Source organism: Flaviflagellibacter deserti (assembly GCF_042652085.1).
In the GTDB taxonomy this organism is placed as follows: Bacteria; Pseudomonadota; Alphaproteobacteria; order Rhizobiales; family Methylopilaceae; genus Flaviflagellibacter; species Flaviflagellibacter deserti.
This window is the reverse complement of the sequence record NZ_JBHSJF010000006.1, coordinates 1,073,022-1,128,031: the sequence shown is the minus strand read 5'-3', so window position 1 is coordinate 1,128,031 and position 55,010 is coordinate 1,073,022. Positions and strand designations below refer to the sequence as shown.

Here is a 55,010-nt window from a genome sequence, read left to right as displayed (position 1 = left end):
GTGCTGTTCGGCCAAACCGCGCGTTGATCCTGATCATTCCGGAACCTCACCCACTATGGAACGTTCTGTGGGTGAGGGCGCGCTTGCCGCGCCATGTTCCGGAACCATCAGGAGTCTTCGCGAATGGCCACCCCTCCGACTACCGAATCCGAACGCGCGGAAGCGGCCGAAGCAGACACGGCTCCCGCACGCCGCGGCCGCCGGCGTTCCGGCGGATCGCGACCACCATCGACACCGCGCCGTACCAGCCGTACCGCGACGCGGCGTGCCGCCGTTTCGCGCAGCGTGGATGCGACGATCACCGACATTACTGAACTGCAGGAAGATCTCGCCCGGCTGAGCCGCAATGTGGCCGCCCTGATCCAGTCGCAGGCGGTCTCTGCGCGCGACAAGGTGACCGACACCGCGAGCGAGCTCTACGAGACGGGTGTGGACTACGCCGAAACGGCGGAGCGTCAGGTCAAGGGCTATGCCGATGAACTGAGCCGGCAGGTCGAGAAGAACCCGCTCGGCGCGATCGGCATCGCGTTCGGCATCGGATACGTCATCGGCCTGCTGAGGCGTCGTTGATGCTGCAGACACTGCTAGCGAGCGGCGCCCTGTTCCAGGGGCTCAAGGCTGAAATGAACTCGCGCGCCCGGCAGCTCGGCTTCATGGTGGCTTGCGCCGTTGTGGCGCTGATCCTCTTCTCGATCGGGCTGATGGCGCTTGGGGTGGCGGCCTTCATTCTCCTCACTCCGATTGTTGGGGCGGCCGGGGCAGCCGGCATCGTCGGTGGCGGAGCGTTTCTGATCGGGCTGATGATCCTTCTGATCGGAACCCGCAAGAAGACGGCGCATGCCGCGACGAGCGCCGGACCTGTCAGTGCACCCTCGACCACGCCATTTGCGGGACTGGCAAACGCCGCCGCGCAAGCGCCCATACCATGGCTTCTGGGGGCGATGATATTGGGCCTGGTTCTCGGCAGGAAACGCTGAGCTTTAATCGAGCTCCGCTTTGGCGTGGTTAGAAGAGAGTAAATCCAGAAATCGCTATTGCTCCGTATTGTCAGCTAAATTATCTGGTGATGCACGGTGGTGCTTGCCTTACGATTCGTAAAATTTACATTCGATTTGAACTTTATTCATATGCAATTAAGGTAGTATTTTAGGTGATTATTCGGATGGTCGAGGCAGCCTAAGCGTTAGAACAACTGCTCCAGTGAGCAGAACAGCTGACGGGGACTGACAGTGACTTATTCTGAAATCCGCTCGCTCGAAGCTGCTGCTCTGAATGGCACGGCCAATGCAGGTGAAATCTTCGTTCAGCTCGGCTTGGCCTATGCCACCGGCCGCGCCGTGCCCGCCGACCGTGTTGCCGCGCACAAATGGTTCAATCTTGCCGCCGTGAAGGGCAATCGCGATGCGGTCCGGCTTCGTCGTGAACTTGCCGACGAAATGACCGAGGCCGCTATCGCGGAAGCACAGCGCGCCGCCCGCCAGTGGATCAGCGTCCACTGACAAAAGCCCCGCCGAAGGGCGGGGCTCGTTGGGTTATTGCTGAGGCGTTGGCGCAGGCTGGTTGCCTGTCGGATTCGCCGGGGCGCCACCCGGTGCTGCGGGCTGGGTCAGCGCCGGAGCATTGGGGTTGGCGTCGGTTAGAGTCATCTGGCCGTCGTTCTTGGTCGCGTCCCAAATGAAGTAGACGCCGATCAGCAGGACGAAGGCGATAAGCGCCAAGATTCCCTGACTTTTATTGCTCATCACGGTCCTCCTTTAGACCTTTGGGTAACGTGGAAGGGCGCGACCTGGTTGCATGTTTCGGCTTCTTCGCCGCCGTAGAGTGGTGGACGCGACCGCAGAGCACTTGTCTTTTACAGCCTCATAGGATTTCGTCCGGCCTTCGCCGCCCCGCGCCATCGGCGCACGACGGAGCCCGTATGCGTCTTTCCCGATATTTCCTGCCCATCCTCCGCGAGACTCCCAAGGAAGCGGAGATCGTCTCGCATCGCCTGATGCTGCGCGCCGGAATGCTGCGCCAGGAATCGGCCGGCATCTACGCCTGGCTGCCGCTCGGAAAGCGCGTTCTCGACAAGGTTTGCGCCATCGTGCGCGAAGAGCAGAACCGGGCAGGGGCGATCGAACTGCTGATGCCGACGATCCAGGGTGCTGATCTCTGGCGCGAATCGGGCCGCTACGACGACTATGGCAAGGAGATGCTGCGGATTCGGGATCGCCACGAACGCGACATGCTGTTCGGACCGACGAACGAGGAGATGGTGACGGAGATATTCCGCGCCTATGTCCGGTCGTATCGCGACCTGCCGCTCAATCTCTACCACATCCAGTGGAAGTTCCGGGACGAGGTCCGGCCGCGCTTCGGCGTGATGCGCTCGCGCGAATTCCTGATGAAGGACGCCTATTCCTTCGATCTCGACGCCGACAGCGCGCGGCATGCCTATAACCGCATGTTCGTGGCCTATCTCCGCACGTTCGAACGGATGGGATTGCGGGCGATCCCGATGGTGGCCGATACCGGCCCGATCGGCGGCAAGCTCAGCCACGAGTTCATTATTCTCGCTTCGACCGGCGAGAGCGAAGTGTTTTGCCACCAGGATTTCTTGACGAAGCCTATCCCGGACGAGGACGTCGATTTCGAGGACCGCGCCGGCCTGCAATCACTAGTCGACGACTGGACCAGTTCCTACGCGGCAACGTCGGAAATGCACGACGAGGCGGCGTTCGGCGCGATCCCGGCCGAGCAGCAGCTTTCGGCGCGCGGCATCGAGGTAGGCCACATCTTCTATTTCGGCACGAAATACTCGGCACCGATGCGCGCCAATGTCACCGGTCCGGACGGACAAGACGCTCCAGTGCACATGGGTTCCTATGGAATCGGCCCAAGCCGCCTTGTGGCGGCGATCATCGAGGCTGGTCACGACGACAACGGAATCGTGTGGCCGGATGCCGTCGCGCCGTTCTCGGTCGGCCTCGCCAATCTGAAGGCCGGTGACTCAGCGGTCGATACGGCCTGCGAGGACCTGTACGCCAAGCTCAACGCTGCTGGTAAAGACGTGCTCTACGACGACACCGACGAGCGGCCGGGCTCGAAGTTCGCGACGATGGATCTGATCGGCCTGCCGTGGCAACTCGTAGTCGGCCCGAAAGGCCTCGCTTCCGGCACGGTCGAGCTGAAGCGCCGCGCGACCGGTGAGCGCGAGACTCTGTCTGCCGAGTCCGCCCTGGCGCGGCTGACGCAATGATCGCAAAAAGCCCGACTTCCGACGGGAATGCGTCGAGGGGGCGGGGAACCGCCCCGTTCTCGCCGTTCGAATGGATGATCGCGGGGCGCTATTTGAGGGCGCGCCGGCGCGAGGGGTTCATCTCGGTCTCGGCCACGTTCTCATTTCTCGGCGTGATGCTGGGCGTTGCCGTGCTCATCATCGTCATGGCAGTGATGAACGGCTTCCGGCAGGAGCTTCTCGGCAAGATTCTCGGCGTCAACGGTCACGTCATCGTCCAGCCGATCGGATCGGACCTGACCGATTTCGATGTGGTCGCCCAGCGGATTTCCAAAGTGCCGGGCGTCCGACTCGCCGCGCCTCTCGTCGAGGGGCAGGCGCTCGCCTCATCGGCCTCGAATGCCGGTGGCGTGCTGGTTCGCGGCATGCGCGAGGCCGACATCAAGGTCTCGGGTCTCGTCGGCAAGAACATCCAGGAAGGCACGCTCGAAGGTTTCGACACCAATCTCGGCGTCGTCATCGGCCGTCGCCTGGCCGAGCAATTGGGCCTTCGCGTCGGCGATATCCTGACGCTGGTATCGCCACGCGGCGCGGTGACCCCGATGGGCACTACGCCGCGCATCAAAGGCTATCCTGTCCGGGCGATCTACGAAGTCGGCATGTCGGAATACGACGCCGTTTATGTCTTCCTGCCGCTTGCCGAGGCCCAAGCCTATTTCAACCGGCGCGGCGACGTCAGCGCGATCGAGGTCTTCGTCGACGACCCTGACAAGACCGAGCAGATGCGCCAGCCGATCCAGAACGCGGCCCAGCGGGAAGTGCTGCTGGTCGACTGGCGGCAGCGCAACGTGACCTTCTTCTCGGCTCTCGAGGTCGAGCGTAACGTGATGTTCCTGATCCTGACCCTGATCGTCCTGGTCGCCGATCTCAACATCATCTCCAGCCTGATCATGCTGGTGAAGGAGAAGGGCCAGGCAATCGCCATTCTCCGGACGATGGGCGCGACGCGCGGAACGGTGATGCGCATCTTCGTCATCACCGGCGCCTCGATCGGCTTCATCGGCACGATCGTCGGAGTGATCCTCGGCCTGCTGATCTGCCATTACATCGAGCCGATCCGCCAGTTCATCTCCTGGATCACCTCGACCGAGCTGTTCTCGCCGGAACTCTATTTCCTCAGCAAACTGCCGGCGGACGTGGATATAGGCGAGACGATCTCCGTGGTCCTGATGGCGCTGGCGCTTTCGCTTATCGCCACCCTTTATCCGGCATGGCGGGCCTCGAGGCTCGATCCGGTCGAAGCGCTTCGGTACGAGTGACCATGGAAACGCTCCGCCTCGAAGCCATCCACCGCCGCTACAAGCAGGGTCAGGCGACGATCGAGATCCTGCGCGGCACAGATTTCTCCCTGTATCCCGGCGAGGCTGTCGCGCTCGTCGCGCCGTCGGGTGCCGGAAAATCGACCTTGCTGCATGTCGCCGGCCTGCTCGAACGGCCGGACGGCGGCGAAGTGATCATCGGCGGGCGGCCCACCTCGTCACTGTCCGATGCCGAGCGGACCCGTATCCGCCGGCACGAAGTCGGCTTCGTCTATCAGTTCCATCATTTGATGGGCGAGTTCTCGGCGATGGAGAACGTCATGCTGCCGCAGCTCGTGGCGGGGCTCGACAAGAAAGAGGCGCGGAAGCGCGCCGAGGAATTGCTGCAATGGCTAGGCCTTGGCCATCGCGGCACCCATCGCCCGGCGGAGCTCTCGGGCGGCGAGCAGCAACGTGTTGCGATCGCCCGTGCCGTCGCCAACGCGCCGCGAGTCCTTTTCGCCGACGAACCGACCGGCAATCTCGACGTGGTGACAGCTGAAGCCGTGTTTGAGAGTCTGTTCAAGCTGATCAAGGCGACCGGTCTCTCCGCGCTCGTCGCCACGCACAATCTCGAACTCGCTGCCCGGATGGACCGGCGCATCACCCTCAGGGACGGTCTGGCCGTCGAGGTCTAGCTGCCCTGATCCGGCACATACAGGCAGATGGTGACGTCCCACTTCACCGTGGAGGCAGGGTCGAAGGCCTTGGTGCAGCGGTGAAATTGCCCGTCCGGCGATCGCCGGACGGACGTGTAGGGGATCACTTCCTTGGTCGCGAGTATTCGCCAGCCATTGTCGCCAGCTTTGACGTCGTCCTTGGAGATGGGCTTGCAGTCTCGGTCCGAACAGCAGTCGTAATCGTACCAGCTGTGGGCGGCCGCCTGCGACGCACCGAACGCTAACGCACCTACGAGCAAGGATTGCCTGATCATCGGACGGCACTCCCACGGCGAAGCTTTTTTATGCTGCGCTCTTCGTCCGAGTCGCCCTAGCTGAAATTCACGTTCGTACCCGGTTATTTAGTGTACGACGCGCTCGGGCCAGAGATGGCGCTTGGAGGTGTGAACGCCCAAAGCGGTGGAGCGTTCCAGCCCCCTGGGAGTCTTTCAATTCGCGGTTGCGATCGACTTGAGCCGCCGCACCCGCATGTCTGGTACACATGCGCGGCGGCAAAGAAGAGGAGCCTAATCGTCCATGACGTCGGACGCCTTGATGACCGCTACCGCTGCGGCGCCGGTCTTCAGCCCGAGCTCGTCGATGGCCTCGTTGGTGATGGACGAGATGATCTGGCCGTTCCCGATATCGATGCGGACATGGGACGTCGTCGCCTTCGGTGACCTCGATCACCTTGCGCGTGATCTGGTTCGCGCGCTGATATTTATTGTGTCCTCCTCCGAAATCCTCGTTCGCTATAGCCCATCGGGCATACCAGCGAGAAAGGCGCTTGACTCTTCTTGGCAGAAAGAACAAAACAAGAACACAGTGGAAAACAGGAGGCGGTCATGGCTTTGGGCACCCTCAATCGCATTCTTTCCGATGTTGCGGAATTCGGCGCGGTCGCGGCTTTCGTCGCGATGGTCCTGATCTGGGCGGACGCGCTGCCCATCTTGTGAGTTTTGAAGGAGCGAGTGGCGATGGCGGATGTCGGTTTTGTCCATCTGCATGTCCATTCGGCCTTCTCACTCCTTGAAGGCGCGCTGACCGTCAAGAAGCTCGCGGAGCTGACCAAGGCCGACAAGATGCCGGCCGTCGCGCTGACCGATACGTCGAACCTGTTCGGAGCGCTGGAGTTCTCCGAAAAGTTTGCCGGTGAGGGCATTCAGCCGATTGTCGGCGCGACGATCGCGGTTGATTTCGGCGACCGTGAAGCCGCCCCCGGGGCACGGCTTGGGGCGGAGGAAAAGCCGAGACTCGTTCTCCTCGCGCAGTCGGAAGAGGGATACGTCAACCTGCTCGGTCTGACGAGCGCGGGTTTCCTGGAGACCGATCCATCGGAGCCCTTCGTCAGTGTCGCGACATTGGCGAAGCGCGCGGCCGGGCTGATCGCGCTGACCGGTGGCCCGGAAGGACCGCTGAACCGGGCGATCGTCGAAGGACGCGAGGATCTTGCAGCATCCCGGATTGCGACGCTTTCCGGAATTTTCGGTGACCGACTCTATATCGAGCTGCAGCGACACGGCACCGATGCGGAAGCGCTTGCCGAGCCGAAGCTCGTCGATCTGGCATACGCACACGGCATACCGCTGGTCGCGACCAATGCCTGCTATTTCGCGACGGCCGCTGACCATGAAGCTCATGACGCCCTGCTTGCCATCGCAGAGAGCCGGATGGTCGCCGATCAGGACCGCAGGCAGGCCACCCCTGAGCATCGGTTCAAGAGCCGGGCGGAAATGGTCGCGCTGTTCGCCGATCTCCCGGAGGCGACGGAGAACACCGTCGAGATCGCCCGGCGTTGCCGCTACCGGCCGCGCGCGACCAAGCCCATGCTGCCGCGCTTTACCGCCGACGGCGACGAGGCCGAGGAGCTGAAGAGGCAGGCACGCGAAGGTCTTGCCGAGCGTCTTGCGGTTCACGGCTGTGCGCCGAACCTGACGGAGCAGGACTACGCCAAGAGGCTCGAATTCGAGCTCAACGTGATCGAGGGAATGAAATTCCCCGGCTACTTCCTGATCGTCTCGGACTTCATCAAATGGGCCAAGGCGCACGATATCCCGGTCGGGCCGGGTCGTGGTTCGGGCGCGGGCTCGCTCGTTGCCTGGGCGCTGACGATCACCGATCTCGATCCCATCCGCTTCGGCCTTCTGTTCGAACGCTTCCTCAATCCCGAACGCGTCTCGATGCCGGATTTCGACATCGACTTCTGCCAGGAGCGGCGCGAGGAGGTCATCCGCTACGTCCAGGAGAAATACGGCCACGACCGGGTCGCGCAGATCATCACCTTTGGCACGCTGCAGGCGCGCGGCGTGATGCGCGACGTCGGCCGCGTGCTGGAAATGCCCTATGGGCAGGTCGACAAGCTGTGCAAGCTGGTGCCGCAGAACCCGGCCAATCCGGTGACGCTCGCGCAGGCGATCAAGGACGAGCCTCGTTTCGAGGTGGCACGCGAGGAGGATCCGCGCGTCGGCCGCATGCTCGACATCGCGCTGAAGCTCGAAGGCCTTTATCGCCATGCCTCGACGCATGCAGCGGGCATCGTGATCGGCATCAAGCCGCTGGCGGAGTTCACGCCGCTCTACCGAGACCCGCGTTCGGACATGCCGGTCACCCAGTTCAACATGAAGTGGGTCGAGCAGGCGGGCCTCGTGAAGTTCGACTTCCTCGGCCTCAAGACGCTGACGACCCTCACGAAGACCGTTCAGCACCTGAAGGCTCGTGACATCGACCTCGACCTGTCACGCATCCCGCTCGACAACAAAGATGCATACGAGATGATGGGACGCGGCGAGACGGTCGGCGTGTTCCAGGTGGAAAGCGCAGGCATGCGGCGCGCGCTGATCGACATGCGGCCGGACCGGTTCGAGGACATCGTCGCGCTCGTCGCGCTCTATCGTCCGGGCCCTATGGCGAACATTCCGACCTATTGCGCCAGAAAGCATGGCCGCGAGAAGCCGGAATATCCGCACCCCAAGATCGAGGCGGTGCTGGCCGAGACCTTCGGCGTCATCATCTACCAGGAACAGGTGATGCAGATCGCGCAGATCCTGGCCGGCTACTCGCTGGGCCAGGCGGACCTTCTGCGTCGCGCGATGGGTAAGAAGATCCGAGCCGAGATGGAGCAGCAGCGCGGCCTGTTCGTCGCCGGCTCGACCGAGCGCGAGGTCAAGAAGTCGGACGCCGACGCGATCTTCGATCTGCTCGCCAAATTCGCCGACTACGGATTCAACAAGAGTCACGCGGCGGCCTATGCGCTCGTCGCCTACCAGACGGCCTATCTCAAGGCGAACTACCCGGTCGAGTTCATGGCGGCGTCGATGACCATGGATATGGGCTCGACCGACAAGCTGGCCGAATTCCGGACCGAGGCGCAGCGGCTCGGCATTAAGGTCGAGCCGCCATCGGTCAACACGTCAGAGGTCGAGTTCGGCGTGCATCAGGGCGCGATCCGCTATGCGCTTGCTGCCGTGAAGGGCGTCGGTTCGCAGGCCGCGGCCGCGATTGTCGCTGCGCGCGGCGACACACCATTCGGGGATCTCGGTGATTTCGCCCGGAGGCTCGATCCGAAGGCGGTCAACAAACGGACGCTCGAAAGCCTGGTGCAGGCGGGGGCCTTCGACTGCCTCGAGAGGAACCGCGCGGCCGTGCTCGCGGCGCTCGAGGAGATCGTCGCGATCGCGGGTCGGACGCAGGGCGAGAAGCAATCGGGTCAGGGCGGTCTTTTCGGTGGCGTCGAGCCGGAAGCGATCCGTATCCCCAAAGTCGATGCCTGGCTCCCGGGCGACAGGCTGACCCGGGAATACGAGGCAATCGGGTTCTTCCTGACAGGCCACCCGCTCGACGCCTATTCAGGCCTGCTCTCGCGAATGAAACTCCAGCGCTGGTCGGACTTCGTCGCCTCTGTGCGCCAGGGTGCGACCGCCGGTCGACTCGCGGCGACGGTACTGTCGCGGCAGGAGAAGCGTACGAAGTCTGGCAACCGGATGGGCATCATCAAGCTGTCGGACCCGACCGGCCATTACGAGGCGATCATGTTCTCGGAGGCGCTGGCGCAGTATCGCGACATGCTGGAGCCGAACCAGTCGATCGTCGTCACGCTTCAGGCCTCAATGGAAGGCGAGGAGGTGAGGGCGCGGATCACTGGCGTCCAGCCGTTGGAGGATGCCGCCTCCAATCTCTCGCGCTCCCTTCAGGTCTTCCTGCGCGATTCCAAACCTGCGGATCTCGTCGCCAGCCGCCTGCAGAAAGGCGGCGAGAGTGAAGTCAGCTTCGTGATGCTGGTCGATGGCGGCACCGAGGTTGAGATCAAGTTGCCGGGTAAATATCGGGTCTCGCCGCCGGTTGCGGCAGCGATCAAGGCTGTGCCGGGCGTGATGGACGTCGTCGGCTGATCTCCCGCTATTCCTCGGTGATCTCGACGCGATCCGGGTAGAAGGCGAGGTGGCTTTCAATCGGCGCGACGGCCTCGTACGGCTTTTCGTATGTCCAGACGGCATTGGCGGCGCCCGCTCCCAGCAGAGGGACGCTGAAATAGGATGCATCGCCCTTATACGGGCAATAGGTCGCGTGAGCGGTGCGTTCGAGGAGAGTCATGTTTACATCCTTGCGAGGAATGTAGTGGACAGGGGGATAACTCGCTTCCCGAAGGACGAGCGTGGCACGGCTGTCGGCTATGATTCTGCCGTCGGACTTCACGATGACTCGGCCCTTGTACGGCTCGATGGTTATCGGGTGATCTGCGCTCGGGATTCGGATTTCCTTGACGGCCATCGTGGCCTCCGCGATTTGTTGGTCGCCATCAGATCGTGACGGTCTTCGGGCTTCGCCAGCACCGGAGGTTGAAAACGTCGTTTACGGCAGGAACAAATGCGGTCTTTCCGCCTTGCCCTTCCGGTTCGCTTCCCCTATAAGCGCGCCCATTCCACACGCGGACTTTCGCATTCGATTGCGATCCGGTGCCTTGTCCTTCGGGAAGAGGTCACGTCCGCGGCGGCTATCAACCGGAGAATTGCAAATGGCACTTCCTGACGTAAACCTGCGTTCGCTCCTCGAAGCGGGCGTTCATTTCGGCCACCAGGCCCACCGCTGGAACCCGAAAATGGCTCCGTTCATTTTCGGCACCCGCAACAACATTCACATTCTCGATCTCGCGCAGACGGTTCCGCTTCTGAACCAGGCACTGCAGCAGATATCGGACACCGTCGCCAAGGGCGGTCGCGTGCTGCTCGTCGGCACGAAGCGCCAGGCCCAGGATCCGGTGGCCGATGCCGCGCGTCGCTCGGCGCAGTACTACGTCAATTCGCGTTGGCTCGGCGGCATGCTGACCAACTGGAAGACGATCTCCCACTCGATCCAGCGCCTCCGCAAACTTGAGGAAGTGCTCTCGGGCGAAGGCCAGGGCTTCACCAAAAAGGAGCGCCTGACGCTGTCGCGGGAGAAGGAGAAGCTGGACCGCGCGCTCGGCGGCATCCGCGATATGGGCGGCCTGCCGGACCTGATCTTCATCATCGACACCAACAAGGAAGCGATCGCGATCCAGGAGGCCAAGCGCCTCAACATCCCGGTTGCCGCTCTCGTCGATTCGAACTGCGATCCGGACGGCATCACCTATCCGATCCCGGGCAATGACGACGCTGGCCGCGCGCTTGTCCTGATCTGCGATCTCGTCGCCCGTGCCGCGATCGACGGCATCGGTCGTGCTCAGGGCCGCTCGGGCATGGATCTCGGCGCCGCCGAGGAGCCTGTGATCATGGAGACGCTTCCGGCCGCGACGTCGGACCTCGAAGTTCCGGCCGAGTCCTACGAGAAGCTTGCCGCTCCCCGTGGCGCTCCGGACGACCTGACCAAGCTTTCCGGCGTTGGTCCGCAGCTCGAGAAGAAGCTGAACGATTACGGCATCTTCCACTACTGGCAGCTCGCTGCCATGACCCCGGCCGATGCCGAGGCCGCCGAAGCCGACCTGAAGGCCGGCGGACGCCTCGAAGGCTGGGTGTCGCAGTCGCGTGAACTCGCGACGGCATAATCATTGAAACGGCGCGATTCTCGCGGATCGCGCCGTCCTTCCGCTTAAAGATCGTACGAGGAAGAAGATGGCGAACATCACCGCTGCCATGGTGAAGGAGCTGCGCGACAAGACCGCGGCTGGCATGATGGATTGTAAGGCCGCGTTGGCCGAGACCGACGGTGATATGGAAGCCGCGATCGACTGGCTGCGCAAGAAGGGCCTCGCCAAGGCCGCGAAGAAGGCCGGTCGCATCGCTGCCGAGGGTCTCGTCGCCGTCGAATCCTCGGGCAAGACCGCGACCGCTCTCGAAGTGAACTCCGAGACGGACTTCGTTGCACGCAATCCGGATTTCCAGGGCTTCGTCCGCGAGGCGGCCAAGGTCGCGCTCAACGGTGACGGCACCGTCGAGGCCCTCGAGGCTGCTCACTTCCCGGGTGGCAAGGTCTCGATCAAGGACACCCTCAACGAGCTGATCGCCACGATCGGCGAGAACATGAATATCCGCCGCACGACCAAGCTGACGGTGGCCGACGGCGTTATTGCGAGCTACGTCCACGGCGCCGTGACCGAAGGTCTCGGCCGGATCGGTGTGCTGATCGCGCTGGAATCGAAGGGCGATGTCGAGAAACTTTCGGCTCTTGGCCGCAATATCGCGATGCACGTCGCGGCGATGAGCCCGACCGCTGTCGATCCTTCTGGTATCGATGCTGGCACGCTCGAGCGCGAGAAGGCGATCCTTCTTGAAAAGCACCAGGGCAAGCCTGCTAACGTGCAGGAGAAGATCGTCGAATCGGGTCTCAAGAGCTACTACAAGGAAGTGGTTCTTCTTGAGCAGGCCTATGTTCACGACGGCTCCAAATCCGTCGGCCAGGTCCTGAAGGAAGCCGAGTCCAGCGTCGGCGCCCCGGTGAAGCTCACCGGAATGGTGCGTTATGCGCTGGGCGAAGGCATCGAGAAGGAAGAAACCGACTTCGCCGCCGAGGTCGCTGCGGCAAGCGGAGTACGCTGAAACGCCGTAGAGGAGGGGATCAGATGGCGAAACCGCTTTACCGGCGAGTACTCGTCAAGATCTCAGGCGAAGCGCTGATGGGTAGCGCCGGGTTCGGTCTGGACCCGGCGACAGTCGACCGTATTTCCAAGGAAATCATCGATCTCCGCGCCCAGGGCGTCGAGGTTGCGCTCGTCGTCGGCGGCGGCAATATCTTCCGCGGCGTCCAGGTCGCGGCGAGCGGCATCGACCGCGCGACCGGCGACTACATGGGCATGCTCGCCACCGTGATGAACGCGATGGCGCTCGGTGCCTCGATCGAACGCCATGGCGAGACGGCGCGAGTCATGTCGGCGCTTGAGATGCCGGCGATCTGCGAGACCTTCTCGCGGCCGAAGGCACTTCGCCATTTCGACCAAGGTCATGTGATGATCTTCGCCGCGGGCACCGGCAATCCGTTCTTCACGACAGACACGGCCGCCGCCCTGCGGGCCGCCGAAATGCGCTGCGAAGTCCTGCTCAAGGCGACGAATGTCGATGGCGTCTACACGGCGGACCCGAAAAAGGACCCGAGCGCCAGGCGCTACGACAGATTGAGCTTCGACGAGGCGCTGGCGCGAGACCTCAAGGTCATGGACGCGGCCGCCTTCGCGCTTGCCCGCGAGAATGGTATTCCGATAATCGTCTTCTCGATCCACGAGCCGAATTCGATCGTGGCTGCCGTTATGGGCACGGGACGGGGCACGCTCGTCGGCGCCTGAGTTTTAGAGCGCGGAAATGCGCCGAGCTTTATGGGAATCATCATGTCTTCCGCTTTCGACCTGGCCGAACTGAAGCGTCGCATGCAGGGCGCGCTGTCTGTTCTGAAGACCGAACTGAGCGGCCTTCGCACCGGCCGCGCATCGGTAAATCTGCTCGACCCGATCAATGTCGATGCCTATGGCTCGCACATGCCGCTCAATCAGGTCGCTTCGGTCACCGTCCCGGAGTCGCGGATGTTGAACGTCCAGGTCTGGGATCGGTCCATGGTCGGTGCCGTCGAACGCGCGATTCGCGAGGCCAATCTCGGCCTCAATCCGATCACTGAAGGACAGCTTCTTCGGATCCCGATTCCGGAGTTGAATGCCGAACGCCGCGCCGAATTGGTCAAAGTTGGCCACAAATATGCAGAGCAGGCACGGATCGCGGTGCGTCATGTCCGCCGCGACGGTCTCGATCTTCTCAAGAAGCTCGAGAAGGATGGTGACATGACCGAGGACGATCAGCGCCGAGAGGCGGACCAGGTTCAGAAGGCGACCGATCAGTGCATCGCTGAGATCGACCAGCTGATGGCCGCCAAGGAAAAAGAGATCACCCAGGTCTGACGCGAGGAGCGTGGACGAAGCGGATGAACGCAATCGAACGCAGAGCATTGGCTGAAGCCGCCTCCACGGGGGGCGGCTTTGTCGTGCCTGCACATGTCGCGATCATCATGGATGGCAACGGCCGGTGGGCCGCCGCGCGCGGGCTGCCGCGTGTCGAGGGACATCGGCGCGGTGTCGAGGCGGTACGCGCGACGGTGCGGGCCGCGGGCGAACTCGGTATTCGGGTGCTCACTCTCTATTCCTTCTCCAAGGAGAACTGGAGCCGGCCGAAGAGCGAAATCTTCGACCTGATGAACCTTCTTCGCCGTTTCGTGCGTGAGGATCTGGCCGAGTTGCATCGTGCCGGCGTCCGCGTTCGCATCATTGGCGAACGCGACACGCTCGATGCGGACATCTGCTCCCTTATCGAGGAGTGCGAAAGCCTGACGCGCGACAATACCGGGCTGACGCTGGTCGTCGCGTTCAACTACGGATCGCGCCAGGAGATGGCGCGTGCGGCTCAGTGCGTGGCAATGGACGTCGCTGCGGGCCGGCTGAAAGCCGAAGAAGTCACTCCCGATCATTTCAGCACTCGGCTCGACACCGCCGGCCTGCCGGACCCCGATCTGGTGATCCGCACCAGCGGCGAGCAGCGGCTGTCGAACTTCCTGCTCTGGCAGGCCGCCTATGCGGAGTTCGTTTTTCTGCCGATCCACTGGCCGGAATTCAACCGCGAAGCGCTCGAGCGCGCGTTGATCGAATTCTCGGGCCGTGAGCGCCGGTTCGGTGGGTTGGAAAGCCGTTCGTGAAGAAACCCGCCACGTTCAGAGGTGCTTCCGAACTTAAACTACGGATCATATCTGGCGTCGTGCTGGCCGCCATCGCCCTGTTCGTCGCCTGGGCCGGCGGAGCCCTGATCGTTCTGTTCTGGGGCGCGGCAGCAATCGGCCTTCTCGTGGAGTGGTGGAAGGTGACCAAACGTTCGGTCGCCTGGCTCGTCCCGGGAATGATCTACGCCGGCGTTGCGTTCGCTAGCCCTGTGCTGCTCAGGCTGGACGCTGCCTGGGGTCTGCCTGCCTTGCTTTGGTTGTTCGCCATCGTGTGGGGCAGTGACGTTTTTGCCTATATCTGCGGTCGTTTGATCGGCGGCCCGAAACTCTGGCCGCGTGTGTCGCCCAAAAAGACATGGGCCGGGTTCATCGGCGGGACCGCGTTTGCGATCGCGGCCGGGTCGATGATTGCCTGGCTCGCTGGCGTAGCCTGGATTTTGCCCGTGTCGATCGTGAGTTTCTTCGCGGCCACCGCTTCCCAGGGCGGAGATCTCCTCGAGTCCTCCATCAAACGCTCATTCGGTGTAAAGGACAGCGGCAGCCTCATTCCCGGGCACGGCGGATTGATGGACAGGCTGGACGGCTTTGTGGCAGCTGGAGCCCTTGCGTTGGCGGTTGGCGTCTGGCGGGGAGGGGTGGCCCATGCCGGGCAGGGCCTTTTGGTTTGGTGACGAGATGACTGAAATTTCTTCAACCCCCCGCAGCGTGACCGTCCTCGGCGTTACCGGATCGATCGGCCGCTCCACGGTCGATCTGCTTCTGGCTGAGCCTCATCGCTACGACGTCGAGGCCGTGGTGTCGGGAAACGATGTCACAGCGCTCGCCAACAATGCCAAGCAGTTGAAGGCCAAGCTCGCGGTCGTCGCGGATCCGGCAAAGTACCAGGCGCTCAAGGATCTGCTCGCCGGCAGCGGCATCGAGGTCGCTGCGGGCGATGACGCCATGGCCGAGGCTGCCTCCCGGCCGGTCGACTGGACAATGGGTGCCATCGCCGGCACCGCTGGCCTGCGTCCGACGATCGCCGCCGTCCGGCGTGGCGGCATGATCGCGCTGGCGAACAAGGAATGCCTCGTCTGCGCTGGCGATGCCTTCATGCGGGAGGCCGAGGAATCGGGCGCGGAAGTGCTGCCGGTCGACTCTGAGCACAACGCGATCTGCCAAGCGCTGATGGCCGGCAAGGCGGACGAAGTCTCCAAGATCATCCTGACCGCTTCGGGCGGACCGTTCCGCACCTGGAGCAAGGAAGACATCGCGCGCGCCAAGCCGGAAAACGCCCTGAAACATCCGACCTGGTCGATGGGCCGGAAGGTGACGATCGATTCCGCGAGCCTGATGAACAAGGGCCTGGAACTGATCGAGGCGCACCACCTGTTCAAGGTCGGGCTCGACAAGCTCGACGTGCTCGTCCATCCGCAATCGGTCGTCCACGGTATCGTCAACTGGTCTGACGGATCCGTCGTTGCCGGTCTCGCGCCGGCCGATATGCGCGTGCCGATCGCGCATTGCCTTGGCTGGCCGGTTCGGCTGTCGACCCATGTGACGCCGCTCGATCTGGCAAAGGTCGGAACGCTGACGTTCGAGCCGGCTGACGAAGACCGCTTCCCCGCGCTGCGTCTCGCCAAGGCCGCATTGGCCGAGGGGGGCGGTGCTCCGACCGTACTGAATGCGGCAAACGAGATCGCCGTCGCGGCCTTCCTTGAGCACGGCCTCGATTTCTCCGGAATTCCGGCGCTTGTGGAGACCGTACTGGACAAGGCCAAGGGCGAAGGACTGGTCAGGGCGCCGCAATCCGTAGAGGATGCACTTAACCTTGATCGCGAAGCGCGGCGGATTGCACTTGCCAGTCTTAAGAGACCGATAGCACATGCTATCTGATAGTCGGCCGGCCGAAGCATGGAAGTGAGACGATGATCGAAAGCGTTTTTGCATTCGGCCAGGGAGCTCTGGGCTACATAGTCCCGTTCCTGCTGGTCCTGACCGTCGTCATCTTTTTCCATGAGCTTGGACATTTCTTGGTCGCTCGCTGGTGTGGCGTCCGGGTGCTGGCGTTTTCGCTCGGTTTCGGTCCCGAGATCATCGGCTTCAACGACCGCCATGGAACCCGCTGGCGCCTCGCGCTGATTCCGCTGGGCGGCTATGTGAAGTTCTACGGCGACGAGAACGCGGCGAGCGCGCCGGACCGCGATAAGCTGGCCTCCATGGCCGCGCGCGACCGCGAGGTCAGTTTCTACGGGCAGTCGGTCGGCAAGCGTGCCGCGATCGTCGCGGCCGGCCCGATCGCCAATTTCATTCTCGCCATCGTCATTTTCGCGATGACATTCTGGCTGCTCGGCCGTCCAGTGACAGAGGCGCGTGTCGACGCCGTTCAGCCGAACAGCGCCGCGGAACGCGCCGGCTTCCAGCCGAACGACGTGATAGTGTCGATCAATGGCGGACATATCGAGAGCTTCTCCGATATGCAGCGCATCGTCAGCATCAGCGCCGAGCAGCAATTGCGCTTCGAAGTGCGCCGCGGGGAGCAGACGATCCCGTTGACGGCCGTTCCGGAGCTGCAGGAGAAAAAAGACTCGTTCGGACAGGTACACCGGGTCGGGATTCTGGGAATCACCCGATCCGCCGATGCGTCTCAGGTTAAGCACCAGAGCTACAATATCGGTCAGGCCTTCGTCGCGGCGACTGAGGAGACCTGGTTCGTGGTCGAGCGGACGCTGGGCTATATCGGTGGCGTGGTGACCGGCCGCGAGAAGGCCGACCAATTGTCGGGTCCGATTCGCATCGCTCAGGTGTCCGGACAGGCCGCGCAAATCGGTATCGACGTCGTGATCAATCTCGCGGCGGTGCTGTCGATTTCGATCGGCCTTCTGAACCTCTTCCCGATCCCTCTGCTCGATGGCGGGCATCTTCTCTATTACGCCATCGAAGCCCTTCGCGGCCGGCCGCTCAGCGACCGCACTCAGGAATTCGGCTTTCGAATTGGGATCGCGCTCGTGCTGAGTCTGATGCTGTTCGCGACCTGGAATGACATCATCCATCTCACGACGCTGTGACGGGCCGTGGCTCCCGCGCCACGCCGGCCGGGAAAGGCGCGTAAACCGGGGCGAAAACATTTGCCCCGGACTGGAAAGCGGTTAGAAGCGATTGGCAGAACGGTGGGAATCTGCCGACCCAGGTGGGGACCTGGGCTGCCGTAAAGAGGGTCAGGACCGCATGACATTGGTGTTTCGCGTCTTCGTCAGGATTGCTGCGGCGGCGGTGGTGATGGCCGGTCTTTCGGCAGTCGGTGGCATTGGTGCGGTTCTGTCCGCGCAGCCTGCCTACGCCCAGTCGAACATCACGGTTCGCGGCAACAGCCGAATCGAGGCGGATGCGATCCGTGCGCACTTCGCGGTGGGTCCGGGCGAACGCCTCGACAGCGCCAAGATCGACGAGGCCGTCAGGAATCTTTACGCGACTGGCCTGTTCCAGGACGTGTCGGTGACCCGTACCGGTGGTGGTCTGGTCGTCACCGTCGTCGAGAACTCGGTCATCAATCGCGTTTCCTTCGAGGGCAACAAGAAGATCAAGGACGCGACGCTCACTGCTGAGGTGCAGTCGAAGTCCCGCGGCCCGTTCAGCCAGACACTCGTTCAGAACGACGTTCAGCGCATCCTGGAGCTTTACCGTCGCGGTGGCCGCTATGACGCAACCGTCGAGCCGCAGATCATTTCGCGCCCGAACGGCCGTGTCGACCTGATCTTCGCGATCAACGAGAACGACAAGAGCAAGATCTCGGCGATCGAGTTTGTCGGCAACAATGCATTCTCCGATTCGCGTCTTCGCGACGAGATGACGACGACCGAATCGAACTTCCTGAGCTGGCTGAAGACGTCCGATGTCTACGATCCGGACCGCATCAACGCGGACCTCGAACTCGTTCGTCGTTTCTACCTGAGCAAGGGCTATGCGGACTTTCGCGTGGTCGGCTCGGAAGTGAACTTCAGCGAGCCGGACAATGCATTCGTGATCACCGTCACGGTCGAGGAAGGTCCGGTCTATCGGTTCGGCAAAGTCGACATCGAGTCGAACGTGGCCGATATCGATGCCACGACCCTTCGTGGCGCCATTGTCGGCGGTGAAGGCGAGGTCTACAGCGCGACGGACGTCGAGAAGACGGTCGAGAACATGTCTGTCGAGCTCGCGACATCGGGCTACGCCTTCGCCCAGGTCCGTCCACGCGGCTCGCGGGACTACGAGAACCACATCGTTTCGGTGACTTACTCCGTCGAGGAAGGTGCGCGCGTCTACGTCGAACGCATCAATATCCGCGGCAACACCCGCACACGTGACTATGTGATCCGTCGCGAATTCGACCTGTCGGAGGGCGACGCCTACAATCAGGCGATGATCAACCGCGCGGAGAAGCGTCTGAATCGTCTCGGTTTCTTCAAAACGGTCCGCATCACGTCCGAGCCGGGCTCGTCGCCTGATCGTCTGATCGTCAACGTGGACGTGGAAGACCAGCCGACCGGCGACTTCGGTATCTCGGGTGGCTATTCGACGGCCGACGGCCTGATCGGCGAAGTCTCGATCGCTGAGAAGAACCTGCTTGGCCGTGGGTATTACGCGAAGGCCGGTGTGACGTTCGGCGAGAAGACGCGCGGCGTCGATTTCAGCTTCACCGACCCGTATTTCCTGGGGCGCCGTCTGTCGGCCGGCTTCGACCTCTATGCGAAGAAACGCGAGGAGACGAGCTACTCATCGTACAGTCTCGATACGGTCGGTGGCGCTCTACGTCTTGGTCTGCCGATCACCGACAATCTGAATTTCGGCGTCAACTATCAGCTCTATTCGCGCGACGTGAAGCTGGACTCGCGTTTGACGGACGGTTGTTTCACCAACAGCAGCGGTATCGCTGTGGGGCCGGATGGGGTGACCCCCTGCGCCGCTGGTCTGGATCCCCGAGAGGCATCGATCGCGTTGAAGGAGTCTGAGGGGCAGACTCTGACCTCGCTCGCCGGTTATTCGATCAACTGGAATTCGCTCGATAGCGTCCAGAATCCTCGTGATGGTCTCCGCATCGAGTTCCGTCAGGATTTCGCCGGCCTCGGCGGTGACTCCGAGTTCCTGCGGACGACTTTCGATGCCCGGTACTATCATGAGCTTCCGTGGGACATGGTGGGCCTGATTCGTGGTCAGGCTGGACATGTGCTGGGATGGGGTGACGACGATCTCCGCGTCCTTGACCATTTCATGAAGGGCCCTGATCTCGTTCGCGGCTTCAAGACCAACGGTATCGGTCCGCGCGACGCTCTTACGGACGATCCGCTCGGCGGCACCGTATACGCTGGCCTCTCGGGAGAGATTCAGTTCCCACTGCCGTACATCCCGAAGGATATTGGCCTGAAGGGTGCTGTGTTTGCTGACGCAGGTACCTTGCTGGATTACGAGGGAATCACGTCCTTCGACTCGGGCGGCACGACGCAGTTTCTTGATGTCGAAGGCGACAGCGGAGACATCCGCTCCTCGGTCGGTGTATCGATTATGTGGCAATCTCCGATGGGTCCGCTGCGCTTTGATTACGCCTGGGTCCTCAGCAAGGACGACGCGGACGAGGAGCAGGCGTTCCGCTTCTCGGGCGGCACTCGGTTCTGATCGCGACCTCCGCGCGGCTTGCCCGCGCGGAGCGTCCCTATGGGGGACTGAATGGGCGACCCCCGATTTTTCCCCGAACCCGAACGACTTTCGGTGGCGAGGATCGCTTCGATCACCGGCGCGGAGTTGCGCGGCGATGAGACTCGCACGGTCAGTGGTATCGCCCCGCTCGAGCGTGCCGCCGCGACCGATCTGACCTTCCTCGAGAACAAGTCCTACACGGCGGCATTCCGGACGACGCGCGCGGGTGCGTGTTTCGTCCATCCGGATCTAGCCGATCAGGCGCCCGAGGGTCTGGTTCTTCTTGTCTCGAGGGAGCCGTATCGTGCCTTCGCCCATGCGGCCGGCACGCTGTTTCCGTCCGCCCTGCGGCCTTCACCCGTCTTCGGCGGCGTTGGGATTGGCCCCGGTGCACATGTCCATCCCGATGCGCGCCTTGAGGACGGGGTCACGGTCGAGCCCGGTGCGGTGATCGGGCCGCGCGCCGAGATCGGCGCCGGAACGCTCGTCGGCGCGAATGCAGTGATAGGCGCCGATGTCCGGATCGGCCGCGATTGCACGATCTCGGCGGGCGCGAGTGTCACCCATGCGTTGCTGGGTAATCGGGTAATCGTGCATCCAGGCACCAGGATTGGTCAGGACGGCTTCGGTTTCGCGATGGGGCCGCGCGGCCATCTCAAAGTCCCGCAGATCGGCCGCGTGATCATTCAGGATGATGTCGAGATCGGCGCCAATGCCTGCATCGATCGCGGCGCGAACCGCGATACGATCGTGGGTGAGGGTACCAAGATCGATAATCTGGTGCAGATCGCGCATAACGTCGTGATCGGCCGCCATTGCATCATCGTTTCGCAAACGGGTATCTCCGGTAGCACTGTCCTGGGGGATTTCGTGGTTCTGGGAGGCCAAGTGGGCACTGTTGGCCATATCGAAATCGGTTCCGGCGCTCAGGTCGGCGCGAAGGGCGGTGTGATGAACAATGTGCCGCCTGGCGCCCGCTATGGCGGCTTTCCAGCGCAGCCGCTACGCGCTTGGCTCAAGGAGACAGCCGTTCTGCGACGGTTGGCCAGGGAGCAAAAAGGCAAGGGCACCCCAGAAGGGGGAGACAAGGAAGGTGATGCGTGACGTCTGATGAGACCGTGACAGGCGAAGTGCTCGGTTCAGTCGATATTCGCCGGCTGCTCGAACTCCTGCCGCATCGCTATCCGTTTCTTCTCGTCGACAAGATCGTCGAGATGCGCGGCGATCAATCCTGCATCGGCATCAAGAACGTCACCGCGAACGAGCCGCAGTTCACCGGACATTTTCCAGACGCCCCGATCATGCCCGGCGTCCTGATCATCGAAGGTATGGCGCAGACTGCCGGCGCGCTTTGCGTCTGGTCGTCGGGTACAGCCCGGCCGCCGCTCGTCTATTTCATGACCATCGACAAGGCCAAGTTCCGCAAGCCGGTCGTGCCGGGTGATCGCCTCGAATACCACATGAGCAAGGTAAAGAGCCGTGCCCGGATGTGGTGGTTCAAGGGAGAGGCCAAGGTCGATGGCGTGACCGTCGCCGAGGCTGAGGTGTCCGCCATGCTGGTCGATCAGGATCAATGAGTCATATTCACGCGACTGCCATCATCGAAGACGGAGCTAGGCTCGGCGCGGATATCCGCATTGGACCTTATTGCATCATCGGTCCCAACGTCGTTCTTGGCGACGGTGTCATTCTGCATGCTCATGTCGTGGTCGCGGGGCACACCACGATCGGGGCCCGCACTCAGCTCTACCCGTTCGCATCGATCGGACAGCCGCCACAGGACCTGAAGTTCCGTGGCGAGATTTCCACGCTCGTCATCGGCGAGGACTGCACGATCCGTGAAGGCGTGACCATGAATCCCGGTACGGCCGGCGGCGGTCTGGAAACGATCGTGGGTAACCGCTGCACTTTCCTGACCGGATCCCATGTCGGGCACGACACCAAAGTCGGCAGCGACGTGATCCTGTCGAACAATGTCATGCTGGCCGGACACGTGACGGTCGGCGATTTCGTCATCATGGGCGGCGGCGCGGCGGTCATCCAGTTCGCGCGAGTCGGGTCCCACGCTTTCGTCGGCGGGCTGACGGGTATCGAGAACGATCTCATCCCTTACGGTCTCGCGACCGGAAATCGCGCCAGGCTCGACGGCCTCAATCTCGTCGGCCTGCGCCGGCGTAATTTCGATCGCGATGCCGTCAACGTACTGCGCCGAGCCTATCGCGAACTCTTCGCGCCCGAAGGCACCCTGAAAGAGCGTGTGGAGGATGTCGCGACGACATTCGCCGATACGCCGCTCGTCCAGGAGATCGTCGACTTCATCCGGGCCGGTGGCGATCGCGCGATCTGCACGCCGCGCATCGCAGAACGCCCGGATGCCGCCTGAAACCGGAAGCGCTCCGGTTCCCGCCGGAACGCCTCTGGCGATCGTCTGCGGCTCGGGAGCATTTCCGCTCGCGGTCGCAGAGATTGCAGCACGACAGCGCCCGGTTTTCCTCATAGGGCTACAAGGGGCGGCCGATTCCGCCATCGCTCACTACCCTCATGGTTGGATCCGGATGGGCCAACTCGGAAGGCTCATTGATCTCGCGAGATCCGCTGACTGTAAGGACATACTTTTCGTCGGTGGCGTCACGCGTCCTTCCGGTTTGTCGGATGGATGGCCTGATCTTGCTCTCCTTCGCCAGATACCTCGCCTTCTTCGAGGTTTTCGCGGTGGCGACGACCGCCTGCTGAAGGTCGTCGCGGATGTCATGACGGACGCCGGCCTCCGCGTTGTTGGCGTCGCCGAGGTCGCGCCGGATTTGATGGCCCGAACCGGGGTGCTCGCCGGCAAAACTCCTGGCGCCGCGACGCTGGATGATGTCTGCCTGGGGCTGGACGTGCTCGATGCCATATCGCCCTACGATGTCGGACAGAGCACTGCGGTCGCAGATGGGCGCGTCCTAGCGATCGAGGCTGCGGAAGGAACGGACCTCATGATCGCTCGCATCGCTGAGCTGAGAGCCTCGGGCAAACTGCGTCTCGGCAAGAGAAGAGGCGTGTTGGTCAAGGGAGCCAAGCGAGGACAGGATCTGAGGCTTGATACGCCCGCGCTCGGTCCGAAGACCATTGACGGAGTCGCCGCCGCGGGGTTGAGCGGGATTGCCGTGGTCGCGGGCGAGGTCATGATCATCGAGGTGGATGCGGTCACCAAAGCCGCCGAGCGTCATGGCCTCTTCATCTTCGGGATGGAGCGGCGGAAGCCATGACCCGGCCGCTCTCGATTTTCATCGTCACGGGCGAACATTCGGGAGATCAGCTGGGTGCTGCGCTGATGCGATCGCTGCGCACCTTGGCCGGTGCAGATACTGTATTTCGCGGTGTCGGCGGACATAGGATGGCGGAGCAGGGGCTGTCCAGCCTGTTTCCGCTGGAGGATATCGCCGTCATGGGCTTTGGCCCGGTCATTCAGCGGCTTCCGTTGCTTCTGAGGAGGATCCGAGAGACGGCGGACGCGATTATCGCAGACCAGCCCGACGTCCTGGTCATCATCGACAGCCCCGACTTCACGCATCGCGTCGCGCGCAAGGTAAGGGCCGCGATTCCCCGCCTGCCGATCATCGACTACGTATCGCCGACCGTCTGGGCCTGGCGGCCCGGACGAGCAAAGAAGATGACGGCCTATGTCGATCACGTGCTGGCCTTGCTGCCGTTCGAGCCGGAAGTACATAGGCGCCTTGGCGGTCCCGCCTGTACCTATGTCGGCCACCCCCTGATCGAAAAACTCGATGTCCTCCAGCCGAAACAGGGCGAACGAGCCGACATATCGGAAGGCGTGCATCTGATCCTTTTGCCCGGCAGCAGGCGTTCCGTCGTCCAGCGGCATCTTTCGCTGTTTCGCGACGTGAGCGAACGGCTGCCGGACACGGCGACGATCGTCCTGCCGACGACCCCGCGACTTGCCGGGGAAATCGAGGAACTGACTGCCGGATGGAAGCGGCGACCCCGAGTCGTTACGGACGAAGCTGAGAAATGGGCGGCCTTCCGGCGTGCCAATGTCGCTCTCGCCTCATCCGGAACGGTGACGCTGGAACTCGCGCTCTCCGGGGTGCCGATGATCGGCATCTACGCGCTGGAGCCTCTCGCTCGCCTGCTGAAATCCATTCTCCCCATTACCGCTCCGCATATCCTTCTACCGAACCTTATTCTCGGATCGCGGGTCATTCCCGAGCTTGTCGGCCCTGAAATCACGGTCCAGAGCGTGGCCGATGCGCTCAAGCCGTTGATGACGGATACGCCGGAGCGACGTGCCCAAATGGAGGCTTTGGGTAGGATGGAAGAGATCATGATCGTCGCCGAGCCTCCCAGCGTCGGAGCCGCGCGGGTCGTGCTCGATCTGGCGGGGACGCCCCGGTGAATGCCCTCATTCTGCCCGGGCTCGGAAATTCCGGTCCCTCTCACTGGCAGAGCTGCTGGGAGAAGGAGATCGTTGGCGCTCGCCGCGTGGAACTCGGCGATTGGGACGCTCCCGATCCCGCCGTCTGGATCGCGCGCCTCGACGATGCGGTCTCGAACGCCGGTCCGGATGCCGTGCTCATCGCGCACAGCCTGAGCTGCTCGCTGGTCGCCCATTGGGCGCGCCGTCCACGTCCGATACGCGCGGCTATGCTCGTTGCCCCGGCCGATGTCGATTCAAGGGACCGGACGCCCGAGCCCGCATGGACCTTCGCGCCCATGCCTTTGGAACGCCTGCCGTTTCCGGCCCTCCTCGTATCGAGCAGCAACGATCCATACGTCTCGATCGACAGGGCCAAAACGTTTGCGGGCGCCTGGGGCGCCCGCTTTGTCGATATCGGCGATAAGGGTCACATCAACGGCGACAGCGAACTCGGCGGTTGGGCCGAGGGCAAGGCGCTCCTCGACGACCTGCTGTCGCTCTAGCCGCGCTTGTCGATCGGAATGTACGGACGCTCGACTTCGCCTTTGTAGAGCTGGCGCGGGCGTCCGATCCGCTGCTCCGGATCTTCGATCATTTCCTTCCACTGCGCGATCCAGCCGACGGTGCGGGCGACCGAGAACAGCACGGTGAACATGGAAGTCGGGAAGCCCATCGCGCGCAGCGTGATGCCCGAATAGAAGTCGATGTTCGGGTAGAGCTTGCGCTCGATGAAATACTCGTCCTTGAGCGCTACCTGCTCGAGCTCGACGGCGACCTCGAGCAGCGGGTCGTCCTTGCGGCCGAGCTCGGCGAGCACTTCGCGCGAGGTCTGCTGCATGATCTTGGCGCGCGGATCGTAGTTCTTGTAGACGCGGTGACCGAAGCCCATCAGGCGGAACGGATCGTTCTTGTCCTTGGCGCGGTTGACGAATTCCGGGATGCGCTTCGCATCGCCAATCTCCTCCAGCATCTTCAGCGCCGCTTCGTTGGCGCCGCCGTGAGCGGGACCCCAGAGGCAGGCAACGCCGGCCGCGATGCAGGCGAACGGGTTTGCGCCCGACGAACCCGCGAGGCGCACCGTCGAGGTCGAGGCGTTCTGCTCGTGATCGGCATGGAGCGTGAAGATCCGGTCGAGCGCACGGGCGAACACCGGGTTCACGACGTAATCCTCGCACGGCACGGCGAAGCACATCTGCAGGAAGTTCGCCGCGTAATCGAGGTCGTTCCGCGGATAAATGAAGGGCTGGCCGATATGGTATTTATAGGCCATCGCCGCGAGCGTCGGAACCTTCGCGATCAGCCGGATGGAGGCGATCTCGCGTGCCATCGGGTCGGTTATGTCGGTCGAGTCGTGATAGAACGCGGCCATCGCGCCGACGCTTGCGACCATCACGGCCATCGGATGCGCGTCGCGGCGGAAGCCGGTGAAGAAGCGCGTCATCTGCTCGTGCACCATGGTGTGGCGCGTGACGCGGGTCTTGAAATCTTCCTTCTGCGCCGGCGTCGGCAGATCGCCGTAGAGCAGCAGATAGCAGCATTCGATGAAGTCGCCGCCCTCGGCGACGTCGTCGATCGGGTAGCCGCGATAGCGGAGGATGCCGGCGTCGCCGTCGATATAGGTGATCGTCGACTGGGTGCTGGCGGTAGAGGTGAAGCCGGGGTCGTAGGTGAACATTCCCGTCTGCGCGTAGAGCTTGGAAATGTCTATGACATCTGGACCCGTCGAGCCCTCGTAGACCGGGAATTCGTGGGACTTATTGTCAACAATCAGCGTCGCCGATTTCCCGCTCATACGCGTACCCCTTATCGGTGAGGAAGGAGCAATCCGATGCCATGGATTTGCCCTTTTTTGCTAAGGCAAATCAAAGCCTCCCGCAAGCCGCGCAATCATGACCGTCGGCTAAACCGCTTGATCCGCTAGGCGTGCGAGGCTTTCGTCCCGACCCAGGATCGCCAACACTTCGAAGATCGGAGGGGAGACCATTTTCCCAGTCGTGGCCGCGCGAAGCGGCTGCGCGACCTGTCCCAGCTTGGCTCCCTCGGCCGTCGCGAATTCGCGAACTGCTGACTCTGCTTCCTCCGCGGACCAGGTGTCGAGCGCCCGGAGCCGCTCTGTGAGGCGCTTCAGGAGGTCGCGTGTACCGGGCTGCGACAACGCCTGTTGCGCTTTATCGTCGAGCGCCAAAGGACGGTCGACGAGCAGGAAGCTGGCATTGTCGAGAAGCTCGTTGAAGTTCTTCGAACGCTCCTTCATGGACGGCAGTGCCGCGCGGAAGCTGTCCCATAGGCCTGCATCCAGCTTTGCTTTGGCCGCGGGTCCGCCCTGCAAATATGGAAGAGCCGCCGCGAACTGCTCTACCAACTCGTCATCCGGCGTGGCGCGGACGTAATGACCGTTGAGATTCTCCAGCCTGTCGTAATCGAAGCGCGACGGCGAGCGTCCGACGGCATCCAGTCCGAAAGCCGCGATCATCTCCTCGGTCGAGAAGATCTCCTGGTCCTTGTGCGACCAGCCGAGGCGAACGAGGTAATTACGGAGCGCGGCGGGCATGTAGCCCATCTCGCGATAGGCCTCGACGCCGAGTGCGCCATGGCGCTTCGACAGCTTGGCGCCGTCCGGACCGTGAATCAGCGGGATATGCGCCATGTGCGGCACTTTCCAGCCGAGCGCATTGTAGATCTGGATCTGGCGCGCGGCATTGGTGAGGTGGTCGACGCCGCGGATAACGTCCGTGATGCCCATGTCGTGGTCGTCGATGACGACGGCGAGCATATAGGTCGGGGTGCCGTCCGAGCGCAGCAGAACGAGGTCGTCGAGATCGGCGTTCGGGAAGGTGACAGTGCCCTGGACGGCGTCCTCGACGACCGTGTCGCCGGCATTCTCGACGCGCAGCCGGATGACGGGAGCTATGTCAGCGGGGGCCTCTGACGGATCGCGATCGCGCCAGCCCCCGTCGTAGCGAGGCGGCTTGCCGGCCGCGAGCGCATTGGCGCGCATCGCGTCGAGCTCCTCCACCGTATCGTAGGCCCGGTAAGCCTTGCCGGTCGCGAGCAACTGATCGACCACCTCTCGATGGCGGTCGGCGCGCGAGAACTGGAAGACAGGATCGCCGTCCCAGTCGAGACCGAGCCAGGTCAGGCCGTCCAGGATGGCGTCGATCGCTTCCTGGGTCGAGCGAGCACGGTCCGTATCCTCGATGCGCAGCAGCATCTTGCCGCCCTTCGACTTGGCGAAGAGCCAGTTGAACAGGGCTGTGCGCGCTCCGCCGATATGGAGGAAGCCTGTCGGGGAGGGCGCGAAACGGACGACAACGGGATCGGACATGGGCGAATTTCGATTTCCAGGAAATGCCGGCCGGCATAGGCAGCGGCGCGCGGTCGTGTAGCATGATGGACGGGCTGAGGGGAACGGCTTGCGCCAGGGGCATCACGATCCGAACGATCGCGGGCGGGCAATTGCGGCGACGCAGACCCGGGCGCGCGCCTCCTCCGGTTTCGATCTCCGCGGCGCCATTGATGGGTTCTGGACCGGCTTTCACAAACTGCTGAGCGATGAACGCGATCGCGGCCGGTATTTCCTCTGGCTGCCGGTCTTCGCCATCGGCGGCGTGCTGACGTTCTTCGAAGCCGACACCGATCCAGCGCTATGGGCGGCGGTCTCGGCTTTTTCCGTCAGCCTGCTGGTCGCCTTCCTCGCGCGATCGAGGGAAGCCGGCTTTCTTCTGGCTGCAGCCGCCGTTGCGCTGAGCGGAGGATTTTTCGCCTCGGCCATGCGTGTCGAGATGATCAAGGCCCCGATCCTGCAGGCGACGACGCGGGGCTTGGCGACGGGGATCATCGAGAGCGTCGAACCACGCCCGCGCGGTCATCGGATCGTAATAGCGCTCGACTCTCTGTCCGATTTGTCCAAGGACGCGAGACCTGCGCGGGTTCGCGTGACGGTGGGAAATCTTGGCGGGGCGAGGGCGGGCAGCCGGGTGTCGCTCGAGGCATTGTGGCGGCCGCCGCCCGGACCCGTGAGGCCGGGCGGATACGATTTCGGCCGTGAGGCTTTCTTCAAGGGCATTGGCGCGGTCGGCAGCGATCCCGAAGCTCTGACTGTCCTGGCACCTGCACCGCTGACTTTCCGGCAGCGCGCCGCAATCTCGATCGACAATATTCGCAATCGGATCACATCCCGGATCGTCGCGACGGTGCCGGGCGACAGCGGAGCCATTGCCGCGGCGCTCGTGACCGGTCAGCGCGGCGAGATTTCGTCGGGCGCCAACGACGCGCTGAGGACGGCGGGCCTCTATCACGTGATTTCGATCTCCGGCCTGCACATGGCGCTGTTTGGCGGCACGCTGTTCGCTGTTGTCCGGTTCGCACTCACGCTCATCCCGGGGATCGGGCTGGGCAGGCCGATAAAGAAGTGGTCGGCAGTCGTCGCGTTGATTGGATCGGCTTTCTATCTCGCGCTGTCCGGAGGCGAGGTGGCAACGCAGCGCAGCTTCGTGATGGTGGCGTTCGTGTTCATGGCCGTCATCCTTGATCGACAGGCGGTCACGATGCGCAATCTCGCACTCGCTGCGCTGTGCGCCATTGTTCTGGTGCCTGAATCCGTGCTCGGACCGAGCTTTCAGATGTCGTTCGCCGCAGTGATGGCGATCGTAGCCTGGTATGAGGGGCGGTCGGCTGGAAAAGGTGAAGGCAGCAGTGGCGGGGGCCTGACCGGCTTCATTCATCGTCACTTTGCGGCGATCGTCGCGACCACCGTCGCGGCGACCGTGGCCACAGCGCCGTTCGGGACTTTTCACTTCCAGCGCATCGCGGTCCATGCGCTGCCGAGCAATCTTCTCGCTCTGCCGATCGTCAGCCTTCTGATCATGCCGTGGGCGCTGATCGGGCTCGTTCTCTATCCCGTTGGGCTCGACAGCGTGGCCTGGCAGATCATGGGATATGGGATCGGGCTTCTGCTGGTGATCTCGCGCGAGATCGCAACGTGGCCATATTCGACCGTGGTGGTGCCGGCCTTTTCAGGCTGGGCGGTTCTGGCGCTCGCCGGCGGGCTCTGCTGGCTTGCCATCTGGAGCACGAGGCTGCGCTGGCTCGGCATGATCCCGGTCGTGTTGGGCGTCATGCTCGCCGCGGATCCACCGCGTCCGGATATCTACGTGGACGCCGAGGGAAAGGCCGTCGCGGTCCGTGGGCCGGACGGGACGCTCGATCTGGCAGGAGTGAGATTCGCGAGCTTCGCCGCCGAAAATTGGCTGGCTGCCGACGGAGATAGCCGGTCCGTCCGGGACAAGAGCGCATCCGATGGCGTACGTTGCGATCGTCTCGGCTGCGCCATGCGGTCGCGGGACGGACGTTGGGTCTCGCTGACGTGGAGTTATGCCGGCCTCCGGGAGGATTGCCGGCGGGCTGCCATAGTCATTACGCGGCTGATCGCTCCACCTGGCTGCCGGGATACCGCTCTCGTGATCGATGGGCGCGACCTGGCCGAGGATGGAGCCATCACGGTCTCCTTGAGGGAAGGCGGCCTGCCGGCGATGACCCGCTCTCGCGGTCTCGGGGTTCGGGCCTGGCATGCCGAGCGAAGGGTCCCGGACGGTCCGCCCTTCGTCCAGCCACCCCAACAGAGCGAAGTGTTGTCTAGAAATATAGACATGTCATCCGGTGCGTTTGTCGAAGATTCCGAAAGCACTGACGATGGTCTGTGACAACGTGCCAAGGCTGTCATCAACCTGTCATCCAGCCTTCCTACAAGCGCCCCGACCGCAGCGACCAAGTCTCTGCGAGTAAGCCCCGTCGCGACATCGTGGTGGGCGCCACCCAACACAGGAGAGGCAAGATGAAGCACGTCGCTCAAAACGCGCTCAAGTCCGCCGTGATCGTTGCTGCCGCCCTCGTGGCCGCCGCTGCGGCGCAGGCTCAGGAAATCACCGGCGCTGGCGCGTCGTTCCCGGCCCCGATCTACGCCAAGTGGGCCGATGCTTATAAGACCAAGACCGGCGTTTCCCTGAACTATCAGTCGATCGGTTCGGGCGGCGGCATCAAGCAGATCAAGGCGAAGACGGTCACCTTCGGTGCGTCCGACGCCCCGCTGAAGCCGGAAGAGCTCGATCAAGCCGGCCTGATCCAGTTCCCGACCGTCATCGGCGGCGTGGTTCCGGTCGTCAACCTTGAAGGCGTTTCGAACCTCGCTCTCGACGGCGCGACCCTCGCCAACATCTTCCTTGGCACCGTCAAGACCTGGAACGATCCGGCCATCGCCAAGCTGAACCCGGGCGCCAAGCTCCCCGACACGGCAATCGCCGTCGTCCGTCGTTCGGACGGTTCGGGCACGAACTTCCTCTTCACCGACTATCTCTCGAAGGTTTCGCCGACGTTCAAGGACAAGGTCGGTGCCGCTACCTCCGTCGAATGGCCGGTTGGCATCGGCGCCAAGGGCAACGAAGGCGTCGCCAACACCGTCAAGCAGACGCAGGGCGCGATCGGCTACGTCGAATACGCCTATGCTCTCGAGAACAAGATGCCGACCGCCTCGCTCGTGAACGCTGCCGGCAAGACGGTTTCTCCGACCTCGGACGCTTTCTCGGCTGCGGCCGCGAACGCCGACTGGTCGAAGGCTCCGGGTAACTACCTGATCCTGACCAACCAGCCGGGTGATGGCAGCTGGCCGATCACGGGCGCTACCTTCATCCTGATGTACAAGCAGCCGGTTGATGCGAAGGCCGCGGGCGAAGCCCTGAAGTTCTTCGACTGGGCCTATGCTGCCGACGGCGATAAGCTCGCCGACGACCTGCACTACGTCGTCCTGCCGGACGCCGTTGTTGCCGGCATCAAGAAGCAGTGGACGAACGACATCAAGGTCGAAGGCAAGCCGCTCTTCGGCGGCTGATCCGAACACGATCTGCGGGACCGCCTCCGGGCGGTCCCGCCTTCCGCTTAAGGGATGGGGATTGAAATGGCGGAGATCAGTTTGACGGACGTGGCTTTGGGAGACGACCGGCAGAAAGTGCTTCGCCGGTTCACGCTAGCGGACGTCCTGTTTCACCGCTCGACGCAGGCCGCGGCGATCCTGGTCCTGGTGATCCTCGGCGGCGTGATGATGTCGCTTGTCGTGGGCTCGATGCCGGCAATTCGCGCCTTCGGCTTCGGCTTCCTGACTACGGAGAGCTGGAATCCGGTCACCGAAAAATTCGGCGCTCTCGCCCCGATCTACGGCACCATCGTTACATCGCTCATTGCCATGCTGATCGCCGTGCCACTGGGCATCGGCATCGCGATCTTCCTTACCGAACTCTGCCCCCCGATGTTCCGCCGCCCGATCGGCATTGCTATCGAGCTTCTCGCCGGCATCCCATCGATCATCTACGGCATCTGGGGCTTCTTCGTTTTCGCGCCGTTCCTGCAGCAGACGCTCCAGCCCTGGCTGATCAACGCCACCAAGCATATTCCGGTCCTGTCCAGCCTTTTCGCCGGCCCGCCCTACGGTATCGGCATTCTCACCGCGAGCCTGATCCTGGCGATCATGGTTCTGCCGTTCATCACCTCGATCACCCGCGACGTCTTCGAGACGGTCCCGCCGGTGCTCAAGGAAGCTGCCTACGGCGTCGGATGCACCACTTGGGAAGTCGTCAAGAACGTGGTGCTTCCGTACACGCGGATCGGTGTGGTCGGCGGCATCATGCTTGGCCTCGGCCGCGCGCTCGGCGAGACCATGGCGGTCACCTTCGTCATCGGCAACGCGCACAGGATCTCGGAATCGCTGTTGCAGCCCGGCACGACGATCTCGGCCACGATCGCCAACGAGTTCACCGAAGCTATCGGCGACGTCTATACAAGCTCGCTGATCGCACTCGGCCTGATCCTCTTCATCATCACATTCATCGTTCTCGCCTGCGCGCGCCTGATGCTGCTGCGCCTCGAGAAGATGTCGGGAGGCTGAGACCATGGACCTCTACGCAGGACGTCGCGTCCGCAACAAGATCTACATGACGCTGTCGCTCGCGGCTGCCGTCATCGGCCTCGGCTGGCTCGTTCTGATCCTCGGGGCGTTGCTCTGGAATGGCTTCGCCGGCCTGAGCCTTGCCGTGTTCACGGAATCGACGCCTCCGCCTCCGGGCAATGGCGGCGGTCTCGCAAACGCCATCGTCGGCAGCCTGATCATGACCGGGATCGCCGTGGTGATCGGTACTCCGATCGGAATCCTGGCCGGTACCTACATGGCCGAATACGGTCGTCACACGACGCTGACGACAGTGGTGCGTTTCATCAACGACATTCTCCTGTCGGCGCCGTCCATTGTCATCGGCCTGTTCATCTACGAGCTGTTCGTCGCCACGATGGGGCACTTCTCGGCGATTGCCGGCGCGGCCGCGCTCGCGGTCATTGTGATCCCGGTCGTCGTCCGGACGACGGAAGACATGCTGCTTCTGGTGCCGAACCAGCTTCGCGAAGCATCGTCCGCCCTGGGTGCGCCGCGCTGGCTGGTCATCCGCAAGGTCGCGTACCGCGCGGCCCGCGCGGGCATGACCACCGGCGTTCTCCTCGCGATCGCCCGTATCTCCGGCGAGACGGCGCCGCTGCTGTTCACCTCGCTGAACAACCAGTTCTGGAGCACGAATCTCAATGCGCCGATGGCCAGCCTTCCGGCGACCATCTTCTCGTTCGCCCTCAGCCCCTACGAGGGCTGGCAGCAGCTTGCCTGGTCGGGCGCTCTTCTCATCACCTTCGCCGTGCTGAGCCTCAGCATCGCGGCACGAATCCTCACGTCCCGGAGCGGGTCATGACCGAACAGCTTGTAGCCGAAACCGCTGACACCACGGCCGCCCAGCCGTCGATCGGATCGACGGTCAACCGGGTCACCAATCGTCGCGAGAAGGTTTCGATCCGCAATATGCGGTTCTACTACGGCGAGCACGAGGCCCTGAAGACGGTCAACCTTCCGCTCTACGAGAACACCGTCACGGCGTTCATCGGCCCGTCGGGCTGCGGAAAGTCGACGCTGCTGCGCGTCCTGAACCGCATCTACGAGCTCTATCCGAACCAGCGCGCCGAGGGCGAGGTTCTGCTCGATGGCAAGAACATCCTCGACCCGCGCCAGGACCTTAACCTGCTGCGCGCGCAGATCGGCATGGTGTTCCAGAAGCCGACCCCGTTCCCGATGACGATCTTTGACAACGTCGCATTCGGCATCAAACTCTACGAGAAGCTGCCGAAGTCGGAGCTCGAGGATCGTGTGGTCTCGGCGCTGAAGCGCGCCGGCCTGTGGTCGGAGGTCAAGGACAAGCTGAACGCCTCCGGCCTCAGCCTCTCCGGCGGTCAGCAGCAGCGTCTCTGCATCGCCCGCGGCGTCGCCGTGAAGCCGGAAGTCATCCTGCTCGACGAGCCGTGCTCGGCACTCGATCCTATCTCGACCGGCAAGATCGAGGAGCTGATCGGGGAGTTGAAGAGCGAGTACACGATCATCATCGTGACCCATAACATGCAGCAGGCCGCGCGCGTGTCGGAGTTCACGACCTTCATGTATCTCGGCTCCGTCATCGAATTCGACACCACCGAGAAGGTGTTCACGAATCCGAGCCAGCAGAAGACGCAGGATTACATCACCGGCCGCTTCGGCTGATTATTCCATGTCCCGGAAGCGGCAAAGCCGCTGTCCGGGATCCATACTCCGCGGCGCTTGCGGTTTGTATGGATTCCGGGCTCGACGCTTCGCGTCGCCCCGGAACACAAGTGGCGCCGAGCCGTTGGGCTCCAAAGGCAATTGTGTTATGCCGCGCCCATGACGGACATCCTGGACATCGAGCGCCCGGTCCTTGAGACGCCAGGTGGCGCCAAGAAGGTGCTTCTCCATTCCTGCTGCGCCCCGTGCTCGGGCGAGGTGATGGAGGCGATGCTCGCGTCCGGGATCGACTACACGATCTATTTCTACAATCCGAACATCCATCCCGAGCGCGAATATCTGCTGCGCAAGGACGAGAACATTCGCTTCGCCGAGAAGCATAATGTTCCGTTCGTCGATGCCGATTATGACAAGGACAATTGGTATGCTCGCGCCAAAGGCATGGAATGGGAGCCGGAACGCGGCGCCCGCTGCACGATGTGCTTCGACATGCGCTTCGAGCGGACCGCGCTCTACGCTCACGAGAACGGCTTTCCGGTCATCACGTCCTCGCTCGGTATCTCGCGCTGGAAGGACATGAATCAGATCAACGGCTGCGGCCGGCGTGCGGCGGCGCGCTACGAGGGCCTGACCTACTGGGAATACAATTGGCGCAAGGGCGGTGGCTCCTCGCGGATGATCGAGATCTCGAAGCGCGAAGAATTCTACCAGCAGGAATATTGCGGCTGCGTCTATTCTCTGAGAGACACCAACATCTCCCGCCGCGAACGCGGCCGCGAGCCTATCAAGCTCGGCGTGATGTACTACGGCAAGGATGCTGACGGACAGGGCGGCAAGTAACGGCTCAGTCGATGCCGAGCAGCACGATCAGCCCGTAGCTCAGCACGCCGATAATTCCCAAGGACAGGATAGCGGCGGCCAGTACGCGGCCGCCTACGCGCGTCAGCGATCGGATATCAGCGCTCAGTCCGAGCCCGGCCATCGAAATGACGGCGAGTGCCGAGGAGATGCCCGACAGGACCGGCAGCGCGCCCTCGGGAATGAAACCGAAGGACCGCGCGGCCAACATCACCAGGAATCCGGCGATGAACCACGGCAGCAAATGCGCGAGGTCCGGTCGGCGCTGTTCCTTCTCTCGGTATAGCAGGCCAAGCGTCGCGATGACCGGGCCGAGCATCAGGACGCGGACCAGTTTGACCAGGGTGCCGATCTGCAAGCTCGCGGCAGAGACCGGAGCCGTCGCGGCGAGAACCTGCGGAACGGCGTAGACGGTCAGACCGGCGAAGACGCCGTACTGGTTCGCGGACCAGCCGAGCGCAGGGACGAGCAGCGGAAGCAACAGAACCCCGGCGACGCCCAAAATGGCGGTGAAGGCTATCGAACAGGCAACGTCTCGGCCTTCGGCGTGGATGACCGGAGCGGTCGCTGCAATCGCGGAATTGCCGCAGATCGAATTCCCGCAGGCGATCAGCATAGCAAGCGTGCTCTTCAGGCCCAGCAGTCTCCCGACGCCGTAGCTCAGCGGTATCGACAGTCCGACTACCAGCACGATGCCGAGTAGAAGCATCGGGCCCGCCGCGAGCGCTGCAGCGGGATCGATCGAGGCACCGAGCAGCACAACCGCGATCTCAAGGACGGTCTTCGACGAAATGCAGATGCCACGGTCGAAGCGTCGGCCGAGGCGAATTGAACTGCGGATCACGACACCGAGGATGATCGCGACAGGCAGCGCGTCGAGCCAGGCCCGCCCCAGAATAGCGGTCTCGATCGCAGACAACATCGCGGCAGCGCACGCGACCGCCACGCACAGAATGAGCCCGGGAAGGGCGTTGCCGGTGCCGGTTCGAACGTCCGACGCATGATCCGCTATTGCCATTCCGAGAATGTGGAATGGCATCTCTGTTCAATCCATCGACAAATATCGTATATTCCGTTCGAAAAAATCGAACGATGACCCTGGATCAGCTCCGCATCTTCATCGCCGTCGCCGATCGGGAGCACTTGACCGGCGCTGCCGAGGCTTTGAACATGACGCCGTCTGCTGTCAGCCATGCCATCCGCGCGCTCGAGGAACGGCATGGGGCCGAACTGTTTCATCGCGTCGGGCGGCGCATAGAACTGGCGGAAGCAGGGAGGGTGTTTCTTCCGGCGGCGAAGGCGACCCTCGCGCAGGCACAGAGCGCGGAACTGGCGCTTGCCGAGCTCGGCGGAATGAAGCGCGGACGCCTCGCGGTTCACGCCAGCCAGACCATTGCCAGCTATTGGGTGCCGGAACTGCTCGTCCGGTTCCACGATGCCTATCCGGGGGTCTATGTCAGTCTGGCTGTCGGCAATACGACGGAGGCCGTTCGCGCGGTCGTTGAGGGTTCGGCCGATGTCGGCTTCGTCGAAGGCGACGTGGACGAGCCGGTGCTCGCGATGAAATCCGTCGCGTCGGACCAACTGATCGTCGTCGTTTCGCCGGATCACCACTGGGCGGACGGGCGGCTACTCAAGCCTGACGATCTCCGACATGGGCGCTGGGTCATGCGCGAGCAGGGGTCAGGCACAAGGGCGCTGTTCGAGGACGCCCTGGAAGCGATAGGCATCCCGCGCCAGGAACTCGATGTCTCGCTCTCGCTGCCGTCGAACGAGGCGGTACGGGCCGCCGTGCAGGCCGGGAAATTGGCCGGCGTGATGTCCGAGATGGTCGCCGCGAACGATCTGGAGGCAGGACGGCTGGCCAGAGCGGGCATTGATCTGCCCGCCCGCATGTTCTGGATGCTCTGGCACAAGGAACGCTACCGCACGAAGGCCGCCAGGGCGCTCGAGGCCCTGATCCCGAAGCCTAGCCGAGAAAATCCAGCACAGCGGTCAAAAACGCCTCGGGCGCCTCGACATTGATGATGTGCGAGCCGCGCAGAATGACGCCCTTCGCGTTCGGGATGCGGCTGACGATGAAGGCTGCCTCAGCGGGCGTCGTGCCCTGGTCCTCGGCTCCGACCACGACCAGGGTCGGCGCCGTGATGGCGCGGATGGTCTCGCGCTGGTCCATGTCGCGCATGGCGGAGCACGAGCCCGAGAAGCCGTCGACCGTCGTCTGCAGGAACTGCTCACGGATCTCGCCGACCTTGTCGCCGCTGTTCTTCAGGAAGTCCGGCGTGAACCAGCGCTGCATGGTCGGTGCCGCGAGCACTTCCATGCCGCGACTCTGCGCGGTCTTGATGCGGCCGTCCCACAGTTCCGGCGGACCCATGAAGGTGGCGGCGCTCGAGAGGATCAGCTTCTCGATACGATCCGGATGATTGGTGGCGAGCCACATGCCGACCATGCCGCCCATCGACAGGCCGAGCCAGTTCACCCGGCCGACGCCGGCTGCATCCATGATTGCAAGCGCGTCGGCGCCGAGCTGTTCGAGCGAATAGGGTGACGGCGGCGAGTCCGACTGGCCATGGCCGCGACGGTCGTAGCGGATGACGCGGAAGCGCTCGGCGAAGTCGGAAAGCTGGGGCTCCCACATCCGGTACGTCGTGCCCATCGAGTTCGAGAGCATCAGGGCCGGAGCGTCGGCCGGACCGTCGACGGTGTAGAAGAGGCGGACGCCGTCGTTTTCAGCGAATGCCATTATCGGACCTCAGTGGATTTCGGCTGTGTAGGTGTCGAGCGCGGGAACCGATTTGATCAGCCCGCGATCCTTCATGAACTTGCCGAAGGCGTCGTAGCGGGCGCGATCGAGCGTGGCCGGCGATTTGGCGAAGCGGCGGAGGGTGTCCACCCAGGCAGCGCGGTTCAGGGCGTCGTCAAGCTTCGGATAGGCCTTCAGGAAGAGCTTCCAGCTGTCGTCCGGATGATTGATCAGGAAGATCGTCGCTTCCTGCACCGCGTGCATGAACTTCTTCATGCGCGGATCGCCGACGGCATCGGAATGCACGACGTAGATCAGCTCATCATAGAGCGGCACGCCGTTCTCTTCCGGGTAGAAGGCGAGGCCCTTGCCGCCTGCGATGCGCATCTGCGTCAGCTCGAAATTGCGAAAGGCCCCGACGACGCCGTCGACCTGATCGGCGAGAACGGCAGGCGTCAGCGAGAAGTTGACGTTGACCATCTCGACGTCCTTTGCCGAGAGGCCGTTGTTCTCCAGCATGACGCCGAGAAGCGCGTCCTCGAAGCCCGAGATCGAATAGCCGATCTTTTTGCCTTTGAGATCCTTGATCGACTTGATCGGGCCGTCTTCCTTGACCATCAGGCAGTTCAGAGGGGTGTCGACGAGTGCTCCGATGCGCTTCAGCGGCAAGCCTTCCTCGATCTGGAGATAGAGGTTCGGCTGGTAAGTGACCGCGATGTCGCCTTGCCTGGCGGCGACGAGCTTCGGCGGCGCGTTCGGATCAGCTGGTTCGATCAGCTCGACCTCGAGGCCATGCTTGGCGAAGAAGCCGCCTTCCTTCGCAACGACCAGCGGCGCGTGGTCTGGATTGGCGAACCAGTCGAGCAGGATAGTCAGCTTGTCCTGCGCGGCGGCGGGCGTCAGCGACAGGCCGAGAGCGACCAGGGCGGCGGCGAAACGCAACATCGAGTACTCCGCGAAGCCGTCAGGACGGACGGCGTTGTTCGGACCAGGGGATCAGCCGCGCCAGGAGGGCATCGACCGCGAACCAGAGAAACGCCGCGACCAGGCCGAGGATGAGCAGGGCTGCGAACATCACGTCGATCTGGGCGCGGGCATTGGCGTAGAGCATCACATAACCAAGACCGGCGGATGCGCCAACCCATTCTCCCACAACGGCTCCTATCGGCGCGGCGGCCGCCGCGACGCGCAGGCCGGAGGCCAAAGCGGGCAGGGCGGCGGGCACGCGAATGAGTCGCAACGTGGTTAGGCGCGATGCGCCGTTGAGGCGGGCGAGATCGAGCAGGCCTTGATCGGTGCGGCGAAGGCCGTCCTGAAAGGCCGAGGTGATCGGGAAGAAGATGATGATCGTCGTCATCACGATCTTCGAGGCGAGCCCGAAACCGAACCACACGACGAGGAGCGGCGCGATCGCGAAGACCGGCAGCGCCTGCGAGAAGATCAAAAGCGGCAACACCCAGCGGCGGGCGAAGCCGGATGTGGCGACCAGCAAGGCCATTCCGACGCCGATGAACGTGCCGACGATCAGGCCGAGGACGATTTCGGCAAGAGTGACCGAGGCTTGCCCGAGGAGGTAACGCCAGTCAGAGATCAACGTGGCGAAGACGCGTTCCGGTCCGGGCAGGATGAACGGTGGGGGCGCGAACAGTCGCACGGCCGCATACCAGATGGCGATCAGAACGATCGCCGTGATCAGGCCACGCAAAGCTGCTGCAGGGTTGAAATTCATTCGCACAAAGAAAAGCGCCCGGTCAGGATGACCGAGCGCCTCGTGTACGGTGCGGCTCGTCAGCCCACAAGCGGGATCAATCAACGCGGCGTGGGAGTAGCTGGCTCGTTGTGGTTTGGCCTCATGGGACCGTTAGGATCCGTGGTCGTCGCCGCACGGCCTTCCTGCATCGGTTCGCGCGTGGAGAGGCCGGCGCTGTTCGGGCCGGATCCGCCGTCCCAAGTCGCAAGCAACGCGCCCATGGCCAGGGCGATCGCGATCGCGGCGATGCCGGCGATCAATCCATGTCTCATTGCCTCATTCTCCGTAAGTACCCGCGTCGCGGGACTTCATTTCTCAGAAACTAAATGCCGCTTCACAGCATGCAGTTCCGAGGTTTCGCGGCCTTGAGGCCGTACCGCTGGAGTCAGGATTTCAGTATCGGGGCGGCGACTACATTCGACAAAAATAATCCTTAGAACGAACACCAGAATATCAGGCATTCAGAAGCGGACGGGCAGCATCAAAGGAAGCCGCCTTCTATGCACGATCAATCCGGTTTTATGATTATTTGCGCCGATCCAGACTTAACTATATAGTCAACTCAAAGTTGCGGCGGCATATTTCGACTGTAAGGTCGCATGGTCTTACGGGGAGGCGTCTATGTCTGTTGTACGAATTGATGGTCCTCAGATCGACGATGAAGCGCTGTTTCGCGATATCCAGGGGTCGGTCAACCACGAGGCGGAAGACCGGCCGAGCCTGGAAGCGTTGCTCAAACTGACTGCGCAAACTGTCGAACCAACAATGCCTACATCGGGGGGCGGACCGAGCCCGATCGATGGCATCGAGCGGGGCGCGCGCGATTTGCGCCTTGCAACCAAGATGTTGGAGCAAACGTCAGAGGTCCTCGTCTCCGCCGAACACGGTCTGGAGAATGCCTATCAGGCGCTCCGGGACGCGCAGATCGAGGTCGATTTCGCAAGCCACGCGCTGGCGAATACGCTCGTCGCGCGCCTTGGAGCCGACGATCTGAACGCTGCCTTCGTGGAAAGTACGGCCGCGCTGAGCAGGCTCCAGCAGGCCGTCGACGATCTGAAGTTTAGCCAGGCCTGGTGCCAGTCGGCGTACGCATCATACGCGAAGAGCGTCACCTCCGAATCGACGCTTCGCGATGCGCTTCGAAAGGTCGGAGTGGCAAATTGAGATCGAGTTGAAATTCGTTGCGCGACGGCTGGCGCCACGGCTCCTGGTTGGGAGGTTCAAATGTCGACAATCGTGAAACTGGCGCTCGCCTGCGCAGTCCAGTGCTTCGGCGGCAATGCGCTCGCGCAGACCACATTCAATCATCTCGATTGCTGGTTCGACGAAAGCGCGAGCCAGATGCGCTGCCCTGGCTCGCTCCCCATACAGAGCGGACGTGACGCACGTGTCGAACAGACTTTCGACATCGTCAGGGGCGAGCCGGCCTTATCGAACGGGCAAGACATGTCCGTTCAAGAAGCCAAGCCCGCTCCGGAAGCCAAATCCTCTACGGAAGCCAAGCCGGAACCCACGCGGTCAAATGAACGCGTGCGCCGGACGTCGACGCGCATGGCGCAAGCTCCGAGATGTACGCGGTACAGGACCTATAACGCAGCGACGGGTAGTTACCGAGGATATGACGGGGTGACCCGCGCCTGTCGCTGACAGGCGCGGTCGATCTCAGACCGTCGCGACGTCGTCGCGCGAACTCGCCAGAGCCGATGCCGGCTCCGCCACGACAGGAGCAGCCGCGTCGCGCGCGCGACGCCGGACGAAACCTCCGAGACCAGCGAGACGGGCCGTCTTCGCCGCGATGAACGCCGGATCGTTGAGCTTCGAACCCTCGACCCATGCAAGCCCGGCGGCCGCGAGGAAGGGCAGGGACTGAACCAGGAGAACGAGCGCGAAGATGTTCGTCTCGCGGACGTTCACGAAGTTCGTGCCCCAAACCAACGCTGCGCCAAGGACCAGAGCACTGCCCAGTCCGAGTTCCCAACGCGCCGGGAACTTGCGCGCCTTCACTCCCTTGCCGCCCTTGGCCGTGACGATGAACGGCATGTGCTGCTTCACCACCCATTCCGCGACGCCGCGGGCGACGGTGAACTGCAGCGCCATGGCGGCGATCGACGCGCCGATCGTTGACAAGAAGGGATGGCGTACCCGCAGCTGATAGAGCGAGAAGAAGTGGATCAGATAGATCGCGAAGCCAAACAGGATCGGGATCGTCAGCACCGCTTCCGGAATGGCGACGCCGCCAAACGCGATGACCGGAACCCAGATCAGGTTCATGATGGCGATGGCGACGCCAATAGCCTCCGCACCCATCCAGTTCAGCCAGCCGATGAGATAGGTCCGGCGCTGCTCGGCGCTGAGGCGCGAGGCGCCCGGCTTGAACAGCCTGAGATGCTTCACCGCGATCTGCATGCCGCCGAAGGTCCAGCGGTGGCGCTGTTTGCGGAACGCCTCGAAATTGTCCGGCAGCAGGCCCCAGCCGTAGCGCTTGCGGGTGTAGTGCGCCGACCAGCCCTTTTCGAGGATGGTGAGGCCGAGATCGGAATCCTCGCAGATCGTGTCGGACGACCAGCCGCCGGCATCGTCCATCGCCGCGCGGCGGAGCAGGCACATCGTGCCGTGGACGATGATCGCGTTCTGCTCGTTGCGTTCGACCATGCCGATGTCGAAGAAACCGGCATATTCGGTGTTCATCAGGCGGGCGAGAACGGTCCGCTCGCCGTCGCGGTGATCCTGCGGAGCCTGGACGATGCCGACGGCCGGATCAGCGAAGGCCGGAACGAGGTCCTTCAGCCAATCCGGCGAGACCACGTAGTCGGCATCGATGATGCCGATGATGGTCGCTTCCGGAGCAGTGTGCTCCAGGGCGAGGCGCAGGGCGCCGGCCTTGAAGCCCTCAAGCTTCATGGCGTTGACGAACTTGAAGCGATCGCCGAGCAGGCGGCAATGCTCCTCGATCGGCTGCCAGAACTCGGGATCGGGCGTGTTATTGATGACGACCACGCACTCGAAGTCCGGATATTCGAGCGCGGCGACGCTATCGAGCGTCTTGATCAGCATGTCCGGCTGTTCGCGATAGGCCGGGATGTGGATCGATACCTTCGGCGTCTGCGCCACGGCCGGATCCTGGCCGTCCAGCGTGCGCCGACCCTTGCGGCCGAAGGCGATAGCCGAGATTTCCTCGATGCGGCTGAGGATCACAACCGCGAGCGGGGCGAGCAGGAGCGAGCCGATCACCATTGCGATCTGGGCGCCGAAGACGAAATAGTGCGTCAGCCAGTGGTCGATCAGGATCGCCGCCCAGGCACCGACGAGGTTCGCCGCGCCGGCGAGGAGCACGCATTGCGCGAAAGTCGGCCGCCGCGTGCCGATGATCGGCAGTGAGAGCAGGAAGCCGATCAGCAGCGCGACGATCATGCTCTGCGTGAAGGTCTTGTCCTCGATCTCGCCGGAAAGCGGGAATTTCAGCTGGCGGTCGGCGTCGAGCACGCCCCAATAGGGACCGACGCTGCCTTCGAGCACGCCTTTCCACGGCTGATCGAGGGCCTCGACGATGTTGTAGTCGATGCCGCGCGCACGGGCGCGATTGGTGAATTCGCGGATGAGTTCGGCCTGCAGCAGTTTGCCGGTCGTCGAATTGTTGCGGTTGAAGCCCGCGGACGGCCAGCCGAACTCGGCGATCACGATGTGCTTGCCCGGGAACGCCTTGCGAAGGCGCTCGTAGATGTCGAGCGTCAGGTCGACGGCCTTATCGGCCGGCACGCTTTCCCAATAGGGCAGGATATGGACGGCGATGAAGTCGACTGCCGAAGCGAGCTGCGGATATTCGAGCCAGACGTTCCAGATTTCACCAGTGGTGACCGGAAGCGAGGTCCGCTGCTTCACCTTGTTGATGAGCGCGACCATCTCGTCGACGGTCTTTTCGCCGCGGAGCACCACTTCGTTGCCGACCACCAGCGCCTTGACGTTGGGGTTGCGGTCGGCGACCACCAGCGCGCTGTCGATCTCGCGGGTGTTCCGGACCTCGTCCTTGTCGATCCAGATGCCCTGCGTGACCTTCAGGCCCTTTTCGGCGGCGAGAGGGGCGACCACGTCGAGGCCGCGCGTCGCGGAGTAGGTACGGATCGCGTCGGTATACGGAGCAACCGCCGCGATGTCCTTGCGAACCTGTTCGGGATTTACGTCAGCATTCTCGCCGTCCTCATCCTTGCCGTAGGGCGAGAACGAAAGGCTCGTGAACTTGTGGGGAGCGGCCGGTGCCTCCGCGACGGGACGGCTCCAGAGCCAAAGGGCTGCGTGAAGCCCGGTGACCAACGCGAGAGCGGCGAGGACGACACGCATGCGGCTTTAACTTGCCTTTCGGGAAGCCCCTACTAGGGGCGAGAGCATCATTACACCTAAAAGCTTTGGCAGGGCAGTACTGAACCGCATATGAACGGCCGAACCGTGCATCTGGATCCATCTGCGCCCAAAAGCCGCTGCTTTATTCTTGGGCAGGTCGCTTTTCGGGATTGGTCCAGCAGCTGTAGACTCGGGCGTTCAAGTCATTCTGGTCCGGTTTGCTCTCGCTCTCCTCGATTACGCACCGAAATGCGACAGGAAGATGAGCGGCCGGGCAGCCAAACATTTCATAGAAACGGTTCTGCTCGCGAGCCGTGTTCACATCGTCCCGCCACAGCAAGCTCATGATGCGTTGGCCGGTCCACTCGCATTCCGCGCGTCGCCAGGGTTGGGCGACGATGTCGGGCTTTTCCGCGGGCGTGGTTGCCGCGGCAGGAGCGGCGGCGGGCGCTTGCGTGGGCGAAGTGGCAGGCGTCTGGGCGGGCGCCGCCGGCGTTGCGGCGGGTTCCGCTGGCTTGGCGGATTGGGCCAGGACCGGAAGGCTGGAAGAGCACAGCGCGAGCGCGCCGGCGAAGAGATACGCAGGGAACAATGAACGCATTTTAGGAACTGACGCCCAGCCGGAGGGAATTTGGGACAGATGCACCGACAAGTTTGTCGCTTTCGCGACAAGTCCCGACAAGCGCCACCCGCTTGAGAATTAAACTCTAAATGTTTATCGACCGGCAAATCCAAAGTGAGGCCGACGTGCCATTTCGCCTGTCTTTAGCGCTTCTTGCTCTCTCGATCGCCCTCATAGCCGGCTTTTGGTGGTGGATGGGGCGTCCGATCGACATGCCGCCGTCGCCGCTTGCTGAAAACGCAAAGGTGCCATGCGTTTCCTATGCGCCGTTCAGGCGGGGACAGTCTCCGTTCACCGAAACGATCGTCATTCCGAAAGAGCAGATCGACGACGATTTCGCGCGGTTAAGCAAGATCACAGATTGCGTCCGACTTTACGCCGTCGACCAGGGTCTGCAGGTGGTCCCGGAGCTCGCGCGCAAGCATGGGCTTCAGGTCATGCTCGGCATCTGGATCGGCCGTAAGGACATCGACAACCGCAAGCAGATTGAGACGGCCGTAGACCTGACGAACGCCTATAAAGATGTCGTCAAGCTCCTCATCATCGGCAACGAGGTGCTGCTGCGGGGTGAGCAGAGCGAAGAAAATCTCGGAAAGATTCTTCGCGAGGTCAAATCGCGGGTCTCGGTTCCGACGACCTATGCCGATGTCTGGGAGTTTTGGCTCCGCCACAAGGCGCTGGCGAACGACGTCGATATCGTGACGGTCCATATCCTTCCTTATTGGGAGGATGAGCCGGTCGCGGCGGAGCTCGCAGGCGCGCACATCGACGAAATCCGCGCCCATGTCGGCGAGGAATTCCCGGGCAAGCGTATTCTCATTGGCGAGACCGGCTGGCCGAGCGAGGGCCGTTCACGCTGGGAAAGCCGCTCCACACCTGCGGCGCAGGCGCGCGTCCTGCACGACATCCTGGCCTTCGAGAAGAAAAGCGGCGTCGAGGTCAATCTGATCGAGGCGTTTGACCAGCCTTGGAAGCGGCTGCTCGAAGGCACAGCCGGCGGTTATTGGGGCCTGCTCGACGCCGATAGTCGCGAACCGAAATTCCAATGGGGCGAACCGATTTCGAACCATCCCGGCTGGATATGGCAGGCGGCGATCGGATGCGCGCTGTCAATCCTGATTTTCGCGGCGGCCGGCTGGCGTCTGTCGGAAACGAGGTCCTGGCTGGCGGTGGCCGCAATCGCGACCGTCGCGGGCGGAGCGCTCGGCCTCACAGTTCATATGCAGGCGGTCGGCGCGCGTTCGACCTTCGAACTGGTGCGCTCGATCCTCTATCTGGCGGTGGCCGCCGGAGTGCCTGTCCTGGCGGCTGCGGCAATCGGCCGTGGCGTTGGGGCGGCCAGGCTGGAACAGGTCTTCGGCCCCGGCCGAGCGACAGGGTTTCAGCGTAGCCTTACTCTGGCCGTCGCCGCGACGGCGGTACTTGCGACCTATTTCGCGCTCGGCCTGGCCTTTGATGCCCGGTATCGGCAGTTCGAATACGCGACGCTGGTCGGCCCCGCCGCCAGTCTTCTATTGGTCAGCCTGCTCGCGCCGCGTGAGGCAGGTTTGAGCGAGCGGATGTTCGCGCTGATCCTGACTGCTTGTGCGGTCGCTATCGTTATCGAGGAGCGGATCGTCAATCTTGACGCGGTCGCGCTGTCGGTAGTCTTGCTTATCCTGGCTGGGGCTTTGTGGCTCGGGCGGGTCGTGCAAACACGAGCGGCAACAGCGCCAGTGCCAGCGCGCTGAGCTGGGTGTTCTGGACGACGACGCCGTAAAGGCCGAAGGCAAGTGCGATAGCGAAGCCGAGCACGGACGGACGCGCGAGCGTGATGGCGGCTGCCGCGACAGCGATGCTGCCAAGCACGAGATATTCGAACAGGAAGATGACGCCACCACGATAGAAGCAGGTGAGTGTCTTCGCGCCCGCCTGACATGCGAGGCCGACTGCCGACGGCTCAATGATCCAGTAGCGGGTGTAGAGCGCCAGTGAGAGCGATAGCGCGCCGACGACGACGAGGATCAGTGCCGAGGACTTGCTCGGCCGCCAGGCAGTGGTTGAACGGATCATTGGTCCCGCACTCGAAGAGGGCCAGAGCCATAGCGGGCCGAACTGAAAAATCCTAGCCCGGCGGCAGCGACTGACCGTCATATAGTCCGCCGTCACAGGGTGTTCCGGCCGCGATCAGGGCCGCGCACGTCTTCGCCGCGTCGGCGGCATTGATGTACGGGCCGACAACGAGGTGAAGCTCGACGCTGCCGTTGGCGTCGCGGATCGTCACCTGGGGCGACAGCTTCTCCAGCATCTTGTGTTTCTTGCGGAGCTGCTCCCACTTGGCGCGCAAAGCGCCGAGCGACGTGTCCTTGGCGAGGTCGAGGCCAAACGAGGTCCGGCTGATTGGTGAAGGAGCTGGCGCAGCGGTGGTCTGAACCGGTGCGGTCGTGGCGGGAAGCGGGGCGAGGGCCGGCGGCGCAGGGGCTGCCTGGACGGGTGGTGGGGCCGCAGGAATTGCCAGTGGCGCCGGAGCCGGCGGCACCTGCGGGGTCGCCATCGGCGGCACCTGAGCAGGCGGCTGGCTGACCGAAGGCGTCGCGCTCGACCGCATCTGCGGCGTGCTACCGGCCTGCTGCGACGCCTGTTTGGCGATCGAACCGGTAATACCGCTCAACTGCTCTTCGAGCGCCTTGACGCGTGCGAGGAGGCGATCGTTCTCGATCTGCTGCGGATCCTTGTCGAACCTAGTCAGCATGCTCTCCGTCGATTCCATGCGCTCGGCGCGCATCGGAATGTCCGGCAGGTCTATGTTGACGGGCGTCGTCATCGCCACCGATATGCGGCGGTCCGCGCCGGGCATGAAACACACACCTATTGCGGAGATCACCGCTGCGATGGTGAAAAACCCCCAGACCACGTGTAGAGACGACGTCGCGTCCGAACGCGCCAGCCGCTCGATGAGCGGCGACGGCTTGGGACGGCGGACGGGTTCTGGTTGAGCAGCCTGGTCAGTCACGGCCATAGGATCCAATCAGGACGCGGACACTAGACGGCGTTTGCATGATTCGCGCATCCGCCGAATGTAGAATCGGGCTGGAGACACACAGGATATGAGCAGCCGAACTTGTCTGACGGTGATCCTCGCAGCCGGCGAGGGGACGCGCATGCGTTCGTCTCTTCCGAAAGTGCTCCATGCCGCTGCCGGACGCTCCCTGCTCGGGCATACGTTGAGTTCGGCGCGGGACGCCGGCGCGGAGAGGCTTGCTGTCGTCGTCGGGCCGGGGCGGGAAGACGTTGCCGGAGAGGCGAGGAAATACGCGGCCGACTCCGCGATCTTCGTCCAGCGCGAACGGCTCGGGACCGCCCATGCGGTGCTGGCGGCCCGAGACGTTCTGACTAAGCCCGCCGATGATCTGTTGATCGCCTTTGCCGATACGCCGCTGGTCAAGCCCGAGACGCTGACGCGCATGCGCGAAGCGCTGGCGGACGGCGCGGATGTCGTCGTACTGGGCTTTCAGGCCGAGAACCCGTTCGGCTATGGGCGCCTCGTCGTGAAGGATGGCCAACTGACAGCAATCCGCGAGGAGAAAGACGCGACGGACGAGGAGCGCGCGATCCGGTTCTGCAATGCTGGGCTGATGGCGATCGCGGGCAAGAGCGCTCTCTCGCTGATCGAGACGGTTGGGAACGACAACGCCAAGAGCGAATATTATCTGACCGACGTCGTCGAGATCGCGCGCCAGAAAGGTCTTCGTGCCGTCGCGCTCGAGGCTTCCGAAGCTGAGGTCCAGGGCGTCAATACAAAGGCACAGCTTGCCGCCGTCGAGGCGGAATTTCAGAAGCGGCTGCGCTCGGCTGCTCTGGAACAAGGGGTGACGCTCATCGCCCCGGAAACCGTATTCTTCTCCGCCGACACCGTGCTCGGACATGACGTGATCGTCGAACCGAACGTCGTGTTCGGGCCCGGCGTCCGCGTCGAGGACAATGTCGTCATCCATTCCTTCTGCCATCTCGAAGGCGCGCATGTCGGACGCGGCGTTTCGCTTGGGCCGTTCGCCCGGCTTCGCCCCGGTGCCTCGCTCGCGGAAAAAACCCGCATCGGCAATTTTGTCGAGATCAAGAACGCGATCCTGGACGAAAACGTGAAGGTCAATCACCTGGCCTATATCGGCGACGCCCACGTCGGCCGCGACGCGAATATCGGCGCGGGCGCTATCACCTGTAACTACGACGGCGTCCGCAAGCATCGCACCGAGATCGGCGCGGGTTCGTTCATCGGTGTGAACTCTGCCCTGGTCGCTCCGGTGACGGTGGGCGAGGGAGCCTATATCGCAACCGGCAGCGTCATCACCGACGACGTTCCTGCCAATGCTCTCGGCATCGCGCGCGGTCGGCAGGTCAACAAGGAGGGCTGGGCGGACGAGCGCCGCAAGAGCGCGCCACCGAAGCTCAGCCACGATTGATGGCATTCGACGCGCAGCTCCCGAACTTCCTGCTCGCGGTATTCGTCATCGAGATCACGCCTGGACCGAACATGGGCTATCTCGCGACCCTGTCCCTGACACGCGGGCGCGCAGCAGGACTGGCGGCGACCGCCGGGGTCGCGATGGGCCTGTCGGTTCACGCGATCGCTGCGGCGTTCGGGGTGGGCGCGCTGATCGCCTCGTCGGCGATCGTCTATGAGATCCTGCGCTGGGCCGGCGTCGTGTTCCTGCTCTGGCTCGCCTATGAGGGCTGGACCGAGAGCACGGAGAATTCGCCGGCTCGCACGGCGTCCGTCGAGGATCATCGCGGCCTGTTCTGGCGTGGCTTCGTCACCAATGTGCTGAATCCTAAATCGGTGCTGTTCTTCGTTGCGGTGATGCCGCGCTTCCTAGAGCCGGAGCGTGGCTCCTTGTTCGTCCAACTCGCGGTGCTCGGCCTGATCTACGTACTCGTCGCGACGGCGGTGCATGCGTCCGTCGTGCTGGTGGCCGCCCATGCGGGCGCCTACATAGCCGGCGACAGATCAAGAATGATCCGCCGTGTTCTTTCGCTTCTGCTTGTCGTCATAGCCGGCTGGCTGGCCTGGGAAACGCGCAGGCCCGAAGTGTTATTCTGAAAAGCTTTGTTATTTTGCCGGATCGTCCCGGCTGGCGTAGACCATCCAGCATCCGGTCGGAGACTAGAATCGTATGTGCGGTATCGTTGGAATTCTAGGGTCTAAACCTGTCGCGCCGCAGATCGTCGATGCGCTGAAGCGGCTGGAATACCGAGGCTACGATTCAGCCGGCGTCGCCACTCTCGAACGCGGCGAACTCGAGCGCCGCCGCGCTCCGGGCAAACTGAAATTCCTCGAGGAGAAGCTGGAGCTGGAGCCGCTCAGCGGCTTCGCCGGCATCGGCCACACCCGCTGGGCGACTCATGGCGCGCCGAACGAGCGGAACGCCCACCCCCATGCGACAGAGCGTGTGGCGGTCGTCCATAACGGCATCATTGAGAACTTCCGCGAACTGAAAGAAGAGCTCCTCGACTTCGGAGTGAACTTCCAGAGCGACACCGACACCGAGGTCGTGGCGCAGATGGTCAACCGGGAGCTGGATGCCGGCAAGACGCCCGAGCTGGCGGTTGCTGCCGTGCTTGCCCGCCTTCGTGGTGCGTTCGCGCTCGTCTTCCTGTTCAAGGGAGAGGACGATCTGATGATAGGCGCCCGCCGGGGCAGCCCTCTCGCGGTCGGCTATGGCGACGGCGAGATGTTCTTCGGCTCGGACGCCATTGCGCTCGCGCCGTTCACCGACCAGATTTCCTATCTCAACGATGGCGACTGCGCGATCGTCACCCGCCGTGGCGTGAAGGTCCGCGACTGCGACGGTTCGGGCGTCGCCGTCTCTCGTCCCGTCCAGCGCTCGCTCGCCAATGCGGCGATGATCGACAAGGGCAATTACCGGCACTTCATGGCGAAGGAGATCGCCGAGCAGCCGGAGGTCGTCGGCCACACGCTCGCGCATCACCTCGACATGGCGAACATGCGTGCCAGGGTGCCGGACGGTATCGATTTCGCGACGCTCGATCGCCTGGCCATCTCGGCCTGTGGCACGGCCTTCTATGCCGGTCTCGTCGCCCGCTACTGGTTCGAGAAGTTCGCGCGGATGCCGGTCGACATCGATATCGCCTCCGAATTCCGCTACCGCGAGCCGCCGCTGAAAGAGGGCGGGCTTGCGATCATGATCTCGCAGTCCGGCGAGACGGCCGACACGCTTGCGACTTTACGCCATTGCCGCGAGCAGGGCATGCAGATCGCCAGCGTCTGCAACGTGCCGACATCGACGATCGCGCGCGACTCCGACGCCGTCCTGCCGACGCTTGCCGGCCCCGAGATCGGCGTGGCGTCGACCAAGGCCTTCACCTGCCAGCTTGCGACGCTTGCCGCGCTCGCGGTTGCCGCCGGGCGGGCACGCAAGGTACTGACGGCCGAGGATGAATTCCGTCTCGTCAACGCGCTGATCGAGGTGCCGCGACTGATGACTGAGACGCTGAAGCTCGAGCCGCAGATCGAGAGACTGGCCAAGACCTTCGCGCATTCGCGCGACGCTCTCTATCTCGGCCGCGGCACGAGCTATCCGATCGCGCTCGAAGGTGCGCTCAAGCTCAAGGAAATCTCCTACATCCACGCCGAGGGCTATGCTGCCGGCGAGCTCAAGCACGGGCCGATCGCGCTTATCGACGAGGACGTGCCGGTCGTCGTCGTCGCGCCGTTCGACCAGCTGTTCGAGAAGACCGTCTCGAATATGCAGGAGGTGCAGGCGCGCGGCGGCAAGGTCGTTCTGATCACCGACGCCGAGGGCGCGATCGTTGCCGGCGAGACGTTCGAGACTTTGATCGTGCCGACGTCCTATGCGTTCGTGTCGCCGCTGATCTACGCCATCCCCATGCAGCTGCTCGCCTATCATACGGCGGTCTTTATGGGCACGGACGTCGACCAGCCTCGCAACCTCGCGAAATCAGTCACGGTGGAGTGAGCACGCGATGATCGATCCCGGGCTCTACCTTGCCTTCGTCGCGGCGGTAGTCGTGCTGGCGCTCATTCCGGGACCGAACGTTGCCCTGATCGTCGCGAACAGTGTGGCTTACGGACCTCGCTACGGTCTGTTGACGGTTGCCGGAACCAGCTCCGCGATGGTTCCGCAACTGGCGCTCGCCTCCCTGGGCCTGACCGGAATGATGGGCACGCTGGGCTTCTGGTTCGAATGGATTCGCTGGATCGGCGTCGTCTATCTCATCTGGCTCGGCATCCAGCAGTGGCGCGCGATGCCGGTCGATCTGACCAGGACCGTGCCCGAGCCGAAGTCCAGGCGTGCGATCTTCCTGCGCGCGCTGCTCGTTTCGCTGACAAATCCTAAGACGCTCGTCTTCTATGGCGCGTTCTTCCCGCAGTTTCTCGATACGGGAGCCGCGCCCGGTCCGCAGGTGGTCGTGCTGTCGCTGACGTTCCTGGCCATCGCGATCCTGATCGACGGTTCGTGGGCGCTCGTGGCCGGGCGGGCGAGGACCCTGCTTGCCTCGCATGGCAGGCTCCGCAACCGCGTGTCGGGCGGCCTTCTCATCGGCGCAGGCGTCGGCCTCGCGCTCGCACGGAACAAGTAACCCGATGGACCTGCTGCACAGCCTGATCAATCTCGCCGCCGTCTACATCCTTGCGGCGATCCTGCCGGGGCCAAACACTTTGGTCGTCAGCCATCTCTCGGCGAGCGTCTCGCGACGTGCCGGCCTGACCGCGAGCTTTGGCGTGGCGACGGGAACCATTGCGTGGGTTACGCTTAGCCTGTGCGGCGTGGGTGTACTTCTGCTCGAAGCAGGCACTCTCTATCGTGTCCTGCGGCTCGTCGCGGCGGTCTATCTGATCTATGCCGGTATCCGCATTTTCCTGAGCGGCCCGGTTGCCGCCGATGACGAAACCGGCAAGCCGAAGATCACGCGCTCGCCTTACATGACCGGGCTGCTAACCAATCTCAGCAATCCGAAGGGGGCCGCCTTCTGGACGTCGGTGTTCATCGTCCTCGTCCCGGCGCATGCGCCGCTTTGGTTCTACGCGGCGGTCATCGTTGTCATCACTATCGAGGCGTTCGGCTGGTACGCGTCACTCGCTCTGTTGCTGTCCAGCGGCCCGGCCAAGAAGCAGTACCAGCGCTTCACCCGCTGGATCGACCGGGTGACCGGGGTGGTGATGGTCGCGCTCGGTATCAAGCTTGCGGACGAAGTGCGCCGCGAAGTCTTCACCCGGGTCTAGGACGGGCGTGTCCCGACATAGATCGCGGCGACAGAGAGGCCCGCGCCGGCAAAGGCGAGTGCGATCGGCGATGCGTGGGCGAGCCAGGTCAAGACGAAGGACAGCGCCATCATCGAGATCGCGATAATCTTGGCGCGGACGGGAATCGTGCCAGTTTCCCGCCACGCAACCACGCTTGGCCCGAATTTCGGATGCGTGACGAGCCAGTTCTCGAATCGCGGCGAGGACCGGGCGAAACAGGCTGCGGCAAGGATAAGGAATACGGTGCCTGGAAGCAGCGGCAGGATCAGGCCTGCGATGCCGACCACGAGCAGGACGCAGCCCAGGACAAACAGCAGGTGGCGTCCGGCTGTCATTGCGAAGGTGCGCGGCTCGGTCATGGGCGTCATAATGCGCGGGCAAGATGGCGTGGCAAGGCTTGCCGCGAAGATCGGAACGATTCCAATGTGTTGCCATATAGTCGGTTAGGAACGTGATGAACGAGAACCCGAAGCCGGAATCGATTGAGCCGATCCTGGCGTCGCTCAGTCAGCCGCCCAGTCCAGCCCCGAGCCGGGGATTCGGGGCTCGGCTAAGGACTTACTTCTTCACCGGCCTGCTCGTTGCCGGCCCTTTGGCGATCACCTTCTACATCACGCTCTGGCTGATCGACCTGATTGACGGCTGGGTCCGACCCCTCATCCCGGCGGCCTATAACCCTGAGACCTATCTCAACATCTCCGTCCCCGGCGTCGGCATTCTCGCGGCCCTCGTTGGACTGACGCTGCTCGGCTTCCTCACAGCGAACATCCTCGGACGGACGCTGATCGATTTCGGCGAGCGCATCCTCGACCAGATGCCGTTTGTCCGCAGCGTCTACAAAGGCGTGAAGCAGATATTCGAGACGGTGTTCAAGCAGGATGGGACGAGCTTCCGCCGCGTCGGAATGATCGAGTGGCCGGGCCCGGGAATGTGGTCGCTCTGCCTGATCGCCGGCGAGACCAACGGCCAGCTCGCCGCCGCACTGCCGAACCCGGGCTATCTCAACATCTTCGTGCCGTGCTCGCCCAATCCGACCACCGGCTATTTCGTCGTGATGCACGAGAGCCGGGTGACGGAAATCGATATCTCGCCCGACGAGGTTTTCAAGGTGATCATGTCGATGGGCATCATCCAGCCGCAGGCGAAGCCCGAGCTTCCGAGGCGCATCGAGAATGGGATTTCCGGGCCGGAGCCCGGGAATCCGGCTTAACGCACGGGCGCCGCCTCTCCGGGCGCAGCCACGGCCTGTGTCACCGGCGCCATTGCGTTCAGCGCCTTGACGGGATCGGCCAGGCCCGCGCCGAAGTCGTTGTCCTTGCCCTTCGGGCCGAGATCACGGGCGGTGCCACGCAGGATCTCAGAGACTTCCTTGCCGTCGAGATCCGGTTCGACCGAGAGCATCAGGGCAGCGATACCGCTGACGTAAGCGGCCGCGACCGACGTGCCGGAGGAGATCGCGTAGCTCGCTTTCGGGGCGGGCAGCAGGATGTCGACACCCGGAGCAGCGACCGAAACGTAAGAGCCGCGATTGGCGAGCGGCATGATGCCGTCCTTGGCGTCGGTCGCCGTCACGGCGATCACGCCGGGCTCGGCACCGGGAAACAGGGGCGGGGACTTCGGACCAGCATTGCCGGCAGCGGCGACCACGATGATGTTGCGCGACAGCAACGCCTGCACGGCGCGGGACAGAAGCGAGTCGCGCGGCCCTGCGAAGCTGAGATTGAAAACCTTGGCGCCCCGGGTCGCAGCCCAATCCATGCTGCGCACGACGTCGAAGGTCGTGCCGTCGCCGCCGTTCGCCGATGGGGCGAAGGCGCGGACCGCGAGAATATGCGCTGACGGAGCGCTCCCCATCAAACGGCTGTGCGACGCGATCGCACCTGCCATGCCGGTGCCGTGCGGATGTGGCTCGAAGGTGCCGCCGACCGCGTCGAAGCTGTCGGTAACGATGCCCGCGAGCTCCTCGTGACCCGCGTCGATGCCGGAATCGATGACGGCAACGAGTGCAGTCTCACCCCGCGTAATGCGATGCGCTTCATCCAGGTTCAGCTTCGTGACCGCATATTGCGGCGCGGCTCCCTTAGCCGTTTCCTGCAGCCTATAGAGATGGTTCGGCTGCGCCGAGGCCACGCGGCGGTCGGCGGCGAGCGTCTGCGCGACCGTGTCGACGGAACGCTGGTCGGTAATGCGCCAGCGATGGATGCGAGTGTTCATCAGGTCGAGGACCTGCGAACCCAGCTGCTGGATGTTCTGTTCGCGGGCGAGCTCGTCGATCTCCGGCTGCTGAACCGAGAGCGGAATCTCGACAATCACCTCGTCCGGGACGCGACGGTCCTGCGGGCCTGCCGCGGCAAC

The 55,010-nt window shown here is 63.2% G+C and carries 55 protein-coding genes and 1 pseudogene (2 of these 56 cut by a window edge); 39 read left to right on the top strand and 17 right to left on the bottom strand.

The genetic code is table 11. The features are described 5' to 3' along the window. The 4 genes from ACFPFW_RS12440 to ACFPFW_RS12425 all read left to right on the top strand — a co-directional run. Window positions 1–27 carry the end of a glutathione binding-like protein gene (locus ACFPFW_RS12440; protein WP_114956002.1) on the top strand. The gene continues 681 nt to the left of window position 1, outside the view, so 27 of the gene's 708 nt are visible here — the last part of the coding sequence; the start codon falls outside the window, past its left edge; it ends in the stop codon at window positions 25–27. Between the two features lie 96 nt (window positions 28–123). Further along, on the top strand, window positions 124–570 hold the full coding sequence (locus ACFPFW_RS12435; protein WP_162799602.1) for an ElaB/YgaM/YqjD family protein: 447 nt from the start codon (window positions 124–126) through the stop codon (window positions 568–570). Continuing rightward, window positions 570–977, top strand: a complete 408-nt coding sequence (locus tag ACFPFW_RS12430; protein WP_114956004.1) for a phage holin family protein — start codon at window positions 570–572, stop codon at window positions 975–977. The genes ACFPFW_RS12435 and ACFPFW_RS12430 overlap by 1 nt, the downstream gene beginning before the upstream one ends. A 252-nt stretch (window positions 978–1,229) precedes the next feature. Then, complete coding sequence (locus ACFPFW_RS12425) at window positions 1,230–1,499, top strand: sel1 repeat family protein (RefSeq protein ID WP_379770932.1); 270 nt, start codon at window positions 1,230–1,232, stop codon at window positions 1,497–1,499. Window positions 1,500–1,532: 33 nt separating this feature from the next. On the opposite strand, the gene ACFPFW_RS12420 is transcribed toward ACFPFW_RS12425, so the two are convergent. Next, on the bottom strand, window positions 1,533–1,742 hold the full coding sequence (locus ACFPFW_RS12420; RefSeq protein ID WP_114956005.1) for a hypothetical protein: 210 nt from the start codon (window positions 1,740–1,742) through the stop codon (window positions 1,533–1,535). Between the two features lie 176 nt (window positions 1,743–1,918). Between ACFPFW_RS12420 and proS the strand changes: the two genes are divergently transcribed. The 3 genes from proS to ACFPFW_RS12405 are packed head-to-tail and all read left to right on the top strand — an operon-like array spanning window position 1,919 to window position 5,216. Next, window positions 1,919–3,241 carry a proline--tRNA ligase gene (gene proS, locus ACFPFW_RS12415; RefSeq protein WP_114956006.1) on the top strand — a complete coding sequence of 441 codons (1,323 nt, stop codon included), beginning with the start codon at window positions 1,919–1,921 and terminating at the stop codon, window positions 3,239–3,241. Next, entirely contained in the window at window positions 3,238–4,539 is a 1,302-nt protein-coding gene (locus tag ACFPFW_RS12410) for a lipoprotein-releasing ABC transporter permease subunit (protein WP_379770927.1), read from the top strand. The genes proS and ACFPFW_RS12410 overlap by 4 nt, the downstream gene beginning before the upstream one ends. Before the next feature lie 2 nt (window positions 4,540–4,541). After that, window positions 4,542–5,216, top strand: a complete 675-nt coding sequence (locus ACFPFW_RS12405) for an ABC transporter ATP-binding protein (protein WP_379770924.1) — start codon at window positions 4,542–4,544, stop codon at window positions 5,214–5,216. Here the strand turns inward: ACFPFW_RS12405 and ACFPFW_RS12400 are convergent. Further along, window positions 5,213–5,512 (bottom strand): hypothetical protein, encoded by a 300-nt coding sequence (locus ACFPFW_RS12400; RefSeq protein ID WP_114956008.1) that lies wholly within the window; start codon window positions 5,510–5,512, stop codon window positions 5,213–5,215. The genes ACFPFW_RS12405 and ACFPFW_RS12400 overlap by 4 nt on opposite strands. Window positions 5,513–5,764: 252 nt before the next feature. Then, window positions 5,765–5,939 (bottom strand): annotated as a pseudogene (locus tag ACFPFW_RS12395) (TOBE domain-containing protein). 275 nt (window positions 5,940–6,214) lie between these two features. On the opposite strand from ACFPFW_RS12395, the gene dnaE reads away from it, so the two are divergent. Beyond that, the gene (gene dnaE, locus ACFPFW_RS12390; protein ID WP_114956009.1) at window positions 6,215–9,625 is read left to right on the top strand and encodes a DNA polymerase III subunit alpha; all 3,411 of its coding nucleotides are present in this window, start codon (window positions 6,215–6,217) and stop codon (window positions 9,623–9,625) included. A 7-nt stretch (window positions 9,626–9,632) separates the two neighbouring features. On the opposite strand, the gene ACFPFW_RS12385 is transcribed toward dnaE, so the two are convergent. Then, window positions 9,633–10,004, bottom strand: coding sequence for a DUF427 domain-containing protein (locus ACFPFW_RS12385; RefSeq protein WP_114956010.1), 372 nt, complete (start codon window positions 10,002–10,004; stop codon window positions 9,633–9,635). Between the two features lie 244 nt (window positions 10,005–10,248). Here ACFPFW_RS12385 and ACFPFW_RS12380 point away from each other — a divergent pair, with 244 nt between their 5' ends. The 15 genes from ACFPFW_RS12380 (at window position 10,249) to ACFPFW_RS12310 (ending at window position 24,971) form a co-directional block, all read left to right on the top strand. Beyond that, window positions 10,249–11,256, top strand: a complete 1,008-nt coding sequence (locus ACFPFW_RS12380) for a 30S ribosomal protein S2 (protein ID WP_114956011.1) — start codon at window positions 10,249–10,251, stop codon at window positions 11,254–11,256. 67 nt (window positions 11,257–11,323) lie between these two features. Continuing rightward, on the top strand, window positions 11,324–12,247 hold the full coding sequence (gene tsf / locus ACFPFW_RS12375; RefSeq protein WP_114956012.1) for a translation elongation factor Ts: 924 nt from the start codon (window positions 11,324–11,326) through the stop codon (window positions 12,245–12,247). A 23-nt stretch (window positions 12,248–12,270) separates the two neighbouring features. Further along, complete coding sequence (gene pyrH, locus ACFPFW_RS12370) at window positions 12,271–12,987, top strand: UMP kinase (RefSeq protein ID WP_114956013.1); 717 nt, start codon at window positions 12,271–12,273, stop codon at window positions 12,985–12,987. A gap of 42 nt (window positions 12,988–13,029) precedes the next feature. Beyond that, window positions 13,030–13,590, top strand: coding sequence for a ribosome recycling factor (frr, locus tag ACFPFW_RS12365; protein ID WP_114956189.1), 561 nt, complete (start codon window positions 13,030–13,032; stop codon window positions 13,588–13,590). Window positions 13,591–13,613: 23 nt separating this feature from the next. After that, a complete protein-coding gene (locus ACFPFW_RS12360; protein WP_114956014.1) occupies window positions 13,614–14,378 on the top strand; it encodes an isoprenyl transferase in 765 nt (254 codons plus the stop codon). Beyond that, window positions 14,375–15,070, top strand: a complete 696-nt coding sequence (locus ACFPFW_RS12355; protein ID WP_114956015.1) for a phosphatidate cytidylyltransferase — start codon at window positions 14,375–14,377, stop codon at window positions 15,068–15,070. Before ACFPFW_RS12360 ends, ACFPFW_RS12355 begins: the two co-directional genes overlap by 4 nt. A 4-nt stretch (window positions 15,071–15,074) precedes the next feature. Beyond that, entirely contained in the window at window positions 15,075–16,274 is a 1,200-nt protein-coding gene (dxr, locus tag ACFPFW_RS12350) for a 1-deoxy-D-xylulose-5-phosphate reductoisomerase (RefSeq protein ID WP_114956190.1), read from the top strand. A 32-nt stretch (window positions 16,275–16,306) separates the two neighbouring features. Further along, complete coding sequence (gene rseP / locus ACFPFW_RS12345) at window positions 16,307–17,446, top strand: RIP metalloprotease RseP (protein ID WP_114956016.1); 1,140 nt, start codon at window positions 16,307–16,309, stop codon at window positions 17,444–17,446. 160 nt (window positions 17,447–17,606) lie between these two features. Beyond that, on the top strand, window positions 17,607–20,030 hold the full coding sequence (gene bamA, locus ACFPFW_RS12340; RefSeq protein WP_114956017.1) for an outer membrane protein assembly factor BamA: 2,424 nt from the start codon (window positions 17,607–17,609) through the stop codon (window positions 20,028–20,030). 51 nt (window positions 20,031–20,081) lie between these two features. Then, the gene (lpxD, locus tag ACFPFW_RS12335; RefSeq protein ID WP_114956018.1) at window positions 20,082–21,155 is read left to right on the top strand and encodes a UDP-3-O-(3-hydroxymyristoyl)glucosamine N-acyltransferase; all 1,074 of its coding nucleotides are present in this window, start codon (window positions 20,082–20,084) and stop codon (window positions 21,153–21,155) included. Beyond that, on the top strand, window positions 21,152–21,628 hold the full coding sequence (gene fabZ, locus ACFPFW_RS12330; protein ID WP_114956019.1) for a 3-hydroxyacyl-ACP dehydratase FabZ: 477 nt from the start codon (window positions 21,152–21,154) through the stop codon (window positions 21,626–21,628). The genes lpxD and fabZ overlap by 4 nt, the downstream gene beginning before the upstream one ends. Continuing rightward, on the top strand, window positions 21,625–22,434 hold the full coding sequence (gene lpxA / locus ACFPFW_RS12325) for an acyl-ACP--UDP-N-acetylglucosamine O-acyltransferase (protein ID WP_114956020.1): 810 nt from the start codon (window positions 21,625–21,627) through the stop codon (window positions 22,432–22,434). The genes fabZ and lpxA overlap by 4 nt, the downstream gene beginning before the upstream one ends. Next, entirely contained in the window at window positions 22,316–23,299 is a 984-nt protein-coding gene (locus ACFPFW_RS12320; RefSeq protein WP_379770912.1) for an LpxI family protein, read from the top strand. The genes lpxA and ACFPFW_RS12320 overlap by 119 nt, the downstream gene beginning before the upstream one ends. Next, window positions 23,296–24,447 (top strand): lipid-A-disaccharide synthase, encoded by a 1,152-nt coding sequence (gene lpxB / locus ACFPFW_RS12315; RefSeq protein WP_114956022.1) that lies wholly within the window; start codon window positions 23,296–23,298, stop codon window positions 24,445–24,447. Before ACFPFW_RS12320 ends, lpxB begins: the two co-directional genes overlap by 4 nt. After that, window positions 24,444–24,971 carry an RBBP9/YdeN family alpha/beta hydrolase gene (locus ACFPFW_RS12310; protein ID WP_114956023.1) on the top strand — a complete coding sequence of 176 codons (528 nt, stop codon included), beginning with the start codon at window positions 24,444–24,446 and terminating at the stop codon, window positions 24,969–24,971. The genes lpxB and ACFPFW_RS12310 overlap by 4 nt, the downstream gene beginning before the upstream one ends. Here ACFPFW_RS12310 and gltA read toward each other — a convergent pair. Both gltA and gltX read right to left on the bottom strand, forming a co-directional pair. Further along, entirely contained in the window at window positions 24,968–26,260 is a 1,293-nt protein-coding gene (gltA, locus tag ACFPFW_RS12305) for a citrate synthase (RefSeq protein ID WP_114956024.1), read from the bottom strand. The genes ACFPFW_RS12310 and gltA overlap by 4 nt on opposite strands. A gap of 108 nt (window positions 26,261–26,368) precedes the next feature. Beyond that, window positions 26,369–27,793 (bottom strand): glutamate--tRNA ligase, encoded by a 1,425-nt coding sequence (gene gltX, locus ACFPFW_RS12300; RefSeq protein ID WP_114956025.1) that lies wholly within the window; start codon window positions 27,791–27,793, stop codon window positions 26,369–26,371. Window positions 27,794–27,881: 88 nt separating this feature from the next. Between gltX and ACFPFW_RS12295 the strand changes: the two genes are divergently transcribed. The 6 genes from ACFPFW_RS12295 (at window position 27,882) to ACFPFW_RS12270 (ending at window position 34,921) form a co-directional block, all read left to right on the top strand. After that, complete coding sequence (locus ACFPFW_RS12295) at window positions 27,882–30,170, top strand: ComEC/Rec2 family competence protein (RefSeq protein WP_114956026.1); 2,289 nt, start codon at window positions 27,882–27,884, stop codon at window positions 30,168–30,170. A gap of 131 nt (window positions 30,171–30,301) precedes the next feature. Beyond that, complete coding sequence (pstS, locus tag ACFPFW_RS12290; RefSeq protein WP_114956027.1) at window positions 30,302–31,351, top strand: phosphate ABC transporter substrate-binding protein PstS; 1,050 nt, start codon at window positions 30,302–30,304, stop codon at window positions 31,349–31,351. 66 nt (window positions 31,352–31,417) lie between these two features. After that, on the top strand, window positions 31,418–32,401 hold the full coding sequence (gene pstC, locus ACFPFW_RS12285; protein ID WP_114956028.1) for a phosphate ABC transporter permease subunit PstC: 984 nt from the start codon (window positions 31,418–31,420) through the stop codon (window positions 32,399–32,401). 4 nt (window positions 32,402–32,405) lie between these two features. Then, on the top strand, window positions 32,406–33,245 hold the full coding sequence (gene pstA, locus ACFPFW_RS12280) for a phosphate ABC transporter permease PstA (protein WP_114956029.1): 840 nt from the start codon (window positions 32,406–32,408) through the stop codon (window positions 33,243–33,245). Continuing rightward, window positions 33,242–34,081: a phosphate ABC transporter ATP-binding protein PstB gene (pstB, locus tag ACFPFW_RS12275; RefSeq protein ID WP_114956030.1), complete on the top strand. Its 840-nt coding sequence runs from the start codon at window positions 33,242–33,244 to the stop codon at window positions 34,079–34,081. Before pstA ends, pstB begins: the two co-directional genes overlap by 4 nt. A gap of 159 nt (window positions 34,082–34,240) precedes the next feature. Continuing rightward, the gene (locus ACFPFW_RS12270) at window positions 34,241–34,921 is read left to right on the top strand and encodes an epoxyqueuosine reductase QueH (protein WP_379770904.1); all 681 of its coding nucleotides are present in this window, start codon (window positions 34,241–34,243) and stop codon (window positions 34,919–34,921) included. Between the two features lie 4 nt (window positions 34,922–34,925). On the opposite strand, the gene ACFPFW_RS12265 is transcribed toward ACFPFW_RS12270, so the two are convergent. Beyond that, window positions 34,926–35,957, bottom strand: a complete 1,032-nt coding sequence (locus ACFPFW_RS12265) for a YeiH family protein (RefSeq protein ID WP_114956031.1) — start codon at window positions 35,955–35,957, stop codon at window positions 34,926–34,928. Between the two features lie 74 nt (window positions 35,958–36,031). On the opposite strand from ACFPFW_RS12265, the gene ACFPFW_RS12260 reads away from it, so the two are divergent. Continuing rightward, entirely contained in the window at window positions 36,032–36,964 is a 933-nt protein-coding gene (locus tag ACFPFW_RS12260; RefSeq protein WP_114956192.1) for a LysR family transcriptional regulator, read from the top strand. Here the strand turns inward: ACFPFW_RS12260 and pcaD are convergent. The 4 genes from pcaD to ACFPFW_RS12240 all read right to left on the bottom strand — a co-directional run bounded on the left by pcaD (window position 36,909) and on the right by ACFPFW_RS12240 (window position 39,707). Further along, entirely contained in the window at window positions 36,909–37,685 is a 777-nt protein-coding gene (pcaD, locus tag ACFPFW_RS12255; protein ID WP_114956032.1) for a 3-oxoadipate enol-lactonase, read from the bottom strand. The two genes, ACFPFW_RS12260 and pcaD, sit on opposite strands and share 56 nt — an antisense overlap. A 9-nt stretch (window positions 37,686–37,694) precedes the next feature. Next, a complete protein-coding gene (locus ACFPFW_RS12250) occupies window positions 37,695–38,630 on the bottom strand; it encodes an ABC transporter substrate-binding protein (RefSeq protein ID WP_114956033.1) in 936 nt (311 codons plus the stop codon). Window positions 38,631–38,649: 19 nt separating this feature from the next. Beyond that, complete coding sequence (locus ACFPFW_RS12245; RefSeq protein WP_114956034.1) at window positions 38,650–39,414, bottom strand: ABC transporter permease; 765 nt, start codon at window positions 39,412–39,414, stop codon at window positions 38,650–38,652. Between the two features lie 80 nt (window positions 39,415–39,494). Continuing rightward, complete coding sequence (locus ACFPFW_RS12240) at window positions 39,495–39,707, bottom strand: hypothetical protein (RefSeq protein ID WP_114956035.1); 213 nt, start codon at window positions 39,705–39,707, stop codon at window positions 39,495–39,497. Window positions 39,708–40,056: 349 nt separating this feature from the next. Between ACFPFW_RS12240 and ACFPFW_RS12235 the strand changes: the two genes are divergently transcribed. Further along, complete coding sequence (locus ACFPFW_RS12235) at window positions 40,057–40,599, top strand: hypothetical protein (protein ID WP_114956036.1); 543 nt, start codon at window positions 40,057–40,059, stop codon at window positions 40,597–40,599. A gap of 60 nt (window positions 40,600–40,659) precedes the next feature. Further along, entirely contained in the window at window positions 40,660–41,082 is a 423-nt protein-coding gene (locus ACFPFW_RS12230; protein ID WP_114956037.1) for a BA14K family protein, read from the top strand. 15 nt (window positions 41,083–41,097) lie between these two features. Here the strand turns inward: ACFPFW_RS12230 and ACFPFW_RS12225 are convergent, their stop codons facing one another. Then, window positions 41,098–43,770 (bottom strand): glycosyltransferase, encoded by a 2,673-nt coding sequence (locus tag ACFPFW_RS12225; RefSeq protein WP_114956038.1) that lies wholly within the window; start codon window positions 43,768–43,770, stop codon window positions 41,098–41,100. 142 nt (window positions 43,771–43,912) lie between these two features. Beyond that, the gene (locus ACFPFW_RS12220; RefSeq protein ID WP_162799603.1) at window positions 43,913–44,371 is read right to left on the bottom strand and encodes a hypothetical protein; all 459 of its coding nucleotides are present in this window, start codon (window positions 44,369–44,371) and stop codon (window positions 43,913–43,915) included. A gap of 146 nt (window positions 44,372–44,517) precedes the next feature. Here ACFPFW_RS12220 and ACFPFW_RS12215 point away from each other — a divergent pair, with 146 nt between their 5' ends. After that, window positions 44,518–46,122, top strand: coding sequence for a glycoside hydrolase family 17 protein (locus tag ACFPFW_RS12215; protein WP_162799604.1), 1,605 nt, complete (start codon window positions 44,518–44,520; stop codon window positions 46,120–46,122). On the opposite strand, the gene ACFPFW_RS12210 is transcribed toward ACFPFW_RS12215, so the two are convergent. Next, complete coding sequence (locus ACFPFW_RS12210) at window positions 46,046–46,444, bottom strand: hypothetical protein (RefSeq protein ID WP_114956041.1); 399 nt, start codon at window positions 46,442–46,444, stop codon at window positions 46,046–46,048. The two genes, ACFPFW_RS12215 and ACFPFW_RS12210, sit on opposite strands and share 77 nt — an antisense overlap. Before the next feature lie 52 nt (window positions 46,445–46,496). Next, window positions 46,497–47,390, bottom strand: a complete 894-nt coding sequence (locus tag ACFPFW_RS12205; RefSeq protein ID WP_162799605.1) for a hypothetical protein — start codon at window positions 47,388–47,390, stop codon at window positions 46,497–46,499. An 88-nt stretch (window positions 47,391–47,478) separates the two neighbouring features. Here ACFPFW_RS12205 and glmU point away from each other — a divergent pair, with 88 nt between their 5' ends. The 5 genes from glmU (at window position 47,479) to ACFPFW_RS12180 (ending at window position 52,634) form a co-directional block, all read left to right on the top strand. Further along, the gene (gene glmU, locus ACFPFW_RS12200; RefSeq protein WP_114956043.1) at window positions 47,479–48,831 is read left to right on the top strand and encodes a bifunctional UDP-N-acetylglucosamine diphosphorylase/glucosamine-1-phosphate N-acetyltransferase GlmU; all 1,353 of its coding nucleotides are present in this window, start codon (window positions 47,479–47,481) and stop codon (window positions 48,829–48,831) included. After that, entirely contained in the window at window positions 48,831–49,469 is a 639-nt protein-coding gene (locus tag ACFPFW_RS12195; protein WP_114956044.1) for a LysE family translocator, read from the top strand. The genes glmU and ACFPFW_RS12195 overlap by 1 nt, the downstream gene beginning before the upstream one ends. A gap of 73 nt (window positions 49,470–49,542) precedes the next feature. Continuing rightward, window positions 49,543–51,366: a glutamine--fructose-6-phosphate transaminase (isomerizing) gene (gene glmS, locus ACFPFW_RS12190; RefSeq protein ID WP_114956045.1), complete on the top strand. Its 1,824-nt coding sequence runs from the start codon at window positions 49,543–49,545 to the stop codon at window positions 51,364–51,366. 7 nt (window positions 51,367–51,373) lie between these two features. Then, the gene (locus ACFPFW_RS12185; RefSeq protein WP_114956046.1) at window positions 51,374–51,991 is read left to right on the top strand and encodes a LysE family translocator; all 618 of its coding nucleotides are present in this window, start codon (window positions 51,374–51,376) and stop codon (window positions 51,989–51,991) included. Between the two features lie 4 nt (window positions 51,992–51,995). Beyond that, a complete protein-coding gene (locus ACFPFW_RS12180; RefSeq protein WP_162799606.1) occupies window positions 51,996–52,634 on the top strand; it encodes a LysE family translocator in 639 nt (212 codons plus the stop codon). Here the strand turns inward: ACFPFW_RS12180 and ACFPFW_RS12175 are convergent. Next, complete coding sequence (locus tag ACFPFW_RS12175; RefSeq protein WP_114956193.1) at window positions 52,631–53,014, bottom strand: YbaN family protein; 384 nt, start codon at window positions 53,012–53,014, stop codon at window positions 52,631–52,633. The two genes, ACFPFW_RS12180 and ACFPFW_RS12175, sit on opposite strands and share 4 nt — an antisense overlap. Window positions 53,015–53,109: 95 nt before the next feature. Between ACFPFW_RS12175 and ACFPFW_RS12170 the strand changes: the two genes are divergently transcribed. After that, window positions 53,110–53,865, top strand: a complete 756-nt coding sequence (locus tag ACFPFW_RS12170; RefSeq protein WP_114956048.1) for a DUF502 domain-containing protein — start codon at window positions 53,110–53,112, stop codon at window positions 53,863–53,865. On the opposite strand, the gene ACFPFW_RS12165 is transcribed toward ACFPFW_RS12170, so the two are convergent. After that, on the bottom strand, window positions 53,862–55,010 hold the 3' portion of the coding sequence (locus tag ACFPFW_RS12165) for a S8 family serine peptidase (RefSeq protein WP_114956049.1). Its footprint extends 366 nt past the window's final position; 1,149 of the gene's 1,515 nt are visible here — the last part of the coding sequence; its start codon lies off the right edge, out of view; the stop codon is at window positions 53,862–53,864. The two genes, ACFPFW_RS12170 and ACFPFW_RS12165, sit on opposite strands and share 4 nt — an antisense overlap.

What these genes read in the sequence shown, in the direction of transcription:
- ACFPFW_RS12435 (WP_162799602.1), top strand. Translation starts at nt 124, where the DNA reads ATGGCCACCCCTCCGACTACCGAATCCGAACGCGCGGAAGCGGCCGAA.
- ACFPFW_RS12430 (WP_114956004.1), top strand. Translation starts at nt 570, where the DNA reads ATGCTGCAGACACTGCTAGCGAGCGGCGCCCTGTTCCAGGGGCTCAAG.
- ACFPFW_RS12420 (WP_114956005.1), bottom strand. Translation starts at nt 1,742, where the DNA reads ATGAGCAATAAAAGTCAGGGAATCTTGGCGCTTATCGCCTTCGTCCTG.
- proS (WP_114956006.1), top strand. Translation starts at nt 1,919, where the DNA reads ATGCGTCTTTCCCGATATTTCCTGCCCATCCTCCGCGAGACTCCCAAG.
- ACFPFW_RS12410 (WP_379770927.1), top strand. Translation starts at nt 3,238, where the DNA reads ATGATCGCAAAAAGCCCGACTTCCGACGGGAATGCGTCGAGGGGGCGG.
- ACFPFW_RS12405 (WP_379770924.1), top strand. Translation starts at nt 4,542, where the DNA reads ATGGAAACGCTCCGCCTCGAAGCCATCCACCGCCGCTACAAGCAGGGT.
- ACFPFW_RS12400 (WP_114956008.1), bottom strand. Translation starts at nt 5,512, where the DNA reads ATGATCAGGCAATCCTTGCTCGTAGGTGCGTTAGCGTTCGGTGCGTCG.
- dnaE (WP_114956009.1), top strand. Translation starts at nt 6,215, where the DNA reads ATGGCGGATGTCGGTTTTGTCCATCTGCATGTCCATTCGGCCTTCTCA.
- ACFPFW_RS12385 (WP_114956010.1), bottom strand. Translation starts at nt 10,004, where the DNA reads ATGGCCGTCAAGGAAATCCGAATCCCGAGCGCAGATCACCCGATAACC.
- ACFPFW_RS12380 (WP_114956011.1), top strand. Translation starts at nt 10,249, where the DNA reads ATGGCACTTCCTGACGTAAACCTGCGTTCGCTCCTCGAAGCGGGCGTT.
- tsf (WP_114956012.1), top strand. Translation starts at nt 11,324, where the DNA reads ATGGCGAACATCACCGCTGCCATGGTGAAGGAGCTGCGCGACAAGACC.
- pyrH (WP_114956013.1), top strand. Translation starts at nt 12,271, where the DNA reads ATGGCGAAACCGCTTTACCGGCGAGTACTCGTCAAGATCTCAGGCGAA.
- frr (WP_114956189.1), top strand. Translation starts at nt 13,030, where the DNA reads ATGTCTTCCGCTTTCGACCTGGCCGAACTGAAGCGTCGCATGCAGGGC.
- ACFPFW_RS12360 (WP_114956014.1), top strand. Translation starts at nt 13,614, where the DNA reads ATGAACGCAATCGAACGCAGAGCATTGGCTGAAGCCGCCTCCACGGGG.
- dxr (WP_114956190.1), top strand. Translation starts at nt 15,075, where the DNA reads ATGACTGAAATTTCTTCAACCCCCCGCAGCGTGACCGTCCTCGGCGTT.
- rseP (WP_114956016.1), top strand. Translation starts at nt 16,307, where the DNA reads ATGATCGAAAGCGTTTTTGCATTCGGCCAGGGAGCTCTGGGCTACATA.
- bamA (WP_114956017.1), top strand. Translation starts at nt 17,607, where the DNA reads ATGACATTGGTGTTTCGCGTCTTCGTCAGGATTGCTGCGGCGGCGGTG.
- lpxD (WP_114956018.1), top strand. Translation starts at nt 20,082, where the DNA reads ATGGGCGACCCCCGATTTTTCCCCGAACCCGAACGACTTTCGGTGGCG.
- lpxA (WP_114956020.1), top strand. Translation starts at nt 21,625, where the DNA reads ATGAGTCATATTCACGCGACTGCCATCATCGAAGACGGAGCTAGGCTC.
- ACFPFW_RS12320 (WP_379770912.1), top strand. Translation starts at nt 22,316, where the DNA reads ATGTCGCGACGACATTCGCCGATACGCCGCTCGTCCAGGAGATCGTCG.
- lpxB (WP_114956022.1), top strand. Translation starts at nt 23,296, where the DNA reads ATGACCCGGCCGCTCTCGATTTTCATCGTCACGGGCGAACATTCGGGA.
- gltA (WP_114956024.1), bottom strand. Translation starts at nt 26,260, where the DNA reads ATGAGCGGGAAATCGGCGACGCTGATTGTTGACAATAAGTCCCACGAA.
- gltX (WP_114956025.1), bottom strand. Translation starts at nt 27,793, where the DNA reads ATGTCCGATCCCGTTGTCGTCCGTTTCGCGCCCTCCCCGACAGGCTTC.
- pstS (WP_114956027.1), top strand. Translation starts at nt 30,302, where the DNA reads ATGAAGCACGTCGCTCAAAACGCGCTCAAGTCCGCCGTGATCGTTGCT.
- pstC (WP_114956028.1), top strand. Translation starts at nt 31,418, where the DNA reads ATGGCGGAGATCAGTTTGACGGACGTGGCTTTGGGAGACGACCGGCAG.
- pstA (WP_114956029.1), top strand. Translation starts at nt 32,406, where the DNA reads ATGGACCTCTACGCAGGACGTCGCGTCCGCAACAAGATCTACATGACG.
- pstB (WP_114956030.1), top strand. Translation starts at nt 33,242, where the DNA reads ATGACCGAACAGCTTGTAGCCGAAACCGCTGACACCACGGCCGCCCAG.
- ACFPFW_RS12270 (WP_379770904.1), top strand. Translation starts at nt 34,241, where the DNA reads ATGACGGACATCCTGGACATCGAGCGCCCGGTCCTTGAGACGCCAGGT.
- ACFPFW_RS12265 (WP_114956031.1), bottom strand. Translation starts at nt 35,957, where the DNA reads ATGGCAATAGCGGATCATGCGTCGGACGTTCGAACCGGCACCGGCAAC.
- ACFPFW_RS12260 (WP_114956192.1), top strand. Translation starts at nt 36,032, where the DNA reads ATGACCCTGGATCAGCTCCGCATCTTCATCGCCGTCGCCGATCGGGAG.
- pcaD (WP_114956032.1), bottom strand. Translation starts at nt 37,685, where the DNA reads ATGGCATTCGCTGAAAACGACGGCGTCCGCCTCTTCTACACCGTCGAC.
- ACFPFW_RS12250 (WP_114956033.1), bottom strand. Translation starts at nt 38,630, where the DNA reads ATGTTGCGTTTCGCCGCCGCCCTGGTCGCTCTCGGCCTGTCGCTGACG.
- ACFPFW_RS12245 (WP_114956034.1), bottom strand. Translation starts at nt 39,414, where the DNA reads ATGAATTTCAACCCTGCAGCAGCTTTGCGTGGCCTGATCACGGCGATC.
- ACFPFW_RS12240 (WP_114956035.1), bottom strand. Translation starts at nt 39,707, where the DNA reads ATGAGACATGGATTGATCGCCGGCATCGCCGCGATCGCGATCGCCCTG.
- ACFPFW_RS12235 (WP_114956036.1), top strand. Translation starts at nt 40,057, where the DNA reads ATGTCTGTTGTACGAATTGATGGTCCTCAGATCGACGATGAAGCGCTG.
- ACFPFW_RS12230 (WP_114956037.1), top strand. Translation starts at nt 40,660, where the DNA reads ATGTCGACAATCGTGAAACTGGCGCTCGCCTGCGCAGTCCAGTGCTTC.
- ACFPFW_RS12225 (WP_114956038.1), bottom strand. Translation starts at nt 43,770, where the DNA reads ATGCGTGTCGTCCTCGCCGCTCTCGCGTTGGTCACCGGGCTTCACGCA.
- ACFPFW_RS12220 (WP_162799603.1), bottom strand. Translation starts at nt 44,371, where the DNA reads ATGCGTTCATTGTTCCCTGCGTATCTCTTCGCCGGCGCGCTCGCGCTG.
- ACFPFW_RS12210 (WP_114956041.1), bottom strand. Translation starts at nt 46,444, where the DNA reads ATGATCCGTTCAACCACTGCCTGGCGGCCGAGCAAGTCCTCGGCACTG.
- ACFPFW_RS12205 (WP_162799605.1), bottom strand. Translation starts at nt 47,390, where the DNA reads ATGGCCGTGACTGACCAGGCTGCTCAACCAGAACCCGTCCGCCGTCCC.
- glmU (WP_114956043.1), top strand. Translation starts at nt 47,479, where the DNA reads ATGAGCAGCCGAACTTGTCTGACGGTGATCCTCGCAGCCGGCGAGGGG.
- ACFPFW_RS12195 (WP_114956044.1), top strand. Translation starts at nt 48,831, where the DNA reads ATGGCATTCGACGCGCAGCTCCCGAACTTCCTGCTCGCGGTATTCGTC.
- glmS (WP_114956045.1), top strand. Translation starts at nt 49,543, where the DNA reads ATGTGCGGTATCGTTGGAATTCTAGGGTCTAAACCTGTCGCGCCGCAG.
- ACFPFW_RS12185 (WP_114956046.1), top strand. Translation starts at nt 51,374, where the DNA reads ATGATCGATCCCGGGCTCTACCTTGCCTTCGTCGCGGCGGTAGTCGTG.
- ACFPFW_RS12180 (WP_162799606.1), top strand. Translation starts at nt 51,996, where the DNA reads ATGGACCTGCTGCACAGCCTGATCAATCTCGCCGCCGTCTACATCCTT.
- ACFPFW_RS12175 (WP_114956193.1), bottom strand. Translation starts at nt 53,014, where the DNA reads ATGACCGAGCCGCGCACCTTCGCAATGACAGCCGGACGCCACCTGCTG.
- ACFPFW_RS12170 (WP_114956048.1), top strand. Translation starts at nt 53,110, where the DNA reads ATGAACGAGAACCCGAAGCCGGAATCGATTGAGCCGATCCTGGCGTCG.